Origin of the sequence: Levilactobacillus cerevisiae, from assembly GCF_003946245.1 — a bacterium.
Classification (GTDB): domain Bacteria; phylum Bacillota; class Bacilli; order Lactobacillales; family Lactobacillaceae; genus Levilactobacillus; species Levilactobacillus cerevisiae.
This window is the reverse complement of record NZ_RHNN01000020.1, coordinates 1-57,671: the sequence shown is the minus strand read 5'-3', so window position 1 is coordinate 57,671 and position 57,671 is coordinate 1. Positions and strand designations below refer to the sequence as shown.

Annotated in this window: 50 protein-coding genes and 2 tRNA genes (1 of these 52 running past the window's edge); 9 read left to right on the top strand and 43 right to left on the bottom strand. The window is 49.6% G+C overall.

All coding sequences use genetic code 11. From position 1 onward, the window contains the following. The 19 genes from EKM99_RS10435 to cdaA all read right to left on the bottom strand — a co-directional run. Positions 1–160, bottom strand: the 5' end (the start) of a protein-coding gene (locus EKM99_RS10435; RefSeq protein ID WP_125583364.1) for a hypothetical protein. Its footprint begins 1,043 nt before the window's first position; the window shows 160 of its 1,203 coding nt (coding positions 1–160); it begins with the start codon at positions 158–160; the stop codon falls past the left edge of the window. A gap of 124 nt (positions 161–284) precedes the next feature. Next, positions 285–1,514: a hypothetical protein gene (locus tag EKM99_RS10430; RefSeq protein ID WP_125583363.1), complete on the bottom strand. Its 1,230-nt coding sequence runs from the start codon at positions 1,512–1,514 to the stop codon at positions 285–287. A gap of 123 nt (positions 1,515–1,637) precedes the next feature. Then, positions 1,638–2,837 carry a hypothetical protein gene (locus EKM99_RS10425; protein WP_125583362.1) on the bottom strand — a complete coding sequence of 400 codons (1,200 nt, stop codon included), beginning with the start codon at positions 2,835–2,837 and terminating at the stop codon, positions 1,638–1,640. Positions 2,838–3,580: 743 nt separating this feature from the next. After that, entirely contained in the window at positions 3,581–4,339 is a 759-nt protein-coding gene (locus EKM99_RS10420) for an ABC transporter ATP-binding protein (RefSeq protein ID WP_125583361.1), read from the bottom strand. Further along, positions 4,320–5,288, bottom strand: a complete 969-nt coding sequence (locus tag EKM99_RS10415) for an iron ABC transporter permease (protein ID WP_125583360.1) — start codon at positions 5,286–5,288, stop codon at positions 4,320–4,322. Before EKM99_RS10415 ends, EKM99_RS10420 begins: the two co-directional genes overlap by 20 nt. Further along, positions 5,285–6,178 (bottom strand): heme ABC transporter substrate-binding protein IsdE, encoded by an 894-nt coding sequence (gene isdE / locus EKM99_RS10410; protein ID WP_125583359.1) that lies wholly within the window; start codon positions 6,176–6,178, stop codon positions 5,285–5,287. Before isdE ends, EKM99_RS10415 begins: the two co-directional genes overlap by 4 nt. A gap of 14 nt (positions 6,179–6,192) precedes the next feature. After that, a complete protein-coding gene (locus EKM99_RS10405; RefSeq protein WP_125583358.1) occupies positions 6,193–6,990 on the bottom strand; it encodes an NEAT domain-containing protein in 798 nt (265 codons plus the stop codon). Continuing rightward, positions 6,983–8,176: an NEAT domain-containing protein gene (locus EKM99_RS10400; RefSeq protein WP_125583357.1), complete on the bottom strand. Its 1,194-nt coding sequence runs from the start codon at positions 8,174–8,176 to the stop codon at positions 6,983–6,985. The genes EKM99_RS10405 and EKM99_RS10400 overlap by 8 nt, the downstream gene beginning before the upstream one ends. 74 nt (positions 8,177–8,250) lie before the next feature. Next, positions 8,251–8,985, bottom strand: coding sequence for an NEAT domain-containing protein (locus EKM99_RS10395; RefSeq protein ID WP_125583356.1), 735 nt, complete (start codon positions 8,983–8,985; stop codon positions 8,251–8,253). A gap of 426 nt (positions 8,986–9,411) precedes the next feature. Continuing rightward, positions 9,412–9,720: a hypothetical protein gene (locus EKM99_RS10390; RefSeq protein WP_125583355.1), complete on the bottom strand. Its 309-nt coding sequence runs from the start codon at positions 9,718–9,720 to the stop codon at positions 9,412–9,414. 326 nt (positions 9,721–10,046) lie between these two features. Then, the gene (locus EKM99_RS10385) at positions 10,047–10,337 is read right to left on the bottom strand and encodes an LlsX family protein (RefSeq protein WP_125583354.1); all 291 of its coding nucleotides are present in this window, start codon (positions 10,335–10,337) and stop codon (positions 10,047–10,049) included. A gap of 664 nt (positions 10,338–11,001) precedes the next feature. Then, positions 11,002–12,087, bottom strand: coding sequence for an ABC transporter ATP-binding protein (locus tag EKM99_RS10380; protein ID WP_125583353.1), 1,086 nt, complete (start codon positions 12,085–12,087; stop codon positions 11,002–11,004). Between the two features lie 251 nt (positions 12,088–12,338). Next, positions 12,339–13,784, bottom strand: a complete 1,446-nt coding sequence (locus EKM99_RS10375) for a glycoside hydrolase family 73 protein (RefSeq protein ID WP_125583352.1) — start codon at positions 13,782–13,784, stop codon at positions 12,339–12,341. Between the two features lie 102 nt (positions 13,785–13,886). Then, positions 13,887–14,591, bottom strand: a complete 705-nt coding sequence (locus EKM99_RS10370; protein WP_164511587.1) for a glucosamine-6-phosphate deaminase — start codon at positions 14,589–14,591, stop codon at positions 13,887–13,889. Between the two features lie 159 nt (positions 14,592–14,750). After that, positions 14,751–14,873, bottom strand: coding sequence for a hypothetical protein (locus EKM99_RS16080; protein ID WP_263853870.1), 123 nt, complete (start codon positions 14,871–14,873; stop codon positions 14,751–14,753). 132 nt (positions 14,874–15,005) lie between these two features. Next, a complete protein-coding gene (gene glmS / locus EKM99_RS10365; RefSeq protein WP_125583350.1) occupies positions 15,006–16,823 on the bottom strand; it encodes a glutamine--fructose-6-phosphate transaminase (isomerizing) in 1,818 nt (605 codons plus the stop codon). 663 nt (positions 16,824–17,486) lie between these two features. Then, on the bottom strand, positions 17,487–18,842 hold the full coding sequence (glmM, locus tag EKM99_RS10360) for a phosphoglucosamine mutase (protein ID WP_125583349.1): 1,356 nt from the start codon (positions 18,840–18,842) through the stop codon (positions 17,487–17,489). A 35-nt stretch (positions 18,843–18,877) separates the two neighbouring features. After that, positions 18,878–19,852, bottom strand: coding sequence for a CdaR family protein (locus EKM99_RS10355; RefSeq protein WP_125583348.1), 975 nt, complete (start codon positions 19,850–19,852; stop codon positions 18,878–18,880). Continuing rightward, positions 19,849–20,700: a diadenylate cyclase CdaA gene (cdaA, locus tag EKM99_RS10350; RefSeq protein WP_125583347.1), complete on the bottom strand. Its 852-nt coding sequence runs from the start codon at positions 20,698–20,700 to the stop codon at positions 19,849–19,851. Before cdaA ends, EKM99_RS10355 begins: the two co-directional genes overlap by 4 nt. A 238-nt stretch (positions 20,701–20,938) precedes the next feature. Here cdaA and EKM99_RS10345 point away from each other — a divergent pair, with 238 nt between their 5' ends. Further along, on the top strand, positions 20,939–21,598 hold the full coding sequence (locus tag EKM99_RS10345; protein ID WP_125583346.1) for a DUF1361 domain-containing protein: 660 nt from the start codon (positions 20,939–20,941) through the stop codon (positions 21,596–21,598). Positions 21,599–22,611: 1,013 nt separating this feature from the next. Here EKM99_RS10345 and EKM99_RS10340 read toward each other — a convergent pair. Together EKM99_RS10340 and murB are read right to left on the bottom strand one after the other, a co-directional pair. Then, positions 22,612–24,744 carry a cation:proton antiporter gene (locus EKM99_RS10340; RefSeq protein ID WP_125583345.1) on the bottom strand — a complete coding sequence of 711 codons (2,133 nt, stop codon included), beginning with the start codon at positions 24,742–24,744 and terminating at the stop codon, positions 22,612–22,614. 28 nt (positions 24,745–24,772) lie between these two features. After that, entirely contained in the window at positions 24,773–25,687 is a 915-nt protein-coding gene (gene murB / locus EKM99_RS10335; protein WP_125583344.1) for a UDP-N-acetylmuramate dehydrogenase, read from the bottom strand. A gap of 311 nt (positions 25,688–25,998) precedes the next feature. Here murB and EKM99_RS10330 point away from each other — a divergent pair, with 311 nt between their 5' ends. The 4 genes from EKM99_RS10330 to EKM99_RS10315 all read left to right on the top strand — a co-directional run bounded on the left by EKM99_RS10330 (position 25,999) and on the right by EKM99_RS10315 (position 28,492). Then, entirely contained in the window at positions 25,999–26,763 is a 765-nt protein-coding gene (locus EKM99_RS10330) for an exodeoxyribonuclease III (RefSeq protein ID WP_125583343.1), read from the top strand. A gap of 98 nt (positions 26,764–26,861) precedes the next feature. Further along, on the top strand, positions 26,862–27,398 hold the full coding sequence (locus EKM99_RS10325) for a 3'-5' exonuclease (protein ID WP_125583342.1): 537 nt from the start codon (positions 26,862–26,864) through the stop codon (positions 27,396–27,398). Between the two features lie 300 nt (positions 27,399–27,698). Continuing rightward, a complete protein-coding gene (locus tag EKM99_RS10320) occupies positions 27,699–28,274 on the top strand; it encodes a DUF2975 domain-containing protein (protein ID WP_125583341.1) in 576 nt (191 codons plus the stop codon). A gap of 41 nt (positions 28,275–28,315) precedes the next feature. Then, positions 28,316–28,492, top strand: coding sequence for a helix-turn-helix domain-containing protein (locus tag EKM99_RS10315; RefSeq protein WP_125583340.1), 177 nt, complete (start codon positions 28,316–28,318; stop codon positions 28,490–28,492). Positions 28,493–28,657: 165 nt separating this feature from the next. Here EKM99_RS10315 and EKM99_RS10310 read toward each other — a convergent pair whose 3' ends face one another. After that, a complete protein-coding gene (locus EKM99_RS10310; protein WP_125583339.1) occupies positions 28,658–29,674 on the bottom strand; it encodes an aldo/keto reductase in 1,017 nt (338 codons plus the stop codon). A 508-nt stretch (positions 29,675–30,182) separates the two neighbouring features. Between EKM99_RS10310 and EKM99_RS10305 the strand changes: the two genes are divergently transcribed. Next, positions 30,183–32,774 (top strand): MucBP domain-containing protein, encoded by a 2,592-nt coding sequence (locus tag EKM99_RS10305; protein ID WP_164511583.1) that lies wholly within the window; start codon positions 30,183–30,185, stop codon positions 32,772–32,774. A 473-nt stretch (positions 32,775–33,247) separates the two neighbouring features. Here EKM99_RS10305 and EKM99_RS10300 read toward each other — a convergent pair whose 3' ends face one another. From EKM99_RS10300 to EKM99_RS10285, 4 genes are all read right to left on the bottom strand, one after another. Further along, a complete protein-coding gene (locus EKM99_RS10300) occupies positions 33,248–33,766 on the bottom strand; it encodes a GNAT family N-acetyltransferase (RefSeq protein WP_125583337.1) in 519 nt (172 codons plus the stop codon). After that, complete coding sequence (gene tsaE, locus EKM99_RS10295; protein WP_125583336.1) at positions 33,763–34,236, bottom strand: tRNA (adenosine(37)-N6)-threonylcarbamoyltransferase complex ATPase subunit type 1 TsaE; 474 nt, start codon at positions 34,234–34,236, stop codon at positions 33,763–33,765. Before tsaE ends, EKM99_RS10300 begins: the two co-directional genes overlap by 4 nt. Positions 34,237–35,257: 1,021 nt before the next feature. Then, positions 35,258–36,232: a phosphate acetyltransferase gene (gene pta / locus EKM99_RS10290; RefSeq protein WP_125583335.1), complete on the bottom strand. Its 975-nt coding sequence runs from the start codon at positions 36,230–36,232 to the stop codon at positions 35,258–35,260. A gap of 47 nt (positions 36,233–36,279) precedes the next feature. Beyond that, positions 36,280–36,999, bottom strand: coding sequence for a uracil-DNA glycosylase (locus tag EKM99_RS10285; protein ID WP_125583334.1), 720 nt, complete (start codon positions 36,997–36,999; stop codon positions 36,280–36,282). Positions 37,000–37,121: 122 nt separating this feature from the next. On the opposite strand from EKM99_RS10285, the gene EKM99_RS10280 reads away from it, so the two are divergent. Then, positions 37,122–37,676 (top strand): LURP-one-related/scramblase family protein, encoded by a 555-nt coding sequence (locus EKM99_RS10280; protein WP_125583333.1) that lies wholly within the window; start codon positions 37,122–37,124, stop codon positions 37,674–37,676. A 48-nt stretch (positions 37,677–37,724) separates the two neighbouring features. On the opposite strand, the gene EKM99_RS10275 is transcribed toward EKM99_RS10280, so the two are convergent. The 14 genes from EKM99_RS10275 to EKM99_RS10210 all read right to left on the bottom strand — a co-directional run bounded on the left by EKM99_RS10275 (position 37,725) and on the right by EKM99_RS10210 (position 54,017). Then, on the bottom strand, positions 37,725–39,491 hold the full coding sequence (locus EKM99_RS10275) for a MucBP domain-containing protein (RefSeq protein WP_125583332.1): 1,767 nt from the start codon (positions 39,489–39,491) through the stop codon (positions 37,725–37,727). 382 nt (positions 39,492–39,873) lie between these two features. Further along, positions 39,874–40,617, bottom strand: coding sequence for an amino acid ABC transporter ATP-binding protein (locus EKM99_RS10270; RefSeq protein ID WP_125583331.1), 744 nt, complete (start codon positions 40,615–40,617; stop codon positions 39,874–39,876). 88 nt (positions 40,618–40,705) lie between these two features. Continuing rightward, entirely contained in the window at positions 40,706–41,179 is a 474-nt protein-coding gene (gene smpB / locus EKM99_RS10265) for an SsrA-binding protein SmpB (protein WP_125583330.1), read from the bottom strand. Positions 41,180–41,194: 15 nt separating this feature from the next. Beyond that, entirely contained in the window at positions 41,195–43,612 is a 2,418-nt protein-coding gene (rnr, locus tag EKM99_RS10260) for a ribonuclease R (RefSeq protein ID WP_125583329.1), read from the bottom strand. An 18-nt stretch (positions 43,613–43,630) separates the two neighbouring features. Then, on the bottom strand, positions 43,631–44,374 hold the full coding sequence (locus EKM99_RS10255) for an alpha/beta hydrolase (protein WP_125583328.1): 744 nt from the start codon (positions 44,372–44,374) through the stop codon (positions 43,631–43,633). 83 nt (positions 44,375–44,457) lie between these two features. After that, positions 44,458–44,694 (bottom strand): preprotein translocase subunit SecG, encoded by a 237-nt coding sequence (gene secG / locus EKM99_RS10250; protein ID WP_125583327.1) that lies wholly within the window; start codon positions 44,692–44,694, stop codon positions 44,458–44,460. 95 nt (positions 44,695–44,789) lie between these two features. Further along, positions 44,790–46,346, bottom strand: coding sequence for a ClC family H(+)/Cl(-) exchange transporter (locus tag EKM99_RS10245; RefSeq protein ID WP_125583326.1), 1,557 nt, complete (start codon positions 46,344–46,346; stop codon positions 44,790–44,792). Between the two features lie 56 nt (positions 46,347–46,402). Next, positions 46,403–47,641 (bottom strand): LPXTG cell wall anchor domain-containing protein, encoded by a 1,239-nt coding sequence (locus EKM99_RS10240; protein ID WP_125583325.1) that lies wholly within the window; start codon positions 47,639–47,641, stop codon positions 46,403–46,405. Between the two features lie 145 nt (positions 47,642–47,786). Beyond that, on the bottom strand, positions 47,787–49,106 hold the full coding sequence (eno, locus tag EKM99_RS10235; protein WP_125583324.1) for a phosphopyruvate hydratase: 1,320 nt from the start codon (positions 49,104–49,106) through the stop codon (positions 47,787–47,789). 107 nt (positions 49,107–49,213) lie between these two features. Beyond that, a complete protein-coding gene (gene tpiA, locus EKM99_RS10230; protein ID WP_125583323.1) occupies positions 49,214–49,972 on the bottom strand; it encodes a triose-phosphate isomerase in 759 nt (252 codons plus the stop codon). Between the two features lie 144 nt (positions 49,973–50,116). Further along, positions 50,117–51,319 carry a phosphoglycerate kinase gene (locus EKM99_RS10225; protein ID WP_125583322.1) on the bottom strand — a complete coding sequence of 401 codons (1,203 nt, stop codon included), beginning with the start codon at positions 51,317–51,319 and terminating at the stop codon, positions 50,117–50,119. 181 nt (positions 51,320–51,500) lie between these two features. After that, positions 51,501–52,511, bottom strand: a complete 1,011-nt coding sequence (gene gap, locus EKM99_RS10220; RefSeq protein ID WP_125583321.1) for a type I glyceraldehyde-3-phosphate dehydrogenase — start codon at positions 52,509–52,511, stop codon at positions 51,501–51,503. 68 nt (positions 52,512–52,579) lie between these two features. After that, complete coding sequence (locus EKM99_RS10215; RefSeq protein WP_125583320.1) at positions 52,580–53,608, bottom strand: sugar-binding transcriptional regulator; 1,029 nt, start codon at positions 53,606–53,608, stop codon at positions 52,580–52,582. Positions 53,609–53,945: 337 nt separating this feature from the next. Then, a tRNA-Arg gene (locus tag EKM99_RS10210) sits at positions 53,946–54,017 on the bottom strand. Between the two features lie 127 nt (positions 54,018–54,144). On the opposite strand from EKM99_RS10210, the gene EKM99_RS10205 reads away from it, so the two are divergent. Continuing rightward, positions 54,145–54,744, top strand: coding sequence for an ECF transporter S component (locus tag EKM99_RS10205; protein WP_125583319.1), 600 nt, complete (start codon positions 54,145–54,147; stop codon positions 54,742–54,744). A 135-nt stretch (positions 54,745–54,879) separates the two neighbouring features. On the opposite strand, the gene EKM99_RS10200 is transcribed toward EKM99_RS10205, so the two are convergent. The 3 genes from EKM99_RS10200 to EKM99_RS10190 all read right to left on the bottom strand — a co-directional run bounded on the left by EKM99_RS10200 (position 54,880) and on the right by EKM99_RS10190 (position 56,223). After that, positions 54,880–54,951 (bottom strand) — tRNA-Arg (locus tag EKM99_RS10200). Between the two features lie 82 nt (positions 54,952–55,033). Continuing rightward, entirely contained in the window at positions 55,034–55,771 is a 738-nt protein-coding gene (locus EKM99_RS10195) for a LiaF transmembrane domain-containing protein (RefSeq protein ID WP_125583318.1), read from the bottom strand. Between the two features lie 5 nt (positions 55,772–55,776). Further along, a complete protein-coding gene (locus tag EKM99_RS10190; RefSeq protein WP_125583317.1) occupies positions 55,777–56,223 on the bottom strand; it encodes a LytTR family DNA-binding domain-containing protein in 447 nt (148 codons plus the stop codon). 699 nt (positions 56,224–56,922) lie between these two features. On the opposite strand from EKM99_RS10190, the gene clpP reads away from it, so the two are divergent. Continuing rightward, positions 56,923–57,519: an ATP-dependent Clp endopeptidase proteolytic subunit ClpP gene (gene clpP / locus EKM99_RS10185; RefSeq protein WP_125583316.1), complete on the top strand. Its 597-nt coding sequence runs from the start codon at positions 56,923–56,925 to the stop codon at positions 57,517–57,519. Positions 57,520–57,671 lie beyond the last annotated feature (152 nt).

The following is a 57,671-nucleotide window of genomic DNA, read 5'->3' as shown; positions in this document are numbered from 1 at the left end:
TATCTGGGTTAGCCTTTTCTGTCGAAATAATTCTACCTACTGGCGATTTCGTAGAGCTGCTATTGGCACTGGCCACGGCTGATTTCGACTGGCCAGTAGCCGAGCAACCCGCCATGGTTATCCCCACAAGTCCCAGCAAAAACAAACGTGATTTTTTCATATGTACTGACACCTTCCCTGTCTTACAAAATCACAAAAGATAATCAGCCAGATTGACCGATTATCTGTTGCGCGTTTCCTTTTCATTTCTCAATTAAGTTGCCACTTACTCCTCCAAGAGTGAGCTACTTATAATCATTGATACTGTACGTAATATTGTGTTCAATCACCTCTGTATGAAATTTCACGTGTCCGTCGCGATAGATTAAGATATGGACATATCCATCATTAGCCACAGTACTTACCTTAACTAGTTTCTTACTTTTCATGGTATAAAACTTACTACGAATGGCATCAACATTCATATAATCATCTCCGTGTTGTGCCCAGTAAACTGTTCGCAACTTTTTCTTATTCGTTGTCACCTTCCATGGCTTGCGACGATAAGTATAGGTCTTCACTTTTGTGGCAAGACCATTCCGGAAGTAAATCTTAGTCGGCCGATTATCCATGCTGATAATTAGAATCCGTGCAATCTGATGATGCTTGTTTCTAACAATGTACACCCGTTGACGTAAGGAAAGGCTATCGTTCACGCCAACCCGATTACCAGTAGACTTCTTACTTTGAATTCGGGTCACCATTTTCTCGTGCTTCTTCAGCTTCAATAACTGTTTCCCCGGATCACGGTACTTACCAGCAATCAACGTGTGCCGGGCCTTATAAACCCATCCCAGCTGACGCCCCTTAGCGGTTTCAAGGTAGACGTAGTGTTTGCCTTTACTGGTAATTAATTCTTTGGTTGCATACAGTTGTTGCGTTGTTAACCGGTCAAAAACGTGGGTAATATACGTAAAAGGTGCCGTATATGCCGGCCGATTCCAAATACGGTGGCTGTTAGGATCGGCGACATAATAGGCTTTCTTTTTGGCATAGGCCCATTCAGACTTAATCAATGATACCCGTTTCAAGTCGGTAGTCTTAACGTAGCCTAGCCCTTCTGGTTTACCTTTCCCTTCAAAACCACTCGTTTCATTCACAGTATACTTAACAACGTGATAATAAATACCCTTCGTCGCGGTAACCACCTTGGTAATTCCAAACGTTTCGCCCTTCTCTTCAAAATAGTCAGAGAACACCCCATCTTTAGCACCAATTTCCTTCAGGCTCCGGTAAAATTTAACGTGCTTGTTAGCCATTTTGTAAGGAATATTCGGATCAGCCTTCTCAGTTGAAAAGACTTCACCCACAAATAACGGTTTTGACTGACTGCTACTTGCCTGGCTACTGGCCGTGCTCTCCTTCTGGCTAGTCGAACTGGTACTGGCCGCAGCTGGTTTAGACTGTTTAATAGTCGAACAACCTGCCATGGTTAGTCCCACGACTACCAGCAGAAGTAAACGCGATTTTCTCATGTGCAATTACACCTTCCCTCTTTGCAAAATCATGAAAGATAATCAGATATTGTGACTGATTATCTTTTGCGCGTTTCCTTTTCATTTCTCAATTAAGCTACCACTTATTCCTCCAAGAGTGGGCTACTTAAAGTTAAACTGCGATAACGGGTAAGACATGATGTGCTTGTATTTGTGCGTATTGAACGTCACTCGTCCGCTACGGTAAACAGTCGTCGTTGCCATGCCGTCATAACCATAAGTAATCACGGTCACTAACTTTGGACTCTTCATTGAATGGAAGTTAACCCGAGCCTGATCGGTTTCCAGAAAAACATGCGCAGCTTGATAATGTGTTCGTAACTTCTTGGGGCTAGTAATCGTTTGCCAAGGCTTACGCCGGTACGTATACACAGTCAGCTTCGTTGCTTGTCCTTTATGGAAGTTAACCTTAGAAATCCGGTTATCCATTCCGGTCACTAGGACCTTAGCGATGTGATGCTGCTTATCGCGTGAAATGTAAGCCCGCTGCGGCATTGATAGGCTTTCGTTGGTTGTTACCCGATTACCGGTGGAGCGATGACTTTGGACCTTTTTCTTCATCGTCTCATGTTTCTTAGGTGCGAGGAACTGTTTGCCCGGATCACGGTATTTTCCCGCTATTACGGTCTTAGGTGTTTTGAACGTCCATCCCAGCTTTTGACCATTCGCACGTTCTAGGAAAACATAATGCGCGCCGTTGTACCTAGTAATTTCCTTGGTCGCATACAGTTGTTCGGCTGCCAGTCGATCAAAAACACCCGAAATATAAGTGTAGTGGACTGTATTAGGTGGTTTATTCCAAATTCTATGGATGTCCGGGTCCGCGACATAAACTGGTCGCTTATGCTTATAAGTCTTGATGTTATGCATGGTCTTGATTTGCTTGACATCACTCGCCTTCACGTAACCAATATCAGTGAAATCCGAATAATTAGCCATCGTCTCAGGTCCATGAACCCCTTCAAAATCACCGGTCTCATAGGTTACCATGTGATAAAAGGTTCCCTTGGTTGTCACGTACTTATTCGTTGCGCCAAAAGTCTCATATCGCTCGGTCGCATAGTAGGCAGATTCTCCAGACTTTTTCCCAAATTCTTTTAAACTGCGATAGAAGATAACCTTCTTATTTGTCATCTTATATGCAACATCAATATTCGGTGTCGTGCTCTGCTTAATTTGGCCAACCTGAGCATTCGTGGCAGGAACCATACTAGCCCACGCGCGTTCTTTTAAGGTTGCTTCCTGAGTACAACCGGCAGCCAACAGGCTAACAAGGACAACTAAACCCATTTTGATTTTCATTTCTTTTTCTCACCTCTTGTCCCACATCTTATTAGAATTAGCTCTCCAGTTTCTGTGCCTAATTTAACCGGAGCTTTTGCGGCATTATCTGTGGTGGTTGCCGGATAAGTGATCGTGAATCGCAGACTAATGCTGAAAAAATCTGTCTCCCACCAAACGACCGCGGTTTAGCGACCAAACTTGTCCATTTCTTTTACCTGGACATTATTCGTGGTAGCTAATACTTTACTGTCTGACTGCATGGGTCGGTCCTCTACTATTTCCTAAAGTCTCTTTATTAAAGAGCCACATTTAGCCCTAATCATAAAAATAGTAGCTGAACAAGCTTGCATAAACCAGTCTCACAGTTTAACTATCCTGAGGTGCAGTCTTGATTGTTCTAAAATTCACATGTCATTGCATGGTTCCACGTGAATCACCACTATCACCGGTAACCAGCTATTTGGGATAACTGGCTAGCTATTCAGCGCTATTCAAAAAAGCAATTTAATCTATTTCTTATAGTGCGCCTCCCTTAAACTAAAAGCAAGCTTAAATGTCAAAAGCATTTCAAAAGTTGACTATTCAATTATCAAAGGGACTTAGTGTCAATAAATTAACTGCACAAATATTATTTCACATCATCTAGTGGAGCTCATTTACTCTGGTTGGTTTGCCGTTGTATTTCTATCATTTCAAGCAACCCAAAAAGAGCAATCGCATTTTCCAACTGCTCTCCAACTTACCTATCCTTTTCAGGTACCCTACTCTGGCAACTGCACAATATACGGTCCCAACCGCGGCACGTCCACAATCTCCACCTGAGTTGCAAAGGTTTGGGCCAGCAAGTCGGCATCCCGCAACTGGTCAGGCGTTCCCGTTGTCACCAGCCGACCTTCCTGCAACAGCCACAGCCAATCGCTCACCCGGAAGGCCTGATTGATATCGTGGAGCACCTGAATCACGGTCAGTCCCTTTGCCGCCAACCGGCGCATCTGGGTCATCAACTGCTGCTGATAACGAACATCCAGGTACGTCGTGGGTTCATCCAGCAGGAGCACGCTCGGTTCCTGAGCCAACGCTGCCGCCAACCAGGCGCGTTGCTGTTGGCCACCCGACAGTTCTTGGATCATCTGATCTGCCAAGCTTGTCAGTCCCGCCGCCGTGACGTACGGGGTAACCTCCGCCGCCGGTACCGCTTGAAGCAAGCCGTGGTACGGCAGCCGGCCCGTCGCCACCACCTCGCGCACCGTCATTTCGTCGTACAACTGGTGATGTTGCGTCACCATGGCAATTTGCTGAGCGAATTCTTTTGGGGCGAACTGTTCCAATGGGTGGTCATTTAATAAAATCTGCCCTGTTTGGGGTGCTAACTGGCGTGCCAACAACTTGAGCAGCGTCGACTTGCCCGCACCGTTGGGGCCAATGATGGTGGTCACCTTTCCGGGTGGGAAAATGCCCGTTAAATCGGTTAAACCCTGGGTTTGGCGGGGATAATGATAGCTAACGCGTTGACATTCCATGAAAACCTCGCCCCCGTTGTAAGAGAATAATGACAAATGGTCCACCGATAACGGCCATCATGGTCGCCGCAGAAATCTCGCTAGGCACGATTACGGTGCGCCCCAGCGTATCGGCCGCCAGCATCAGCCAGGCCCCGGCCAGCATCGAAAATGGCAGGACCGTTTGATAATCGTGACCCACTAGGCGCCGGGCAATATTGGGGATGACGATCCCAACAAATGGAATCGCGCCAACGACCGCCGTCACACTGACCGCCAGATACATCCCCAGCAACAGGAGACTCCAGCGGATCACGCTCACGGGCACCCCGACGTTCTGTAAGGCACTGTCGGTCAATTTAAGGTAATTGGCCCAGGGCGCAATCACTAACGCCACAGCCAGCCCCAGGACGCCCAGAATCAGGAGTGTCGTGGTATCTCCCCAAGTCAGGCCGTTGAAGGTGCTGTGACTGATGGTGGTCGCCCCGCTACTCAACAATTGTTGCAGGCCGACGAACGTCGCATCCAGGGCGACCCCGACGATGATTAAGCGGTAAGGGTTGGCTAAGGCCCGGCCACTGGTCAGAATCGCCAGTGCCACCAAACCACCTACCATGGCCATCACCCAGTTACGCCCGGGGAGCCACGGCAGTAGCATTGCTCCACCTAATTTGAAAAAGTCTGCCGCCGCACTGATCCCCAAGATACTCGGATCGGCAATCGGATTCCGGAAGACGGCCTGAAAGAGCGCACCGGCCACCGCGAGACTCCCGCCGCAGATCAGACTACTCAGAATCCGAGGAATCCGCAGGGAAAAGACGGTTACAAAGGCTTGGCTGTTAGGTTGACCAAGCGCATGAAGCACTTGCGCGGGGCCAATCCAGACGGTTCCCGCCATTAACGCAAGCAAGACGGTGAGCACCACCAACACCAGCACGCCACCGTACCACCAATTTGCGTGGGTCGTCATGCGGCCGCCCCCTTCGGATACAGCCACTGACTGACCTGGTTTAACGCGGTCACGACTCGCATATTAGCGGTCGCATCGAACGTTGGCTCCTGCAAATCGTAGACGCGGTGATGCTTGACCGCCGACGTCCGGGCCCACATCGCGTTATCTTTGAACTCTTGGTCAAATTGCTTGGTGACCATGGCCGGCATCGCGTGCTCAAGCCGTAAAATCACCTGCGGATCGGCCTTTTGAATCGCCTCGTCGTTGGGCGCCTGGTATTCCTGGTCCTTGCTGGTGAAGACGTTCGCGCCCCCTGCCAGTCGGACCAAGTCACCCACGTAGGCGTGGTTCGTCGCCACCATGTAACTGGCTCCCGGCAGGCCCATCAAGACCAATACGCGGGGTGCCTGGTGGCCGCGTGCCCGCCGCGTCGCCCGTTGTTTTGCCTGATTAATCAAGTTGTTCTGTTTTGCCGCCGCTGACTGACGGTCATAGCGCCGTCCCAGCTGGGTCAAGGTCTTTTGCAAATGATGCACACTGCTCAAATTTAGAAAATGTGGCGCGACGTGTTGGGCCTTGAACGCCTTGCCAAATTGGTCGTCCAGCGTGGTCACGGAATAGACCGCCGTCGGTTTCAGCGCCGTAATTTTTTCCACGCTGGGATTCATTGGACTCCCGACCTTGGCAACCTGGCGATACTGCTTGGGCAAGGTGTTGGCGGTCGTGGGCACGCCGACTAACGGTAAATTTAGTTTGTCGGCGATCTGGACAATGGCGTAGGTCGTCGCGACGATGCGTGGCTGACTCTGGCGTTGCCGCTGGGTTTGCCAAGCTATGCCTCCGCCGGCCAAACCCAGGACCACCAAAACGGCGAGCGTGATCAGCCCCATTTTTCTAGGATTTTTCATCAACTCTCACCTTCCTAATGTCGTCCCCGGCCAACGTACCACAAGCCGCCACCGCCAACCAGCACGATGATGGCCACAATCCCGCCAATCAAGCCGCCCCAGTGGGTCTTTTGCGCGGGTACTTCGTCAGCCGTGGTGCCCGATTGTTGGGCGTTGCTGACCGATTGACTGGCCGTGGAACTGCTAGCACGACTGCTGCTGGACTTGCTGGCTTTGGCCTTGGCCGAACTTTTCGCTCGTGATTGCGCCTGAGCCTTAGCGGAACTGCTGGTCTTGGCGGCCGCTGCCGATGTCGCCGCCTTAGAACTACTACTGCTGCTGGCGCGACTACTGGAGGTGGCTTTGGCCGTCGTGGTCGGGGTCTTACTCCCGAGTGACGGTAAATTGTTCGTCTTAAATTTAAACGTGATCAGGTGCTTGGCCTTGTAGACCTTGGGCACATCGATCGACAGCTTGGCGGTCACGTCCCGTTTCAAATCCGTGGTGGTGAACGCGTAGTACAGGTGGGAATTGCCCGCGGCATCCTTTTCCTTGCGGACGTTCGCTGGCGCTTGCCCATCAATCGAGAGCACCGTGACCGGCCAGTCGGTCAATTTCTTAGCCGTCTTAATGTCCATCGTGACCACGTAGGCGTGATTCTTGACGGTCACCGCAGCCGGATGGACGAAATAACCGCTGGCCATGGAGGTCTGATTGGTATTGTACTTCAGCGCGGAAAACTCCAGGGATTGGGCGTGCGCTGCTGTCGGCATCAACCAAAACGCCGTCAGTACTAAGAGGCTGAGTAGCCAACGTTTACGAAAGTTACGCATCGCGTCGACCTCCCCACCAGATGAGCAGACTGAGGCCTAACCCGATGATCCCAAGAACTGACCAGTTGCTGCTCGTCTCGCCGGTTGGTGGTAAAGTTGTTTGGTGGCGTTGCGACTCGCTATTGGCGCTCGCAGGTGTCGCCGCGGCTGCGGTGTTGGTCTTCTTGGGTAAAGCGGCCACGTTCGCCGCACTCGCCTGGTCGGCCGCCCCACTCCGCGCAAAGCGGAACCGAATCGGGAACGTCTGGCTGATGGCCATTGCGGGCACCGTCACGTGAATCTTTCCCGGAATAAGCTTCTTCGTGAGATCACTGCGCTTCGCCACGGTAAAGGTATAGCTCATGGTATAATCGCTGCCGCTTTTGCCGTAGGTCACGTTTTGCGGTTTGACCCCGTCGATGCTTTCGGGAACGACGGCCTTACTGCCCAGTTTGAGGGACTTCGCGTATTTCACGTTTAACTTGACCAGATAGCCGTTACCCTTGGGCGTCACGGTTGCCACGTCCGTGTAGTACTGGTTGGCCTCCGACTTGGTCATCTTGCTGCCCTGGAGGACCTGGTAACGCCAGTATTCAGTTGTGCCACTGGTTTTCGCAGCGGTGGACGTTTTGGTGCTGGTCGTTTTGGCGCTGGATTTAGCAGCCGTCGTCTTGGGAATCTTCAGACTGCTGCTCGAACTACTGGCGGCCGCTTGGGTCACTTTTTCGGCCTGCGCCAACAGGTCCGCGGTGGTCAGGCTACTGCTAACCTGCTTGGCTTGGGCAAAATCAAGTGTCAGCCGTGCCGTTTCGTTCATGGAACCCAATGGCGTGGTCAATTTGAAGGTGGTGGTCAGCGGACTGGTCTGCGCCGTCAAATTAAACTGATAGATTGCCTGCTTATTGGCGGTCTTCACCAGGGTCACCGTTTGACCAGCGACCTTCATGGATTTAATGTACTGTTCGCCGTTCGAGGTGATCAGCACCGTCACCTGGTCGTCCTTCACGCGAATGACCGCGGTGTTGCCAAAGAATTGATTGGCCGTGGACGTGGCAGTACTGTCCGCCTTAATGATCTTCATCGGCACCTGGTACAGACCATCGCTTAAAGTTGCCGCGTGACTCAAGGTTGTTTGCCCCCAACTAAAAGCGACCAGCCCAACGATTAGGCAGCTCACGAAGCGGAAAAATTGCTGTAGGTGTTTCATGATGCGCTCCCCCGTTTCTTATTTTTAGATATTATCAAAAAAATCACCACCGAAACCGGTAGTGATTTTGCCACTTACTTAACAATCACGGTCTTGGTTACGGTCTTGTAACCCGCTTTGTTGGCGGTGACGGTTAATTTCCAGCTCTTCTTAACGGCCTTCTTCAGTTTCACCGTGTAAGCCTTCTTCTTGGTGGTCACTTTGCCCAGCGTGGTCTTGTTGTGCTTAACGGTGACCTTGGCGCCCTTGGTGGTCGTCCCACTGAGTTTCTTGGCTTGGGCCTTAACTTGCTTGGTGGTCAGCGCAACCTTCTTTTGAGCCTTGCTGGTTGCCTTCAAGCTCGCCGTGTTAAATTTCAACGTCGCAGATTCCTGCATGGTGACCGTTTGGCCATTCACTGGAACGGCTAGGCTAAAGCCAATCGTTTGGTCCTTGGTCAGATCAACGTTGCTAAACGTGTATGTATTGCCAGTAGCGACTTGCTTTACGGTTGCGGTCTTGCCACCCAGGGTCAGTGCCTTGATGAACATATTGCCGTTCTTGGTGCCCGTGATGGTTACCGTGGCCTTCTTATTGTTCACGCTAACAGCCGCCGTGTTGCTTAAGTAATTTGACGCTTCGGAAATCGTGGTGGTGCCCGTCTGGTACATGCTAAAGGCGATGCTGTACTTACCATTTGCCAACTTAGCTGCGTTCAACGTCGCCGCTTGCGCACTCGTGGCCGGTGCGGTCACCTGGTTCAAGGTTATGCCAGCACCCGCACTGGTCAACAAAAGTAACGCACTCATAACGGTTAAAGATTTTTTCATAAAAAATACCCTCCCAAAACAAAGTATGATGTTTATGAATCCGTTTTCATAGTAGCACGATTATTAGTTGAGTACCACAATTTTGTAGCCAATTAAACTGTCATTCGACTTATACACTGATAGGCAAACGGCTTTTAAAGCTTCGTTGATGGGACGCTACCGCCCTGACCACGCCGCTACGCTAACCCCATAAGCAAAAGGGTTTGTGACCGCTCTGGCAACAAAATTCTACAATTTTGTGCACCCCCGTTTCCCAGTTATCCTAACTATCTCCCGGCTTAATTAGTAACAACTTTCGCGATGTGTGTCGAAAATGCGTATACGTTTGAGGTCTCTTGGCCGGCACCAGTTGCCACAATGTAAATTTGGGCACAAAAAAAGGTTGCGACAGCCGTCACAGCCTCCACTCACAATTAAATTTGCTCGCTACCCGATATGGTTTTCATGTAAAATCGCAGCGACTTCCTGATCCATCTCCGGCGTGCGTCGCCATTCTTGAAATTCAGTGAAGTCCTCAGCGGGCATGTCGTAGTTTTCGTTCACGTAGTCCTCATAAGTCTGGACGTGAGGCGTATGGGCAATGTTCAACTGTAGGATCCGCACCTGTTTGATCAGTTTGCGTTCAACAGCCAATTCGGCCCGCCCATTTTGCACCATGTTACTAATTTCCATGTATTTACTGCCGTCGAGACGGGTAATCTCCTCAATCAGCGTAAATGTTTCATGACTTTTCACTTTTGATCGCCTCCACACAATACGTCCATTATACCGTGATTTTGGGCAAAACAAAACCACTACCAGGGAATGGCAGTGGTCGGCATAAGAGAGAAAGAGAATTGATTAGAAGGTAATTATTAATACCTTACGAGATATAATATACCGGATTTTGTAAGCGCTGTCAATAGCTTTCAGAAAATAGTTGGCGATTTTCACTATTTTTTTGGGGTATCAGTATGGGGGCTTATCACTTATCCCCTAGAGCTACCTGGGATTGCTCCCGCTTAGGCAGCTTGAGGATTATTTGAAAAATTATTTTACGATTCGTTTGGTCAGCCAGTCATCTAAGACAAGCGACTCACTTTTCGCCAGCCTTCCATTAACCCAACCAGCAACAGAGATCCCCCGCCTCCAAATAAGATTAAACCAGTCAGTAATGGGTGCCCGTAAAATTGGCCGATTGCTTCCGTGATGCGGTAGAAGTGGATGTGGGCGATTCCCACGTTGATGAGACTAAAGTCATTGGCCTCGGCTATCCAGAACCCAACCGCAATAAACAAGGCCATCATTCCGGCAATGATGAGGATACTGATTGCTGCTTCGATTGCAACGCGCTTTTTGGTTGTTTGTGTCATGTTGACTCACCCCCTTATTTTTCCTTGAATTATAGGCCGGCTTTGGTGGGTGGCTGATGATTACATACCGGTTTGGCCGTTGACTGAACTTTTGGGGTTGTGCGGTCTGGAATGGGCTTCTGGGGTAACTGGTTTTGATGAACAACACGTACAAACCCAGGGCGCCTATCTTGCTTTAACCCGTTTGACTGATTCTACACGGATAGTATCCTCGGTCCTGGCGGCCTCCGAAACGTGCTACGCGAGCCAGACTCCTCCGCTTAACCCGGCTAAGAAAATATCCCAGGATCAGGGTAGTCGCTTTATTCACAGACTTGTTTGAACCGTTAAGCTAGCTCTACACGGATAGTATCCGCGGTCCTGGCGGCCTCTGAAACGTGCTACGCGGGGCAACTGGTTCCGCTTAACAACGCTAAGCAAAGGCCCCAAGCCCGGGGGCCTTCACTTAGCGCCGTTAATGCTCGCCAGTTGGGCGCCCCGCTCCGCACTCTACACAAAAAGAGGTCAAGAATTTCTTCTTGGCCCCGCCATTTAGTCTTCACCAAATGAGAGATAAACCTTTAATCGATTCATTGGGAAATCAAATAAAGGGGTAAATAAATGGTAACTTAAAGATACCACGATAAATAAGAAAAATCTATCTGTTTTCTTACTATTTTCTAATTTATTTCACACTTGTTGTTTTATTCGGGTCATGTAAGACCGTTTCTGGATGGACGATGCTGCTTGGATTCTGCATCACTTCAACCACTGAATGTCCGGAAACATTAACTAAGCAGGCCAGTACAAAGACCAGTGCCACACCAAAGGTTAAGAGCCGGTTGCCCCAGCTCATCTTTTCGCTGATCACTGAACCGTAGAAGTCCTTTTTGACTTCGGCCGCCACGTTTTTATCATTTGGCGCCGCTGCTTGGCGTTCTTCCGTGACCTGCTTCTGGTAAGCGTCGATGTCAAATGACTTTTGGTTGGTCTTCATTTGGCGCTGGAAGTGCTTCTTTTCTTTCTTGGTTTGACCCTTGAACCACTTCGTGAACTCACGGTAGTGCTTCACAACATCATCGGTCAAACCAATTTCCTTCAACGTGCCATAGTGGATCCAGGCAACCCGGTCACACAAGATTTCAACCTGCTTCAAAGAGTGACTGACGAAGACGATGGTTTTTCCTTCGTCCTTGAATTCAGAAATCTTGTCCACACACTTTTGATAGAAGGTATCATCCCCGACGGACAACGCTTCATCAATGATTAAGATGTCGGGATTCACGTGCACGGCAATTGAAAAGCCCAACCGTGACTTCATCCCTGAAGAGTAGCTCTTAACGGGTTGATAAAGGAAGTCACCAATATCAGCAAACGCAACAATGTCGTCCATCAAGGCATCAATTTCAGGATTGGTCAGCCCTTGCATCAAGGCCTTCAACCGGATGTTTTCCAACCCAGTCAAGTTTCCCCGTAAGCCGGCGCCGATAGCGATGATTGAGGTATCTCCGTGGACGTCAACGGTCCCCGTGGTTTGTGGAATGATGCCCGAAATAATGTTGGAGAGCGTTGACTTACCGGAACCGTTAACCCCAATCAAGCCCAACGTTTCACCCGGTTTCACTTCAAGTGAGATACCCATTAAGGACCAGAAATGAGGCACAGAGGAATTGCTCAATGAAAAGAAAGACCGGAGCTTTTCAGCCTGGCTCTTGTAAAGATCATATTCCTTCGTCACATGTTGCACTTTAATTTTGTAAGAATTATCCATGAATTAAACTTCCTAACTCAGATTTTACGTTTCCTTATGCGGCCCGTAAACGTACCAGGCTTAGTCTGTAGTATTATACCAAATATTCTGCTCTTGTGGGTAATTTCTAGCCAGCCTTTAGCGATTCGTTAAAAAAGTTTTTAAATCTGAAATCAAGCGAGTGGAACGGCAGCGGTTAGCAGGCGAACTTTCAGGCTGAAGACGACAAAAGAGTCTGAGGTCTTGTATCACCCCAGGCTCTTTGCTTCAATCTAATCTAATGCTTTGGCGTCGACCCAATAATTCGTCTTATCACCACTGAATTTCAGTCGGTACCAGGTAGTTCCGTAAGCAGACTTGACGCCTTTGTAGTTTACGGTTACCTTGGTGCCCTTCTTACTCCCGCTCGGCCAATCGAAACTCTGCTGGTCGAAGTGGGTCTTCTTCACGTGGTTATAGAGATGATACTTACTGTATTTGGCGCTCAACTTCTTGGTGCCACTAGCCGCCGAGTAAACGACATAGTCGTACTGGGGACTGGCCGCAGCCTCCGTTGATGCAATCCAAACCTTTTGCTTCCCAACTTTGATTCGGTACCAAGTAGACTTGACACCATCTTGGGTCTTAACGGCCTGACTGTCCGCCGCGTATGACTTAGCGGTCAATTTCTTCAGGGCGCCCAATGACTTTGCCAGGTATGGTGAATTAAACACGTGATCGTAGTAGTTGCCACTCAACGCACTGTTCACCTTAACCGTCGCGGTTCCCTTGGTGTACTTAACCGTTGGCAAGGTTAACGCCTGACCGTAAACCCAGTACTTCTTCGCGGAACTCGAATTGCTAAAGCGAATCCGGTACCAGGTTGTCTTCTTGCCAGTCGTCGAAGATTTCTTGACACCCCGCATATCCAAATAAACCTGAACGTCCTGGCCGGCCTTAACCTTACTCCAAGCCGTTTTCGTCACTTTAGCGCGGGTCCCTTTGATGTGATTGTACAGGCGGTAGCTGGTGTATTTACTACTCAACCGGGCTGTCTGCGTACCACTGGCCCCAAAGTAAGTCGCAGCATCATAAACCACGGGCTTCGGATCGGCTGTGTCCGAGCTACTACTGCTCGAAGAACTCGAGGAGCTCGAGGAACTGGTCGTACTGCCGTCCAACAAGGAACTCAAACTGTACGTTTTGATGATCGAAATCAGACTAGTTCCATAGGTTGGTGACGTGGCGTAAGTCCCCGTAAGTGCATTGGCTGCATCGCTATACGAAGACGTATTTTCCCGCCAAGTCCCACTATAAACGGTGGGATTATAACTGGTCCCATTCCGCAACAGAGTGGCATTGTCGGTCATTGACGCCTTGGCGTTTGGGTATTTTCTAAAGTTGGCATTCGTGTAATAAAGCTGACCGTTACTGTCGTATTCGGCAGTCTGCATCGTGACGGATTGACCGTTGTAGCTCCCCTTGATGCCAAAGTAATTATTGGCAGTCGTAGTGAGCGTACTGGTCCCCCAAGCGCTCTCTAAAGCCGCCTGAGCCATCATCACGGACGGATACAGTTTATACTGATTCGCAACCGTGGTTACAGGACTTTTCATCGTTGAGATAAAGGTTTGTGGGTTCGTGGTCGCCGCATGACCCGTTCCCTTAGTAATGACGAGGCCGCCCAAGCCAACACCCATAACGAGTGTGGCTAGTAGCCATCCTTTTATTTGCTTCATTTTACCGTTTTCCCCCTTAAAATCGCTTCCAGGACAAGAATAACATAACTCGCCCAGGTGCAGAAAGAGAAATTTAAGAGAAAACGCGGTTGACACAAAGACTTAATCTAACTGACTTGCTGCAGCTTCATCCAAGATAACGGTCACGTTCGGATGAGTCTGCAAATAACTGGCAGGCACGTCGGGGGTCACTGGGCCTTGAATCATGGCAGCAACGGCAGCGGCCTTAGCCTCACCGTAAGCCACAATCAAGATTTGCTTGGCTTGTAAAATGGACCCGATTCCCATGGAGTAAGCGTAACGGGGAACGTCATCGGCGTGGTCGAAGAACCGTGCGTTGGCCTCGATGGTCGACTCCGTTAAAGCTACTTTGTGCGTGGTTGATTCGGGATCCGTGCCGGGCTCATTGAACCCAATGTGGCCGTTTTTCCCTAAGCCTAAGAGTTGTAAATCAATCGGGTTAGCCGCAATGATTGCGTCGTAATCCTGCGTTGCTTGTGCCGCATCCAAGTTCGAACCGTCGGGAACGTATGAGTGGGCAAATGGTTTTGCGTTAAATAAATGATCTTGCATGAAGTAGTGGTAGCTCTGTGGATGGTCAGCGTTCAAACCAACATATTCGTCCAGGTTGACCGACGTTAATTGACTGAAGTCCAAATCACTCGCCGCAAGTTGTTCATAGATGGTGACCGGAGTACTCCCAGTTGCTAAGCCTAAAACCTTAGCGCCATTCTGCAGTGCCTCTTCAAAGACGTGGAACCCCGCTTGGCCCCCCGCTTGCTTGTCACTGACAATTTGTACATTCATGTTCGTCAATTGTTTCATATCATTCAGTCTCCCTCTCTTAATGGTATAGTCCGATTATAAATGCTCTAGACCAATTTTGCAAGTCTTTCGCTCAGAATTTTCAAGAATTCCTGAAAAGCAGTGAAAATAAAAAGGACGACCGCCACCTTGGCTACCGTCCTACTTCCGCCGGTCACCCCGTCGGTTAGCGCTTAAATCGTTCTGTTGCTTGCGGAACTTTTCAAAGGTTGCATCCCGTTGTTTCTGATTCTTATGACTGTCAACGCGCTTCGTGTATTTCATGGTCTGCACCTCCATTCGTAATTGATGATTTTAAGACACTATACAACTAAAAGTAAGTTAACGCAAGGAAAACGCGTGGCCCAATTTTGCCCGAAAAAAAAGAGCCACCCAGTAGGCAGCTCCCAAAACGGATTATTCAACAGTGACACTCTTGGCCAAGTTCCGTGGCTTGTCCACATCCAGGCCCTTGTTCAGACTGGTGTAGTAAGCCAACAGTTGTGCTGGGACAACGCTCAGCAATGGCATCAACATTTCGTCAACGTCCGGTAAGATCAAGTCATCGCCATCAACGGCAAGGCTTTCCCGCACGATGGTCAACGTCTTGGCGCCCCGAGCCATGGTTTCTTGCAAATTGCTCCGGGTCAGGCCGGCCGTCTTGGCTTGCGTGATAAAGCCAATGACTGGTGTGCCGTCTTCGATCAAAGCAATGGTCCCATGCTTCAATTCACCAGACGCAAATCCTTCACATTGAATGTAGGAAATTTCCTTCAACTTCAGGGCAGCTTCCAGAGAAACGGCGTGGTCAAGTCCCCGGCCAATGTAGAAGGCCCGGTTCGTCTTCAACAGGTACTCGTTGGAAATCTTTTCCAGCTTGTCCTTTTCGTCGACGATGGCTTGCATCCCCGTCGCAACCAAGCCCAATTGTTGCCGGATGTTAAAGTTTTGGGCAATGATTTGGCCGGTCACTTCACCCAGCGCCTTGGCTAAGATGGCTTCCAAAGCAATTTGGGCCGTGTAAGCCTTGGTTGAGGCCACGGCAATTTCTGGACCCGCGTGCAACAACAACGTGTAGGTTGCTTCACGAGACAACGTGGAGTTCTGAACGTTGGTGATGGTCAAACTTGGGTAGCCAGCATCGTTGACGTTGACCAGCACTTCACGACTATCAGCCGTTTCACCAGATTGCGTCAGGAAGATAAAGAATGGTTTCTCTGACAGCATTGGTTGTTCGTAGGCAAATTCAGACGAAACGTGAACTTCCGTTGGAATGTGGGCCAAGTTTTCAAAGAGCCGCTTCCCAATCAAACCAGCATGGTAACTCGTTCCGGCACCCACAATGTACAGGCGGTCTGCGGCTTGCATGGCCTTCAACAGCTTGTCATCAATTTCAGGTTGACCGTGTTCTGACAGGTAAGTCTGTGCCAATTTCCGCATCACGTTAGGTTGTTCGTCGACTTCTTTCAGCATGTAGAATGGGTAAGTCCCCTTGTCAGCTTCGTCGGCGTTCATGTCAACGTGGAACGTCTTCCGTTCAACGGGATTGCCGTCGGCGTCTTGAATGGCCACCTTGTCTGGTGTGATGGTCACAACTTCACCATCCATCAGTTCCAAGAAGTCATGCGTTTCACGCAACATTGCCAGTGCATCGGAACAAACGACGTTAAAGCCATCGCCAACCCCAATCAGGAGTGGGCTCTTGTTCTTAGCAACAAATAACGTGTCAGGCTGTTCGCGGTCCATCATCAAGAAGGCGTAGGAGGAACCCTTTAACAGGCTCAACGTCTTGAGAAAGGCTTGCTTAGCGTCCAAGTTGTCTTCAACGGCAAACTTGTCGATCAGTTGCACAACCACTTCAGTATCCGTTTGACTCTTGAAAGGCACATCGCTCAGGTATTGGGCTTTGAGCTCTTGGAAATTGTCAATGACCCCGTTGTGGACCAGGTAGAACCGGTCGTCGTTGGAGAAATGAGGATGCGCGTTGTCCACGCTGACAACCCCATGGGTCGCCCAACGTGTATGCCCAATCCCAGTGGAGCCGTGAACATCGGGTGTAATCTTAGAACGCAATTGGGAAATCCGACCCTTGGTCTTAACCAAGTAGTCCTGTCCCTTTTGATCGTTCACGTAGATACCGGCTGAATCGTAACCCCGGTATTCCAATTTTTGTAAACCTTCAACTAAAATCTTAACGGCGTTGTCATTACCCGTAACACCAACAATTCCACACATAGTTTAATCTTCCTTTGCTCGACACCGGTTCCGGTTCGCCGGACGGGTCGGATAATTTTAAGTAGTCAATGAATCAGCTTTCTCAGAAATTGGTATAGACTGAAACTCCATGAAAACCATTCCTGAATGACTATACTTTACAGCGTTCTGTCAGGGTTGTCAATCAGAAAAGTCTAAACCGGTATATCAAAATTTTTATACCCGCAAAACCCTAAATTAAGCGGCATGTTGCCCGGTCTAACAAAAGCAAACGGGGCAATCCCCACACTAGCTCAGGTTCTACACAGAAAGGACTGCTATTCCCAAAGCAATATTCGACAAAAAACAGGATTGGTGGCTCATCTATGGAGTCCTCAATCCTGTTCCAAAATCAATTTAAAATTGTTGCAGTCGTCCTGACACCACTGTGATACAAGCGGCTAGCTGTGTCACGATTTAACGCGATGTCAGCCGTGAGGTCGGTGGAAATAAGCTCAGCCGTGGGAGTTCCCTTAGTAGCGACCTATGCTGCTTAGGGAACTGGTATCTTTGAGACTCGCACTACGAGGCTCAAAGTAAGTCTGGAGACCGCCTTTCGGCTCCAGACGGTCGCCCACAGCGTTCCGGCTTATTTCCACCGACCGGTAAGGCGAGTCAAACATCCAAGTAAAATCAGTGAACCAGTTATTCGACGCCGACTTCGGCGCGGACCACATCCGCAATCCGATCCACGTAAGCCGAAACCGTCTCCACGGTTGGCGCTTCCGCCATCACCCGCAGCAGTGGTTCCGTCCCGGAAGGCCGTACCAGCACCCGACCGTCGCCAGCCATTTCTTTTTCAACCGTCGCAATCATGGCTTGAACTTGAGGGTTGTTCAAAGCGGCCTGCTTGTCAGCGACCTTGATGTTAACCAACTTTTGTGGGTAGGTCTTCACGTCAGCAGCCAGCTCAGACAGTTTCATGCCCGTCGCCTTTAAGATGTGTAGCAATTGTAAACTCGTTAACAAGCCGTCACCCGTCGTGTTGAAGTCTAAGAACACGATGTGGCCAGACTGCTCGCCACCCAGGTTATACCCGGACTTCCGCATTTCTTCAACCACGTACCGGTCCCCAACCTTCGTCTTCACAGACTTCAGTTCGTGGGCTTCCATGGCCTTGTACATCCCCAGGTTACTCATGACCGTCGTCACGATGGTATCCTTCTTCAGACGCCCGTGTTCGGCCATATATTTACCACAAATGTACATGATCTTGTCGCCGTCAACAATGTTACCTTCTTCGTCAACCGCGATGCACCGGTCGCCATCGCCGTCAAATGCCAGCCCAATGGCAGCGCCCTTTTCAACGACAAACTTTTGTAATTGTTCTGGATGCGTTGAACCCACTTGATCGTTGATGTTTAACCCATTAGGGGTCGTCGCAATCGTGTCAAAGTCTAAGTTCAGGTCAGCGTACAAACGAGAAACTAAGCCGCTGGTAGCACCGTTAGCGGAATCGACCGCAATGTGGAGGCCTTCCAGGTCATCCCCAATGGTCTGTTCCAGGAACTGAATGTACTTCTGGCTCCCTTCGGAATAGTCTTCGACCGTTCCTAAACCGTCAGTCGTTGGCCGTGGCAGGTCGTCCGTTTCGGCGTCCAACAGGGCTTCGATTTCTTCTTCCATTTCGTCGGACAGCTTGTAGCCGTCGTTTCCGAAATACTTGATCCCGTTATATTCAACTGGGTTGTGGGAGGCCGTGATCATGACCCCGGCAGCGGCGCCTTGCGTCCGTACCAAGTAAGCCACGGCTGGCGTCGTAATCACGCCTAATCGTAAGACTTCGATCCCCACAGATAGTAGGCCGGCAACCAAAGCGTTTTCCAGCAATTGACCGGAAATCCGGGTGTCTCTGGCGACTAAGACTTGGGGGTGCGCGTTGTCACTATCAGCGTGTTGCGTCAAGACGTAGCCACCAAAACGGCCGACTTTAAACGCTAACTCGGGAGACAAGTCTTGGTTAGCCACTCCCCGAACACCATCAGTTCCAAAATACTTCATGTCAAAATTCCTCATTTCTCAATCTGTTTGTTGGTTTATTTGGTTGTTGCTGTGACCGATACTTTAATCGTCGACGGGTCAAACGCCGTGACATCGTTGTCACTGGTATCTAACGTGACCGTCTTGGTCGATTTACTTTTCACATCACTCACGTCCACGTCAACATCGACGCTGCTGCCGAGGGCCTTCAACTGTGAAGCGCTCCCGTAAGCGGTGACCTTGCTGACATCGGACGTTAGCTTATAAGTAGTCCCGGACGAGCCGTTCTTAGCGTTCAAGTTCACGCTGACCTTCTTACTCTCCCCATCAGAAGTAACTGGCAAATTAACTGTGGTCGTCGACGGCGTCAAAATGACGTTGACCGTCTTGCCACTACTGTCCAGGGCTTCGATGACCGCCTGACTATTCACCGTCTTCTTGGTGTTCGTCGGCACGGTCAGTTGCGCAATGACTTTCTTCACCCGCGAAATCTCGTTGGCAGCGCCGGTCGCCTTGACCGTCGTTGCATCAGAAGTCGCCTTGCCAGCGGAATAACCCGCAGCGATGTTTTGACTATTATACCGAACCTTGACCGGGAAAGAAACCGTTCGGCGGGGTTCGATGTCGACGTCAATTTTTGCTGGGGAAATGCTGGATGAAATCTCGTGGTTCAAGCCCTCTTGGTGCAGGGTCACTTTGTGCTTGCCCACACCCAGATCGCTCAGCGCCGCGTAAACTTTAAAATTTTGGGTATTCGCCGTCGTCGTCACCAACGCCAGCGGCCCCTTCAACGTAACTTTCACCTTTGAAGGGTAGCCGGTCACGAAATACTTGTTGCTGTTAACATTTAACTGCAGCGGCACCGAGACCGTCATCGTTTTTGTCGCCGTCAGCGACGTGTTACTGCCCGTTGAGCTGGTCGATGAGCTGCTGCTGGAAGACTTGGTGCTGTTCACGTAAAAGAACAGCAGGATGGCTAAAATGAGGGCTAAAATCCGGTACAGCCACGTCGTGTAACGTTCGTTTTTCATTTACGCCGCCCCCCTCTGAACCGCTGATCAAACCAGTCCAAGGCCTTCAGGAACACATTGTTGGTGTCCGTCGCCTCATCGTTGACCAATTCATTTCGCAGAAATTTCAAATAATCCGACTGCGTGAGGCCGCGAAGGAGTTCGTTGTTCTTGGTAATGGACACTTCCCCGGTCTCTTCAGAAATAACGATGGTTAAGGCGTCCGTCACTTCAGAAATCCCAACGGCTGCTCGGTGACGCGTTCCCAACTCTTTCGGAATCAGGTTGCTCTCGGACAACGGCAGGTAGGCCGCCGCCACGGCAATCCGGTTGTCGCGAATGATGACCGCGCCATCGTGCAGCGGCGTGTTGGGGATGAAGATGTTGATCAGCAGTTCGCCGGTCAACTCGGCATCCAAATCAATGCCCGTTTCAATGTAGTCTTCCAGTCCCGTGTCCCGTTGAATGGTCATTAACGCCCCAATCCGCCGTTTGGACATGTACTGAATGGCTTTATCCAAGCCTTCAATCATCTTGTTGGCCGCTTCATTTTCGTGGCGAACCCGAACAAACAAAGAGCCCCGACCGAGATGTTCCAACCCCCGCCGAATTTCCGGTTGAAAGACGATGATAATGGCAATAACACCCCAGTTGATAACCTGATCAACCAGCCACGACACCGTGTTCAGCCCCAAGTAGGCACTGACAAAGCGGACAATCAGAATTAAGATAACCCCACGGAAGAGCTGAATCGCTTTGGTTCCCCGTAGCATTACGATTAATTCATAGATGACGAACCACACCACAAGAATGTCGAGGAGGTTGACCAAATTTCCGATAGTTAGGAGATTTCCCCAATCCAGGTTCATAGCTTTCCCTCCAAATTGAATTCAAATTTTATTATAGCACGGCGCCGCTGACATTTCGCCCCGATTGCGGACAATCCCTGCAAACTCTAGTGGAATGGTCGCAAAGCTTACAGATTCCTTAAGGTCAGTCGTCGCCGTTATTTATATTAAAATAATCTGCTAATATAGAAGTCATATTCTGTTCGTATCCGGCCTTCGCGCTGTAAAATAAGGGTAGGACTTTGTGAAAGGATTGGTGATGGCTATGAAGCGGCGAGCCCGGTGGGAAATCCGTGCCTTTTTCGTGGCGTGGCTAATTTTCCTCTTTTTCCGTGCCAAGGACCCCTTCTCGTTCTTGGTACTCAACACCTTCTTGGGGGCCATCCCCATTGAAATCAGCTTTCACTTAGGGAGCAAGCACCCCCGCGGCTGGCTGTTTTGGCCACTCGTTATTCTGTGGCTGCTGTTCTATCCCAACGCCCCCTATCTCCTAACCGATCTGTTCCACCTGTCGCTCTTGCAGCCATACGCCATGAGCGGCTTGCTAAGAGTCACGCCGCACTTATGGATCTACTTTACCTACATGATTATTAGCGCCATCAGCTGCTCATTTTTGGGCTTCTGGAGCCTGAATCACGTCAGTCAGTCCATTACCGAGCGGCTGGCAAAGGGGAACGGGATTGCCCGACTATTCGTCGTCTTAGTGTTGACCTTCCTAACGTCGGTTGGTCTGTACATTGGTCGTTTTCTCCGGATTCACACGATTTACTTATTCCTAAATCCGGAACAGTTCATCCGACCGCTCTTGGCCATGTGGACGCCGGATATGTGGATCTTCGTGGGCTTGATGACATTGATCCAGCTCTTCTGTTACTGGATTCTTTACCTCATCATGAACAACCGCGACGCTGCGGATTAGAGAGTGTGGCGGTGGGCGCTTAACTGACGAGCATTAACGGTGATAAGCGACTAATCCGGGGCCTGGATTGGTTGATTATCAGTGTTAAGCGGAATCAGTTGCCCGCCGCCACACGTTTCAGCAATGTAAGGTCAGGAATACGATATATCTACCACAGCTCCAGTTAATCTGGTCTCTACGTATACACAAATAATGACTTCATTCAGGTTGGTGCTTTCAGTTGTGATGGCTGAAAGTTACCGGCCTTTTTCTATGTCGGTGGCCACCGTTAGCCCCCTATCCTTACTAACGAAATTTACTTGGTCTTTGTAACCCCCGAAATTAATTTTAGTGATCACGGTGGATGGACCTGGCTTAAGAGTCGCTGAATTATTTCTGGAGCACTGGGGTAGTTCGACGCCAAAAAAATCCAGACGGGACACTTTCATGACCGTCTGGATTTTTTAATTTAAGTTAAATTGACATCTTACTGATTACGCGCACCAAAACTCTTAGTGCTGTGGATAGAACTCACGTTTCGTCAATGTGAAATCGAAGGACTAAACTCCATGACTGGACCGACATAGCCAGTTGGCTGATTACGCTGGACAAACGTTGCCAGTCCAGCGATAATCACATGACTGTCATGTTGAAGAACCAATCCTAACCGAAGGAGGACAGAGATGCAGGCAGCTGTGTCGACGCTGTTAGCTGGGAACCAGCTTACAGCGTGGGACGTGTTTGGAGACTGGCGGTCTTCGCCAGGCTTCAAACCGAGCCGGAGGACCGCCCCTCAGGCCGCAGGCGGTCCCCACAGCAGCCGGAATCTCTGGCAGCCGCAGGTGGCAATTCCAGCCAAATCTTGTGGATTGAATCCCTGATAGCTGGACCGTTTGTGTCTTCAAGTCCACGTTGCTGAAACGTGGAACAAAGGGCAGCTGGCTCCGCTTAAAACTGATAGCCAAATAATCCAAACCCGGGATTATCCGGCTATCAGCCTTAATGCTCACCAGCTAACCGCCCTTGGTCCCACTCTATCCCTCTTCACTATTCAACGACATGACCAGCACGTTTTCTGAATAGTTGACGTATTGCCGCAGATGAGAGGCCATATTCCAGGTGATGTTACCGGCCTCCAATAACGTTTGAATCCCCGTTCTCTCGGCACCCAGCGCCCGGACCCGCAACTTATTGATTTGGTGTTGGTAAAGCTCTTCATGGTCCGGTGCAGTCTCCGCCTTGGCTCGTTCAATCCGGTTTCGGTATTGGACTAGCAAATGGTAGACGGCCTGGTTATCGAACTGGGTCTCGTCCACGTCCGAGCTTGCCAGGTATTGTGACAGGCCCTTGATAGCGGCCTTCGACGTCTCCCGCTCAATCAAATTATTTTCCGCGTGCAAGCGATCCGTGTCCTCCGAATGCAACCAGTAGGCCGCGTTCCGGAACATATGCTTGAAGAAGACACGCCAGTAACGCAGCACACTTGGCATCGTATGTCCTGCCACCTGAGTCAATCGGCTTTCAAAGTTTTCAATCCGGCGAATCGCCCCGACATAACTGGTTTGCGTGATTTTTTCACCCTGACGCAGTTCCTTCAGCGATGCCCGTTCACCAGCCAAGGTGACCTCGCGCAGCTTGATTTCGTCTTCCAAAACCTTCTGCATGGCGGTATCTGCCCGATAATTCATTTCCAACCGGCGAATCACGAATTGATAGTCTAGAATTAAATCATAAGCGGCTCGTTGATTGTTCGGTCGTCGGAGTTCTTCAATTTTTGAAATGGCTAACCGCATAATGTACGCCCGGGCCTCATCCTCACTAATCTGGCGGACCGGATCTTCGGGAATCTCCTCGCCGTCCTCATCCAAATCAAGGTCGTTGGCCCCCTCGTCGCTGGCACTCGCCCGCGTTTGCAGGGGTTGGCCCGACGTCGAAATTAACGGCAAGGTGATGGTGGCGGCGACCAGACTGATAATGATGACGCCGGAAGCCACGAACAGCATCAACGAACGGGTCGGGAAGCTCGCACCAGACGAAATCGTCATCGGCACCGACAGGACCCCGGCCATGGTAACGGCCCCCCGCACACCAGACAGACCGGATAAAATAGACATCCGCAAGCCTGGCTTATCCGTGGTGCCCTTGTGGTTAATCCGTTCAAACAGCACGTACCCGTATGTCCAGACGGTTCGGATGACCACGATGATCACCCAGGCCATGAAGGCAAAGAAGAGCGCTTGCCACGTGTTGAACTGACCACCTTTAATCACTTTCGACGTCGCCACGGGCAATTCGATGCCGAGAATCACAAACACGATACCGTTCAAAGAATAGATAATAATATCCCAAACTTTTTCGGTCACCAATTTTAATTCGGGTGAGTCCTCCACAATCCGGTTTTCCCGGGCGTGGTAGAGCACCCCCGCGGTGACCACGGCAATTACCCCGGAAGCATGGGTAATCTCTTCGGTGACTAGGTAGACGACGAACGGCGTGGCAATTTGCAACACCGTGTTGAAGATCACGTCATCAATCCCCTGCCGCCGTAAAATATCCATTAAGAGTTGAATGGCGGTCATGAAAATCAGACCGGATAAAAAGCCGACGATACTGATGTAAAAGAAGTCACCCACAGCTGTGCCCATTGAAAAAGCACCCGTCACCGTCGCCGCAATCGCATATTTGAAGGCAATCAGGCCACTGGCGTCGTTGATCAGACTTTCCCCACTGACCAGGTGAAGCAAACTATCTGGCAGCTTGGCCTGCTTGGAAATCGACTGCACCGCAACCGGGTCGGTCGGTGACAAAATCGCTGCCAACGCCAACGCCACAGTAAACGGCATCTTGGGAATCAATTCGTAAATGAGAAAGCCACCTAAAATTGTGGTCAAAAAGACCAGCCAGATGGCATTGGCAAAGATTGGCCCCCGCAATCGCCAGAGTTCTTTTCTGGGAAAACGCCGGCCATCGTTATACAACAACGGTGCAATGAACAAGAGTAAAAACCAATCAGTTTCCAGTGGGACCTCGAAGTTCCAAACTAAGGCGACGAGGAGTCCCAGCGCAATTTGAATCAAACTGACCGGAATAAACGTGAGGTAGTGACTGATAATATTAGAGAATAAAACTAACACGATCAACAGGATCACTGCTTCAACTATAGGCACATAAGGTTCCCCCTTTTTGTCATTTTGCTTACTTCGTGGCAGCTGGTTCTTCGCCAATGATTTGGACTTCGGTTTCCAGTTTGACCTGGTCCGTTTGCCAAATCACGTCTTGAATGTGGTGAATCAGTTCCAGGTAGTCCGTGGCCGTCGCGTGATCGATGTTCACAATGAACCCCGCATGCTTAGTCGAAACCTGGGCACCGCCCCACTTCAAGCCTTGTAGCCCAGCGGCTTGGATCAGCTGACCAGTGTAATGGCCTTCTGGGCGTTTGAAAACACTCCCACAGGAAGGTAAGTCCAAGGGTTGCTTGGCAGCACGCTGTGCGTTCAGATCATCCATCTTGGCTTGAATAGCTGTCCCATCCCCTGGTTCCAGAGCAAAGGTCGCCGTCAAAACGATGTCATGATAGTCTTGAATCGAACTGTGCCGGTAACCGAAATCAAACTCATCTTGGGTCAGGGTACGGACTTCGCCAGCGGGCGTCAATACCTCGGCGGAAAGGGCGATATCACTAATGGCCCCGCCGTAAGCACCGGCGTTCATGAAGATGGCCCCGCCCACGCTACCGGGAATCCCAGCGGCAAATTCAAAGCCGGTCAGGGCATGAGCTTGCGCCACCTGGGTCGTCTTGATCAACGCAGCGCCAGCCTCCGCCGTCACCGTGTTACCGGTCGTGGTGATGTGGTTCATCTTGGTTAGAATCATCACCAAGCCCCGAATGCCGCCATCTCGAACGATCAGGTTACTGGCGTTGCCAATCACCGTCACCGGGACCTGTTCCTCATTGGCGTACGCCAGTAAGGATTTCGTTTCCTGAATGTTGGTGGGGAACGCTAAGAAATCCGCCGGTCCACCGGTCTTTGTGTGTGTATAATGTGCAAGTGGCTCGTCCCGTAAGATTTCAATTGCTGGGAAAGCCGTCGTTATGTCCGTCATCATGATAAAATTCCTCTCGATCTGTAAATATTTGTGCCTGGTTACGCTTATTTTCAGCGAATGCCGGCTGGATTACGCCGCGTTCGCTGAAAACAGGCGTCAATCGCATGCGTTGGCCTGGTGAAACGCCTTGCCGTGCCTGGGTAATTCACCGAAGTGGCCGGCACCAGACCCGCACCGTAACCAAATAAAACGTGATTTTGTCGTGAGTGATTATATTTTACCATGAATTCTGGGTGAACCGGGGAAGAACGCTCCAATATACCGCAATTTCTAACTTTTCTGGTATACTGAAACCAGTTAGTTGGAGGTGCGTAATGAAATTTATTTCTTGGAACGTAAACGGCCTACGGGCAATTGTGAAAAAGAATTTTGTGGAAACTTTTCAGGAACTCGACGCTGATTTCTTTGGGATTCAAGAAACCAAGTTACAGGAGGGCCAAATCGACCTCGACCTGCCTGGTTACTACCAATACTGGAATTACGCCGAACGCAAGGGCTACTCGGGGACGGCCTTATTTACCAAACACAAGCCGTTAAACGTCCTCTACGGCATCGACTCCCCGGACTTTGATCACGAGGGCCGGACGATTACGCTGGAGTACCCAGACTTTTACGTGTTGACCTGTTACACACCGAACTCTGGGAGCGGGCTCAAGCGGCTCGACTTTCGGATGGGCTGGGAAGAAGCTTTCCTGGCCTTCGTGCAGAAACTGGATGCGAACAAGCCGATCATTTTCTGTGGCGACCTCAACGTGGCCCGCACGGAGATTGACCTGAAGAATCCCAAGACCAATCACAAGAACGCCGGCTTTACCGACGACGAACGGGAAAAGATGGCCCACCTTCTGGCCGCGGGGTACACGGATACCTTCCGTTACTTCAACCCGGATGCCACCGAACGGTATTCGTGGTGGAGCTACCGGTTCCACGCCCGCGACAACAACGCCGGCTGGCGGATCGATTACTTTATCACCAGCAATCGGCTGCAGGATCAACTGGAAAAAGCAGAAATTTTAGATCAAGTTCTGGGGTCGGACCACTGCCCCGTCGAGCTGGATGTTAAGGGCTTGACAGTTTAGGTTGACCGGTTTGCGATTAGCCACTTCCAAAACACTTGCATTATTGATTGAAATCACTTAGTATTTAACCACCTAAAACCAGAGAGGAAGAGGCTTCTGTGAACTTTGTAGCCATGGACTTTGAAACGGCGAGCGGCAAGCGCTATAGTGCCTGCTCCTTGGCGTTGACGATTGTCCGCGACAGCCAAGTCGTTGACGAATTTTATTCTTTAATTAAGCCAGACACCGAATTTTTCTGGCGCAACGTGCAGATTCACGGGATTCACGAACGCGACGTGGCTAACGCGCCCACCTTCCCGGAAGTCTGGGAACACGTGGCGCCGTTCTTTCAACGGGACCGGCTGGTGATTGCCCACAACGCCCCGTTTGACAACGGCGTCTTGCGGAGCAGTCTCGAGCACTACAATTTGCCAACTGCCCGCTACCTCACGTTGGACACGGTGAAGACCAGTCGGAAGTTCTTCCCGGAATTCCCCAATCACAAACTCGACACGGTGTGTGATGAGCTGGCTATTGATTTGCACCATCACCACAACGCGCTAGACGACAGTTTGGCCTGCGCTAACATCCTGTTGTATGAAGCCAATCACTTCGGCACACAGCCATTGAAGCCGTTTGTGACGGTGAATGCCTAACACTGAGTAGTCCTGAAATTACGACCGAAATAAAAAAATGAGCCTGGGACAAAATCCCAGGCTCATTTTTTTATCTCCAAGTTTATACTGCCGAAACGTTGAACGAAAGGCAGCTGGCTCCGCTTAAAACTGAAAGCCAAATAATCCAAGCCCAGGATCATCCGGCTTTCAGCCTTAATGCTCACCAGCTAACCGCCTTTTGTCCCACTCTCATTTTAATTTATTGATTTTCAGCTATTGATTATTGTTTATCGATATTGTATTATCGAGTTGTAATAAATTTCAGGGGAGATGTTAACCATGTCAAAATGGTTGAAATTTGGTATTAAGACGGTTGTTTTCTTTTCATACATTTGCATTGCAATCGGCTATTTGGTGTTTTTGTTCCCGATTGGCTACCTATTTGAGGCTTTCCAGAACAGAACCGCCCACGACATTCTAAGTAGCAGTGACTTTCTGCGCTTAGCAAACAATCATCAAGCAACGCTGGCAGCTGTGAAAAGCTTTCCCAATTGGCCCTATGCCCTGCTCATGTCAGTAGGAATCATTTTAATGGCATGGGCTGGCATCAAAGCTTTAAAGGCCTTGATTAAGCTGCTCAACAATATCGTTGCCCAAGAATACTTTTCGGCCTCAAACGAAGAAGCCTTACGCACTATTTTCAAAATGCAGCTAGTCACCTTCGTGAGCGACCTCTTCTTTGCCAGTGGAAATCAACTCACGCGAAGCTGGTTACTACGAGTCAATCACGGAGCGTCGCCTCAAACCTGGTCAGACTGCGTCCAAGATATTTACGTCATCATTTTCCTAGCCGCCATCTATGAAACTTACCGTCACGCTATGCGCATGAAAACCGAAAATGATTTGACCGTTTAGGAGGTCCTCTTACTGTGGTTAAGCTAACTTTGAACGTGGTTATGGCAGAACGTAATATGAGTAGCCAGGAGCTGGCCAAGGCGATTGGCATCACGCCCGCCAACTTGTCAATTTTGAAAACTGGCAAAGCCAAGGCTATCCGCTTCAGTACGCTCGGCAAAATCTGCCAAGTCCTGAACTGCCAGCCAGGCGACATTCTCAAGTACGTCGACGACTGAGACGGATTGATCTGGTGGATTAATGCCGGCTACGTCAATAGCAAAAAATAAGAGGCCCAGATGCAGTTTCCAATGCACCTGGGCCTCCTTACTTATGCAATTAGACCAAGTTGTTGTGATTTAACAGGTGACCGACCACATCATTCTCATAACTAACGCAATTGGTCACTTAGCGTTCCAATCGATTGCCGGCTGAGCGGCTAAGATGGCTTCAATTTGTGCCAGCTCTTCCTCGCTAAAGGCCACATTGTCCAAGGCCGCCACGTTGGCCAAAACCTGTTCCGGCCGACTGGCACCAATTAAGACACTGGCAATGGCGGGTTGCCGTAAATTCCAAGCCAACGCCATTTGCGCCAGGCTTTGATTCCGATTGGCGGCCACGGCATTTAGCTGCTTAATCGTCCCCAATGTTTGTGCCACCTGTGCGGGGTGTAGGAACGGAATGGTCGCCTTGTTTGCCCGTGAATCCTGTGGAATGCCCTTAAGATATTTATTCGTCAATAGGCCTTGGCACAACGAACTGAAACTCACAGCACACTTTTTTTCAGCGACTAATTCAGGGAACACGTCCGCTTCAACGTCCCGGTTCAACAGGTTGTACCGCGGTTGGTCAATGATAAATGGCGTGTGGTGCTCGCGGAAAATAGCGCTCATCACCTTGATTTGTGCGCCGCTATAATTGGACAGGCCGACATACAACGTTTTCCCTTCCCGTACCAGCTGATCCAAGGCCAACGCGGTTTCTTCCGGATTCGTTGCCGGGTCAGCGCGGTGGCTGTAGAAAATATCAAAGTAATCCAAGCCGGTCCGCCGTAAACTTTGGTCGGCACTGGCAATGATACTCTTGCGTGACCCCCAGTTGCCATAGGGACCAGGCCACATCACGTAGCCGGCCTTACTGGCAATCACCAATTCGTCCCGATAAGGTTTCAAATCCGTCGCCAGCATCTTGCCAAAGTTTTCCTCGGCACTGCCGGGTTCCGGCCCGTAGTTGTTGGCCAGGTCAAAGTAGGTGATGCCGAGATCAAAGGCCTGGTGAATGATGGCCTTTTGTGTGGCGTAGGCGTCGACACTCCCAAAGTTGTTCCACAGTCCCATCCCGATAGCGGACAGTTTCAAACCACTGTCCCCCACCCGGTTATAAATCATTTTATCGTAACGCTGCTCGTTTGCACGGTACATGATTGGTCCTCCTCAAATTGATTCATTGTTCTAAGGATAACGCTTTCATGCTGACAAAAAAAGTCCTAACCAAATCAAGCTTCAATCGGATAACGTCAATTTTAGTGCTGATTAAGACAATTTTTCAACAGTTAACCTTATCTCAATAAATTGGTCGGTCGCCTAACAGGTTAATTTGATTAATACCACAGTGCCTGATTATCCGTTGGCCATAATTACCAGGAAATATCAGCGTCACGCTTAGGACTCACACCCGCTTTCACAGCAGATTCTTATTTGAGTGCCCATAACTGCTTATAATCGCATGGTAGTGCGACTGTCTCACCAATCACGTCAGGTCTAACCATATAGCACAGGTATACATTGGTTCATATCCATACTACAATAGAGTCGTGCATTAACAGTTGCTTTCAGCCACTAATTACTGGAGGAGTAAACTATGTTGATTAAAGAACCCTTTAAACACCTCTGTAAAACCCTCTGCCTAGTCGTTACAGGATTCAGTCTAATGACAGCGATGACATTAATTTCAGCCGATGCCGCTTCCTTTAACGACTTATCTAACGACTTATCACGACCTAAGTCAGCCCTAACGGTGCCACTGGTAGTATCGTTACCGACCAGTCATAATATCCTAGCTTTAGCGGACACGGCGACAGCCACCACACCAATTACTGGAAAATTCGGCTCAAGTGACTGGTCCCTGGCAGATGGCACCTTGACGATTGGTCCGGGCGACTTTGCGAGCCACAAGAGTGAAACCTCGCCTTGGGCCGCCTACAGTTCACAGATCACTAAAATTGAAATTACGGGTCCGGTCACTTTTAACACTTACGCCGTCGGACTATTTGCTGGTCTATCAAATCTAACGCAAATTGATGGTCTTGAAAAAGTAGATACCAGTAGGACAATTTCCATCAATGATCTATTTGACAATGACTCTCAACTGACGAATCTAACTGGGATTGAAAGCTGGAAAACCGGCAATCTGCAAACGATGGAAAAGACCTTTTTCGCAACGGCGCTCATTGGCACCCTTGATCTCAGCAACTGGGATGTGAGTTCACTCACCAGTGCCTATTGGGCATTTACGCGAGCTGGTGGCCTCGATGCCAATGGTAATCGCCTATTCAATTTATTAGATTTATCCGGGTGGAACTTTAAAGCAGCTAAAGTTAATTTGTCTGGTATGGGCTATCTACTTCAAGCTAACGCCATCAATACGACCGGCTGGGAAAATACTAGTCATATTACCAGTATGAGCCAAATGTTCTTCATATCTAGAATACAAAAAATCGACATGTCATCATTTGACATGCGCCAACTCAGCAATTCTGCGGGAACCCTCAAACAAATGTTCATCTATGCAGGCGCACTAAAAGAAATCAAACTTGGCCCCTATTCTAAACTTGACGGGACGGCCTTACCATCAGTGACTGAAAATAATAAATACACTGGCTTTTGGCAAAACATCGGCACGGGAACTGTCACCAATCCTAACGGGAATCAGGTTTTGACCACTGCTCAATTAGTTACCGCCTATGATGGCACCAAGACACAAGCTACAGATACCTTCGTTTGGCAGCCAAAGCCCTCACAACCCGTGACCGTCAACTACGTAGACAAAGCTACGAACAAAGCGATTCAGCCAGCGACCACTATCACCGGCGCTATCGAAGACCCCTTCACGATTACACCGCCTTCAATCACTGGTTACACCTATCAAGGCACCCAAGACGACGCGCTATTGACCGGGGCCATTAGTGGTGACGCCCAAACCGTGACCTTGCTTTATCAACAACAACCTACTGAAGGTAGTATCACTGTCAATTATCTCGACACAGACGGTCAGCCCATTGCAGACCCACAAAAAATGACTGGCCAGCTTGATAGCGGCTATACCTTGACCCCCAAATCAATTGCTGGCTATAAATTTCAAGCTGGCGACTTGACCGGCAAATTTACCACTGGGACAAAATCGGTGACACTCACCTATCAAAAAGTCACTGCGGCTCAGGGATCAGTCACCGTTAATTACGTCGACGACCACGGTAAAGTCCTTGCACCAGCGAAAACCTTAACTGGCGACGTTGATACTCCGTTTACCATTAGTCAACCTGGCATTGCTGGTTATACTTTTCACCATGCCAACAGGAGTTTAGCAGGAACCTTTACTGGGCAGCCACAGACCGTCACTTTAATTTATCAAGCAACTCCCGCCAAACTGGGCAGTGTCGTTATTAAGTACCAGACGGCTGACGGTCAGTCAATCGCCGCCGACCGCCGTTTGACCGGAACGCTTGAGGCAACCTACACGATTACACCACCAGCTTTTAAGCAATACAAGTATCAAAAAGCTACCGGTAAATTAGCTGGCAAATTCAGTACTACGACGCCAACTATCGTCTTGACCTACACTAAGCAAGCGACAGACCAAGGCCAAGTCACCGTGCATTATTTGGACTTGTCCGGTCAGCAACTCGCAGCAGTCACGACCTTAACCGGACCATTTGCCTCACCGTACACGACTACAGCGAAATCAATTGCTGGCTACACATACGTCAAAACGTCCGGCCAGCCAACTGGAAAATTTAGCTCAGAGGCGCAGAACGTGAGCTACTACTACCAAAAGCAGGCCGGCAGCAATAATCTTAGCCAATTAACTGGTCAAGATTACACGATGACGGTCAACGGCACCACTCCGACTGCCGAGGACTTTAAGGCTGTTGGTAAAAATAAAGCTGGTCAAACCGTTGCGGTCAAAGTCGACCTTAGCCAAGCTGATTTAAAAAAGGTTGGAACTTATCAGGTCACTTTGCGCACCGATGACGGTCAAACGTTAGTCGTCAAACTGCACGTCATCGCAGCCACTTCAGGTGGTAGCACCGCTGGTGATAAACTGAATCCCGGCAACACTCAAAAACCGGATAATTCGGTGACATCTTCTTTAAAACAATCGACTAAACCAGCAACCAGTATCAAGCCGCAAAAAAGCTCAAAAGAATTACCAGCGACCGGCGAATCGGCCAGTCGTTTCGGTCTAATTTTAGGCTTGATTACTTTAATCGCAATTGGATTCAAGACACGTCGCCGCTTTTAGCTAGCCTGATAAAATATCAACTTATTAACAAACACAATAAAAACTAGTCGCAACACGAAATCAGTTTTTCATGTTGCGGCTAGTTTTTCTATGTCTGAAAATTGAGAGATAAAAACCGTTGAATCAGTACCAGTTCTTTCGTCATCGGACTTGGCGCGCTATTAATTAGAGGTAACGATCCCGTCTCAAAATCATCCGCCGATTATTTAACCCAGCAAAAGCTGCTAATCATGGCGCTAATTTCTAACTGGTGGTCCGTTTACGCCAGCCCCTGCCGATTATAAACAAGGACAACGGCAGGCAACGTAACCAGCATCACTGAGTAAAACCAGGTCCATGGTAAAAACGTGCTCATTAATCCATCAAACATTGGCCCAGTGTCATACCCAAATCAACCAATGCAAGCACGCCGACAAAATTACTGCCAGGCAGACCCAGAAGAACTGTTTAAACGAAGCCCGGTCACAACCGAGCTACTCCGCTGAATCTAAATGGTAAACCATTTCTACCGCAGTTACCTGTTCGCCATCGTCGTCCGTCACCTGAGTTGGCGGGGTCGCCGTGCGGGTGAAGCCGAGCTTCTGGTACAACTTCATGGCCGCTACGTTGCGGGTCTGCACAATCAAGCCAACCGCCTGCAAGTCACTGGCCGTCTGGGCCCAGTAAAGTGCCTCATCCACGAGTGCCGTGCCGATGCCCAAATGCCAGTAGGCCTTCTCGACAGCGATACCGAGCTCGCCGACGTTGCCTTGTGGGGTCGGTGAAATCGAACAGACGCCCAGCAAGGTTTCACCGAGGCTCGCAACCAGCAATAGGTGGCGGGGACTCCGCATAATTTGGTCAAGTTGGTCAGCCTCTTGGGCCGCACTGATGGGATCGTCGGCGTCGGCCAAACTAAACGTATCACTTTCCTGTTGGAGCCGGTCTAACAACGCCAACACGTGCTTCGCTTCGGTCGGCTCCGGTAAGCGAATCGCGACTTCTTCACTCATTTTTGACTGGCCTCCAACTGCTGAACTAATTTTTCAAAACGCGCGCCCACGGGTTCAAACCGCAACGTCCGCTGACTTTCGCCGGCTTCATCGTCGCGTTTGAACACGATCCGCAGATACTGAGCGGGCAATTCATCAGCGATGAACTTGGACCACTCGATTACGTTCACGCCATCCCCGTTGAAGTATTCATCCAGGCCGAGCTCATCCCCACTGCCATCTTCCAGGCGGTAAACGTCCATGTGATACAGGGGAATCCGCCCACTCTGATACTCACGAATAATGGTAAAGGTCGGACTCTTAATGTTGCGGGTAATGCCCAGCCCCAGCGCGAGGCCCTTGGTAAAGGTCGTCTTCCCAGCGCCCAAGTCGCCATCCAACAAAATCACATCCCGCGGCTGAAGATTAGCCGCCAACGCCTGACCCAAGGCCATGGTCTGGTCGGGACTGGTTACGGTCGTTTCAAACATACTGATATTCCCCTTTTTCTCTTATACTTTTGTTTTTTAATTTTGAATTGACACCTTTATCAAATGATTACGTGACGCACAAACGTTAATCGCCTCAGCTAACAGGGATTCAATCCACAAAATTTGTGGTAAATTGCCACCTGCGGCTACCAGGACTGCGCCTGCTATGGGGCCGGTTCCAGCCTGTGGTACGGGCTTCCACCTCAACTTTAAGCCGAAGTTCACGTCTCAAAGGTTGTCCCGTGCTGTAAGGCCGAGAAAACCGCTCGGTCTAACACCACTGGCACAGCTGGCTCCGTCCTGGCTTCCTCCGGTTATGACAGTTTTTCAACATGACATTGCCGTAACCATCGCTGGACTGAAAACGTTTGTTTACTGTGAGTGGGTATAGTCTAAGTAGTCGGGTTCAGACCGTGTTGCCAATATCCAGCGTTATATCCTACCATGTAGCGGACTATGCCGACAATTTAATTTTCAGCCTTTAGCTTATTTTATGATAGGTCAGAGGCCAGTTATCTTTCAAATACTGTCTCGCCGCAGGACTGGTGAAAATAGCCACAGCTTTTCTAAACGCACGCTAAATTTAAAGGGCGTGCTTAACTCAGGAACGGAAAAATAAGTTATCCAATCATAAGGCAAGTTCAAAACTTTGTCATGAAAACTTTTCGTCGCCATCAAATTGGTGCCACATTGTAAAGTGACCAGAGGCAGATCAAGGTTCCCAGCTGTGTCGATGTCCGGAGCTGAGAGAATTTCTCAGCTCTGGACATGGGCCGACCAGAGAAACTCGTGCCTCACAGCGAGGTTCTCTGGCGAGGTGGAAGACCGCCCCTCAGGCTGGAACCGTGCCCCACAGCAGGGAACCTTGAATCTGCCGGCGGGAACGGACGCTAATATCATCTTTAACCGTCCGTAAAAAATAGTTTTCACGACTACCAGATAAATAATACCCGGACTGCTACGAAATAGCAATCCGGGTATCTTTATTTAACCGATTCATTTGTGTCCAAGAAATGAAAGATTAAAGTGATTGGGCTGCCGTGATGATGGCAACCTTGTAAACATCCTCTTCGTCACAGCCACGAGACAAGTCAGAAACAGGCTTGTTCAGGCCTTGCAGGATTGGTCCAATGGCTTCGAAGCCACCGAAACGTTGTGCAATCTTGTAGCCAATGTTCCCGGATTGTAATTCTGGGAAGACAAAAACGTTAGCGTGGCCAGCAACTTTGGAGTCTGGGGCCTTTTGCGCACCAACACTCGGTACGAAGGCGGCATCAAATTGTAATTCACCATCAACGGCTAAATCAGGCGCCGTTTCGTGGGCAATCTTGGTTGCTTCTTGAACCTTGGTAACCATGTCACCCTTGGCAGAGCCCTTGGTGGAGAAGCTAAGTAAGGCAACCTTAGGATCTATATCAAAGACTTTAGCAGTGTGCGCACTTTCGATAGCGACTTCTGCCATGCCGGGAGCATCGAGTTCGATGTTGATGGCACAGTCAGCGAAGACGAAACGTTGATCACCCTTTTGCATGATGAAGGCACCACTGATACGGTGAACGCCTTCCTTGGTTTTAATAATTTGTAAGGCAGGGCGCACGGTGTCCCCAGTTGCGTGAACGGCACCGGAAACCATCCCATCGGCTTGGCCCATGTAGACCATCATCGTCCCGATGTAGTTAGGATCCTTGAGCATTTCAGTGGCTTGTTCTGGGGTGTTCTTCCCCTTCCGGCGGGCAACCAAGGCATCTAACATTTCCTTGTGTTGGTCGGCTGGAATGGTAGCTGGGTCCAATAACGTTAATTGACTTAAATCGATATTGTTGTCCTTGGCAGTGGCTTCAACGTCACTTTGCTTGCCTAAGACAACGGCCTTGATCAACCCGTCAGCGACTAAGCGGCTAGCGGCACCCAAGACCCGGGCATCCTCCCCTTCAGGGAAAACGATGGTTTTGCTTTGTCCATTAATCTTTTGCTTGAGACTATCAAAAAGTTCCATAGATAATGACCTCCATAAAATATCCCACGAATCAATTCTCACTCTGTCTATGCTTGGTTGGATGCTGAGTCCGGCCCCTCGTCTTCGGCAACGTGTTCTGGTAGCTGCCAATCGATGGGCGTTTCTCCTAATGATGTCAATGCGATGTTGGTCTTGGAAAATGGTTTGGACCCAAAGAATCCGCGGTAGGCGGACAACGGACTGGGATGCGGTGCCTGCAAAACGATATTGGTCTGCGTGTCGATCAGGCTGATTTTGGACCGAGCGGCGCTACCCCACAGGATAAACACTACCGGTTCAGCTCTGGCCGACAACTTGGCAATCGCCGCGTCCGTTAACCGTTCCCAACCGTGTCCCTGATGAGAAAAAGCTTTGCCATCGCGGACGGTGAGAACGGAGTTGAGTAACAGGACACCTTGCTTGGCCCATTTTTCCAAATAGCCATGGTTAACCGGCTTGATGCCCAAGTCACTCTCGAGTTCTTTGTAAATATTCTTCAATGACGGCGGAATCGGTGTCCCCGGACGAACGGAAAAGCTACACCCGTGAGCTTGGCCAGGATTGTGGTACGGGTCTTGCCCCAAGATAACCACTTTGACCTGGCTAAACGGTGTCCACTCAAACGCCGTGAAAATATGATACATGTCCGGATCAATCCGGTAGTGCTGATACTCTCGCACCAAAAATTCACGCAGTTCTTGATAATAAGTCTGCTCGAATTCGGGCTCAAGCACCGGCCACCAGTCATTATGAATAAACGGTTTCATTCCCAACACCTCGCCTTTTATTCTATCATAATGGCAGCGTAAATGATATTATCGAACAGCTTCTAGCGAAACATGTTAGAATGGGTTTAACAACGAAGAGGTTGCATCAAAGGAGGGTCCCCATGCGTACACTGTACCTAAATCAGGCCGCACTTTCGGCCAAGGCCACCACGGTCATTCGCGACACGTCGAATCAGTCATGCTATTTACTCGTGGGCAAATGGGGGCTTAGAGCGGACGTGCTGTCGGTCTATACGATTGCCGGTGACTTGGAAGCTGAGGTCAAGCAGGAGTCATTGGGCCTGTTACCAAAATTCCGCTTGATTTATCACCGCCAAACGGTCGGCCGCGTTAGTAAGACTTTTGGCCTAATCCGTGAGGTATTGTTCGTTCGGGGCCTCAACTGGATTATCATGGGCAACCTGAACAGTGGCCATTTTAAAATTTATCACGGCCGCGATTTAATTGCCACGATTGATCAAGTCAGTCAGTCCGGTGGTGGCACGGCCACCCTAGCCGTCGACCAGCCGGATCATGAAGCGTTGGTCATCTGCTTGGCGGCGATTCTCGACCGCTGGGCAAAGCATCAACAGCAGGCCCTGAATCCCCTCCGCAACCACGTTTGGGCACCAGCAACGGGCGATATTGCGCAGTTTACAAAACACGATAATAAATAAAAACAGGCTTCACTCGGCGCATGACACGTCCGGGTGAAGCCTGTTTACTTACGGCACGGCGATGACTAACTTCTTGTTAGCCGTGACATACTTGCCGTTGGTTAATTGGAAACGGGTCGTCTTGTTGTAAGCGACAATCTTTTTGATCTTTAAGACTTTGCCCTGCTTGTAGTTCAGCTGCTTCGTCTTCAATGCCTTTTGCTTGTACCCGTTGACCCCGTTCTTCGCAATCACTTTAACTTGTGCGTGCTTGGTTGCGTAATAGACGGAAGTGACGTAGCTATTCTTGGCCGTGATGTAACCGGTCTTGCCAGTCGTCTTGGAGTTATGGTTCACGTCCTTGACCTTGTACCGGAGATTTCCGTTCTTAGAAAGTGCTGTGCCCTGCACCACAAACATCGGCCGGTTGGTTCGCTTCTGTTTGTGATACCAGTGCTTGACGGTCTTCTTGGAGAAGTTCTTCGTCCGGTATAACCCAATCTTCTTGGTAGCGTAAACGACACTGGCGATTGGCGCTACGGTCGCCGCATCCCCACCGGATTGTAGGTCGCGGGCGTAGTGGAAGGTCACAGTTTGGGCCTGGTTGGTGAACGTGCCGCTAGTTTGGCCGTCCGTCTTAGTCAGCTTGTAGCCGGTAAAGGTTAACTGGTTGGCCTGATAGCTCTCGCCCAGGTTACCGGTCAAGACTTGGTTGCTGGCCAGAGATTTCCCCTGTGCGTCGAGATACTGGACCGTCACGGGCTGCCCCACGGTGACTGCGGGCGGCGTTACGACGGGTGGCGTCGTGGGTTCGATGACCCGGTTAACTGGTTCCCAGACGTAGGTTTCCACGGCAGTCGGTTTATCAGCCGTGTTGTACAAGTCGGTAACGGCTTTACCAGTCGCGAACTGTTCGCCCAATGGATTCTGAGCAGTACCAGTGCCCACTGCTTGCCAGAGACCCGTGTATTCGTTTTCAATCGTCTGTGCATTCCACAAACTGGGATTGAAGCCATTGAAGGTCGTTGCTGGCCCTAATGTCAGCTCAGTAATTGGGATCCCTGAGAAGAAACTTGTGGGCTTAAAATTAGCCGGTGGCGCAAATTTAGGCAGGCGTAAAATGTTTATCCCTGAACCATTAAACATAAACATAGTACCCGTTCCAACGAGATTTTCAAAAGTTGCTTTCGCAAAATTTAGTTCTGTCAGTGCGTGATCACCATTAAACATTGACGTGGCAACTGTTACCTGTGACGTGTCAAAGTTGCTAACATCCAGTTGCTTGAGGGACTTCTGACCGTAAAACATAAAGGTCATCTTGGTCACATGACTCGTGTCAAGCGAGGAGACGTCCATATCAGTAGTAACTGAATCCCGTCCCTGAATTCGGAACATACCGGTCATATCAGTTGTCTGACTGGTATCTAATTGCTTTAAATTTTCATATGATGTGACGTTACGCAGCTGCGCAAATAGGTCAACCGCACTTTCTCCCACCCTGACAGGTCCATCAAGAACGACCTTAGTGACTAAATCAGCCGCTGCTTGCGTATCCGTCATGCCCAGTTTCAACGCAATTTGATAGGCAAATTGCCCCGTCTGCACTGCTGGTACGGGATTCTCATCAGGCAACGTCCCACTACTCAAATGGAGGACGCCTTCACTAGTCAAAACCCAATCGACACTCCCATAAGTCCCAGTGGCGAGGTCGGCCTCAGTGGTGGTAGCGGCCCGCGCCGTCACCGTTGGCACCACTGCTGGCACCAGAACGGTGCTCACTGGCTGGCCGACCCCCAACGCTAATCCGAGTAATAGAGCTGTTGCTTGCCATTTCATAAGTTTCCCCTCCTAACGGTCATTTTTACGAAATCGTTACCCGCAGTCGATGTTAGCGTTTACAATTCAGCGGTATGCCCTAGTTCATACTGAGTCACCAATCGTCAACGACTGCTCACTGTCTTTCAAGTAAACTCACCGCGTTAATCCGTCCTGTTTTAGTTTGTTCAGTCAATCAATAAATACGTCATATATTGGCGAAATCTTTCTTCATAGATATAATACCATAAACGTTTACTGATTAACAGTGTTATCTACCATTATTTTTATCGAGTGATAACAAACACTATTAACACTGTTGCAGCAGTAGTTAGACCGATTAACATACTTACTGAGAAAACAAAAAACGTCCAACTGATTTTTACCAGTTGGACCTTTCTGTCTAAACGTTCAAGACCTTATTCAAAAATTCCTGGGTCCGCGGATTCTGTGGGTGGTCGAAGACTTCGGTAGGCGTGCCTGCCTCTTGAATGATACCGTCATCCATAAAGGCTACACGGTCGGCAACGTTCTTGGCGAAACCCATTTCATGTGTTACGACCACCATGGTCATGCCACCTTCGGCCAGATCTTGCATCACCTGGAGGACATCCCCCACCATTTCCGGATCTAAAGCCGACGTGGGTTCGTCAAACAACATAATCTCGGGCTCCATGGCCAGGGCCCGCGCAATGGCAACCCGCTGTTGTTGGCCACCGGACAAAGAATGCGGCATCGCGTTGGCCTTGTCTTCCAAGCCAACCTGCTCGAGCAACTTCTCCGCCCGCACTTGGGCATCAGGTTTACGCAACCCTTTTAACTGCACGGGACCCAACATGATATTTTGCAGGACTGACAAATGGGGAAATAAATTGAAGTGTTGAAAGACCATGCCGATATTCTCCCGAATCTGGTTCAGATTGACTTTCGGGTCACCAACCCGCTGGCCATCAATCAGAACCGTGCCGCTCGTCATCTTTTCCAAGCCGTTCAGGCAGCGGAGAAACGTACTCTTTCCGGAACCTGAAGGCCCAATCATGCAGAGGACTTCCTTTTCCTGGACATCGACCGTGATGCCCTTCAGAACCTCGTTTTCACCAAATGCCTTGTGTAAATCCTTCACCTGAATCTTTGGTGTTGTAACCATCCTATTAACCTCCCAATTGCAACCAACCCTAGTTTTATGTAAAAAGGGCCAGCCGAACCAAACTAGTTCAGCTACCCCCTTGATGTGTCTAGTAATGCTTCATCACACGAGCAATCTGCCGGTCTTGTTCCCGCCGTTTGATTGTCTCACGCTTGTCATACTCTCGTTTCCCGTGGGCAACCCCCAGGAGCACTTTGGCAAATCCATGCTTCAGGTACATCCGTAACGGAATCAGGGTGACCCCTTTGTCCATTGTGGCTTGGCCTAACCGCCGAATTTCCTTTTTGTGCAACAGAAGTTTCCGGTTCCGCAGCGGATCATGGTTGAATCGGTTTCCCTGAACGTACTCACTGATGTGGACGTTCATCAACCACGCTTCGTTGTTACGGACCTGAGCAAAGCCATCTTGCAGGTTCACTCGCCGCTCCCGTAATGACTTGATTTCAGTCCCAGTTAAAACGAGTCCCGCTTCAACCGTTTCCGTAACCGCATAGTCGTGCCGGGCTTTCCGGTTTTGAGCTAAAACGTTATCTGGTGTTTTCTTGGTCTTGTTCTTCGCCAAGTTCAGTCACCTCGCTTAGTGCCGACCACCTTGTGAATTGTTACGGTGTTGGCCGCCACCCTGAGTGTTGTTACTCCGGTGTTGGCTATTGTTACCGCCGCGTTGATTCGATGATCGTTGATTCCCGTTTTGGTGATTGCCACCATTGCGGTTGTTGCCACTGCCATGGTTATTGCCATTACTGTGGCCGTTGCTGTTGTTACTCCGCCCGTGGAAATTACCACCACGAGAACGGTGTTCGCGGTGTGGCAATAAGTCACTGGTTGGGGCCTTTTCAGGGTCTAATAATTCGAAATCAATTTCACTTTGTTCCTTATCGACGTGAATAACCTTAACCCGGATTTCTTGACCGATCCGGTACGTCCGCCGCGTATTCCGACCCACTAAGGCCAGGTACTTTTCGACGTATTCGTAGTAGTCATCCTGCATACGACTGATGTGAATCAGACCTTCGATGGTGTTTGGCAATTCGACAAACATCCCGAATTTCATGACGGAACTAACGACGGCGTCAAATTCTTCACCGACGTGGTCAGCCATGTATTCAGCCATCTTCATATCGTTGGTATCACGTTCGGCATCGATTGAGCGCCGTTCAGCTTCAGACGTGTGCACACCGATCTCTTCCAAGATTGGGGCAAATTTTTCTTTGCTGTCCGCACCGGTACCGTGGTCTTCGTAATAGTGAATCATCCGATGAACCATGGTATCTGGGTACCGCCGAATTGGTGACGTGAAGTGGGTGTAGAACTCCGCACCCAACCCAAAGTGACCTAAGGATTGGTCAGCGTAGCGCGCCTGCTTCAGGCTCCGTAACATCATCACGGAAACCATGGCTTCTTCCGGCTTGCCAGCTACTTGCTTCAGAATCCCTTGCAACATCTTTGGCCGCAAGTGGTTCGGGTCACCCTTAACGTTGATCCCGAAGGCCGTTAAGAACTCGAAGAAGCTCCGGACCCGATCGCCATCTGGCGTTTCGTGGACCCGGTACAAGAATGGCACCTTGGCACGGAAGTAGTGTTCCGCAACCGTTTCGTTGGCCGCCAACATGAAGGATTCAATCATCCGTTCGGACACACCACGCGTCCGTAATTGCACGTCAATGGCGTGACCCTTATCATCAACAATGATTTCTGCTTCGCGGTCATCGAAGTCAATGGCCCCACGACGCTTCCGGTGCTTAACCAAAATCTTGTGCAACTCGCCCATCGTTTCAAACATGGGAACGAGTTCCTTGTAGCGGTCCATGGTCAATGGATCATGGGCTTCCAAGATTTGGTTCACAGCGGTATACGTCATCCGCGCCTTAGAACGCATCACGGATGGGTGAATCCGGTGCTTAACCACGTTACCGGAGTCGTCAATTTCCATGTCACAGCTCATGCATAACCGCAATTCGCCCTCGTTCAGAGAACAAATGCCGTTAGACAACCGCCGTGGCAACATTGGAATAACGCGGTCGGTCAGGTAGACACTGGTCCCACGTTTGTAAGCTTCCTTGTCCAAGATAGAATCTTCTTGCACGTAATGGGAAACATCCGCGATGTGGACACCCAAGTGATAGTTACCGTTAGGCAGTTTCCAAGCCGTGACGGCGTCATCCAAGTCTTTAGATGATTCCCCATCAATCGTAACCAGGTCCTGATCGGTAATGTCTTCACGACCGGTCATTTCTTCTGGTAACACGTGATCTGGAATTTCATCAGCGGCCTGCATCACTTCTTCAGGGAATTCTGACGGAATGTTGTGTTGGTACACGATCTGTAAAATATCGATACCGGGATCGTCAACGCTCCCGATGACCTGCTTGGCAATACCAACCATGGCATCAGGATGTTCTGCGCTAGGGTATTCGGTGATTTCAGCCGTCACCACTTCACCTGGTGTTGGGTTCAACCCAACTTCAGTGACGTAGAACTTGTACTTCATGACTTTTTTATCAGTCAAGCGAACTTGGCCGAGGTACCCGTTGTCGTCATCGGTCTTGAAGAACTCACCCACGACTTGTTCGTAGTGGTGTTCCACAATCTCGGTAACCTTACCTTCAGGTCCCTTGCCGCTACGGGGGTCACCCGCACGGACAATCTCGATCTTGACGGTATCACCATTCAATGCCCGCAACGTATTGTTGGGAGCAATGTAGGCGTCCGGTTCAATCTTGTTTACATCATATGCGACAAAGCCGAAGCCCTTGTCGTTGCCATGGAAAATCCCGGTCAACGTTCGCTGACTTGGATCCAGTTCAAAATGGCCGTGGTCCGTTACTTGAACGAGCCCGTCGCGTTCCAACTGTGCTAACTCCTGCACGATCAGCTTAAAAGCCGCTGAGCCGTGGTAATGGAGTGCATCCGAGATATCTTCAACTGTATAGCTACCTTCCGAGTGAGCCCGAAAGAAAGCTGTTAACTCTGTTTTCAATGTATTTTCTTGCACTATCGATTCCTCGTTATTTTAAAAGATTGTTTGTAGATAAGCTAAAATGTCCGTTTCTAATGCACGGTGAGCGGTGTTCACGGTTAAAACGTGTCCTGCACCAGCGTACTCGTGAAAATCAATTTGGTCGGCCGGATAAGCTTCCGCTAGCCATTTACCAGAGCGGGGATCAATCATCTGATCCGCATCTCCCTGGGCAATGAAAACGGGTTGCTTGATTCGGTCTAAATGGGTCGCCGTCGTATCAGCGAAGGCTTGAATGGCCATGAGTTGCGCGTTGAGATGCTCTTTCAGCCAACTCACGCGTTGTTCCTGGTCATCCCCCGTGATGTTCTGTGCTTGGTAACTAGCGCGTGCCATCTCAATGAATGCTGTTGGCACGTTCGTTTGCCCCCGGTAGATGACGGGGGAGGCAATCGTCCCACCACCGAGCAGCTCGGGATGTTCCTGTAATGCCCGGGTCGCAAACAACCCACCCAGTGACAGGCCAAAGATGGCGATTTGCTGGTAACCACGTGCCTGCAACGAGGCAATGGCGTCTTGCGTATCCTGCCGCCATTGCTTGGGTGACCCCAGCCGCAAAATGTCAGCGGGATCTCCCGTCGCATGCCCACTGAAGATGGGTGCCAGCACGGTGTAGTTCTCAGCTTGAAACCGCCGTGCTAGAATCCGCATATCGTTGGAACTCCCGGAATAAGCGTGCAGTAAAATCACTGCTTGAGGCCCCTGCTCGAAAAAGAGCGGGGTTGGTTTTCGAATCATGTAAAACCACCACTTTCCGCTATTTTGGGGTAGCTTGTAAAAAAGCCCCCTGTAGCGAATAAACAGGAGGCCTACATTCTACTCTAGTGTGAAGATAGATAAACTAAAGCCAGTGCCAGCCCAAAGAAGAGGGCGCCTAAGACAACTGTGACTTTTTGCATGAAGGCTTCAAAGCCACGGGGCTTAGCCTTTGCAAACAAGTCATCCGCACCACCAGATAAAGCGGACAACGCGTCGTTGGTCTTGGCAGGCTGCATCATTACCGCAATGATAATCAGTACAGCAACAATTAAAATACAGGTCATTAAAAAGTTATACACAAATTTGCCTCCTACCTATCGAATAGGTCTAATAGGTCTAACTATACCTTACCAATTTATCATAGTCGGCCACTTTTTACCAGCCCCCAGCTTGGTTAATCGGCCAAATGAGGATGAGAATCGTTTAACTGGGTAAGTTGTTGCCGAACAAAAGCACGATTATGCTGATACGTGAACACGACTAGGATGTCTCCGGGCCGTAAGATTGTGTCGCCACGGGGAATCAGTGCGCGCTCGCCCCGCCGGACGTTGACCAACAGTGAGCCCTCTGGCCAAACCAAGTCACGAACCTGGCGCCCAGCGAGTCCTGAGCCTTCATTGACGGCAAACTCAACCCGATCGGTTGGCCCGGCATCCTTAGCACCCGCTGGCGTCACCATTTGTCGTAACATGGCTTCGTAGATTGGGGCACCCCCCAGCACGTCCACGGTAATGTAAGCCACAATGGCCACTACCGCAAGCGGCATCAAATGATGAAGGGTCCCGACCATTTCTGTGATCAGTAGAATCGCGGTAAACGGTGCCTTGGAAATCCCGGCAAAATAACCGGCCATCGCATAGATAATCAAGTTGGCCACGTACATTTTCGGTAACCAGCCAACAGCCACAAAGCTCCGTGCACCAATGGCGCCCAGCAATGCACCTAACGTCAGGATGGGTAAGAAAATCCCCCCTGGTAGACCGGAACCGTAACTAATGGCGGAAAAACAGAATCTGAGGATGAAATAGCCAATCAACGGCATCAACAGCGGTGTGTGTTTCGCAAAGACGACGATCATCTGGTTCCCGCCACCCAAGCAGATGGGCCACAGCAGGCCGATTGGAATCACCAGCAAGAACGGAATGATCCCGTCTAAGTGGCGTGGTAACCAGATAATTTTCGCATACCAGTCACCACCACGTAACGTGACCCACTGATAGGCGTATCCCAGCAGTCCCAGCCCAATGCCCAGCACCAGCAGTAGCCAATAATACTTCAATGGCAATGCTTGGTGATAGGTGATGTGTAACACCGGCGTCAGTCCGAAAAATTCGTTGGAAACAAAATTGGCAACGACGGCACTGGTCAGCGACGTGAGCCAAACCAGTGTCGAAAAATTATGGTAAACCTCTTCAAGAATAAATAACGTTGACGCAATTGGCGCGTTGAAGGCAGCGGATAACCCTGCCGCCGCACCACCGGCGATCAGGAGTCGTCGTTTGCTCCCTTTGAGATGAAAGCCTTCAGCGACTCCCTGGGCCACCGTCCCCCCTAACTGAATCGAGGGGCCTTCACGCCCGAGGAACAGGCCGGCACCAATCCCTAGAATCCCACTCACATACTTTTTCCAGAGGACTGGCCACCAAGCGTAATCCATCTCACCAGCCAACTGGCCTTCCACTTGGGGAATTCCGGAGCCCTTGATCATGGGGGTCTCTTTTGTCCAATGACCAATCAGGACGGCCACCCCTACCAGCAAAATTGCCCATGGAATGAGCCACCAGGGATTCTGGCCGAACCAGCCGTACATTACTTGCATCAGCTTAATAAGGTGCTCTATGGCCAAACGAAACGTGCTGACGACCACCCCAGCCAAGAGGCCGACAATGCTTCCGTAAAAGATGGCATTGAGGCGTGTGAGATCATGTTGGGTGTGTAGTTGTCGTTTCATTAGGCGATTCCTCCGTTTTTTGTCTATCAACTAGTTTAGCACAAATCCGCGGTTAACTAGTGACGAATCCGCCGCCGTTTCGCAATGCCTGTGAGTCCTAGTAGCAGGCTACCGCCGTACCAAGCCATTGGAAGCGTTTGTTCATTTGTTTGCGGTAACTTTGCCTGCGTCGACCTTTGCTGTTGCTGGGGTCGCGACTGGGGTGTCTGCTGCGTACCGGAACGACGGTGGTGGAGTCCAGCGGGTTGCTTTGCGGATTGAGATTGCATTGTGTGGGGCTTCTTCAGGGTTACCTGTGACTCCGTAGTCGCGCCAGTTTCTTCCGCTGTTACTGGGTGCCACCAGTCCGCTAAACCTTGGTGTGCCAAGGGATGCTTGGTGATTGGCTTTACCTGCGGCTTCACGACCGCATCCGGTGCTGGAGCAACTTGCTCCTTTTCTGGTGCAGGCTTTGGCTGCATCGGCTGTGTCACGTGAGGCTTCTGTGACCCAGTGACGATTGGAATGGGAACTGGTTTGGGCTTGGGTGCTGGCTGTGGTTTATGCCCCGGAGTCCCCGGTACGATTGGCACCGGAACTGGTACAGGGATTGGTGTTGGCGTTGTGCCAGGCGTGCTGGGAATTATTGGCTTAGGGACTGGCGGTAGGCTCGGAAGCGGTTTTGGCTGAGGTAGCGGTTCCGGTGCGACCGTGACATTATTTGCCCCTGGATTTAACTTGTCAGGATTTAGAACAGGTTTCCCATTTGTCTCAACCGATCCAGTCCCCACTTTCTTGACACCAACCGTCCAGTTGTCATTCTGTTTCAACACAAACCGTTTCGCATCTTCAGGGTCGATTAACCCGTATCCAGGCTTCAACCTAAGGACCGGTCTACCGCCTAAAGTCAGTTTTCCACCAGTATTATTTTCCCAAAGTAATTTGCTGTCCTCGTTAACAAAACTGATGTGCACGTTTGCCGACTTGGTCACCCCAATGTAAAGCAACGTGGTCCCAAAGGCATTTGGCGTTGTCAGGATTTCCTTATCTCGACAACTAAATCCCGCTTTCGTTAGTTCCGGCAATTTGCCAATCTTACCGGTGCGACTAACATGTTGCGTCCGTGTATCGTACAATTCGTTACTTGTTGAACCATCTTCATTTATCCCCTGAATGTAGTGCTCGACGACTAAATCGTACGGTTCAGGCAATGGCTTACTCTCATCCTTATCCGCAAACGCACTAACCGCCCCCATCCCCACGGCAAATCCACCAACTATCAACAACATAACACGTAACTTCGCAAAATTATTCATCTTGTATTCCCCCTTCGTTAAAGTTAACTCCGTAATGAACACGCGATTATTTTATTTTGCTCGAACTTTTTTTGATTTTTTTCAATTCACGAAAAAAAGAAGCAAGCCCATCGCTGGACCTGCTTCTTTGATTTCATTTTTAAAATTACTTGTTGATGATGGCTAAACGCGCATCTTCGTCCAGGTTGTAGAAGGAGTGAATCCCCTTGTATTCGGAAGTCTTACCTAATTGGTCTTCGATCCGCATTAATTGGTTGTACTTAGCGATCCGTTCGCCACGGCTCATTGAACCAGTCTTGATTTGACCGGCGTTCAACGCAACAACTAAGTCAGCGATGGTCGTGTCTTCAGTTTCACCAGAACGGTGAGAGATAACGGCCGTGTAACCAGCTTGCTTAGCCATTTCAACGGCTTCAACAGTTTCAGTCAAAGTACCGATTTGGTTCAGCTTGATTAAGATAGAGTTACCAACGCCCATCTTGATACCCTTTGCCAAGTAATCCGTGTTCGTAACGAATAAGTCGTCACCAACGATTTGGACTTTCTTGCCAAGACGTTCAGTAGCCATCTTCCAGTCTTCCCATTCGTTTTCATCCAAAGGATCTTCGATGGAAACAACTGGGTACTTGTCAACGATGCTTTCAAGCAAGCTAACAAATTCTTCAGCAGTGTATTCCTTGCCGTCACCCTTAAGTTCGTACTTCTTGGTGTCAGCATTGTAGAATTCTGATGAGGCACAGTCAAAGGCGATAGCAACGTCCTTACCAGGTACGTAGCCGGCGTTCTTGATGGCTTCAACTAAGATTTCGAATGGTTCTTCGTTGTTCTTCAAGTCAGGAGCGAACCCACCTTCGTCACCAACGGCAGTGGAGTAGCCCTTTTCGTTCAACAAGTTCTTCAAGTTGTGGAACGTTTCTGAACCCATCCGGATAGCTTCCTTGACGGTCTTGGCACCAACAGGCATGATCATGAATTCTTGGAAATCAACCTTGTTGTTAGCATGCTTCCCACCGTTGATAACGTTCATCATTGGCGTAGGAAGGACGTGACCATTGAACCCGCCTAGGTAGTTGTACAAAGGTTGGCCCAATTCGTCAGCAGCAGCACGGGCAGCAGCTAAGGAAACACCTAAGATAGCGTTAGCACCTAACTTGCCCTTGTTTGGCGTACCGTCCAAGTCGATCATGGCTTGGTCAATGGCGCGTTGGTCGGTAACATCGTAGCCAACGATTTCTTTGGCGATGATGTTGTTTACGTTGTCAACAGCCTTAGTAACACCCTTACCCATGAAACGACTCTTGTCGCCATCACGAAGTTCAACGGCTTCATGTTCACCAGTTGAGGCACCAGAAGGAACGATCCCCCGGCCCATAGCACCGGCTTCAGTGTAAAGTTCAACTTCAACAGTTGGGTTACCACGAGAATCTAAGACTTCGCGTGCGTAAATATCAGAAATAATAGACATTTTTGTATTCTCTCCTTATGAGTGTTTGGCTTCACGGGAACTAAACAACAATCCCATGCTTTATTCTATAAGTTTAACTTTGAACTTTCAATCACATTTTGCCCGAATTACAAATTTTGGTAGTTTGCCAGCTGAATGAAAGAGGTTTCATCCAAACTTGACCCACCAGCGAGCACCCCATCGACATTATTCTTGGCCATTAAGCCAGCAATGTTGTCCGGTTTCACGCTGCCGCCATATAAAATTCGAACGCCATTAGCTAATTCATCCGAATAGATGTCAGCTAACGTTTGGCGAATCAGGTAACAGCCCTCTTCGGCTTGATCAGTCGAAGCAGAGGTGCCACTGCCGATGGCCCAACTGGGTTCATACGCCACCACAATCTTGGTGGCATCGGCTGCACTAACGCCCTTGAGCGCAGCGGTCACTTGGTTAACGACCCAGTGAATTTTTTCACCAGATTCTCGGCGGCCCATCGTTTCATCACAACAGACGATGGGGGTCATGCCATTTCGAAAAACAGCTTGCACTTTCCGGTTAATCACATCGTCCGTCTCGTTGAAGTACCGGCGCCGTTCCGAATGACCGACGATGGTATAAGGAATCCCCATCTCGTGAAGCGCGCGCGGACTGGTTTCACCCGTGTACGCCCCGTCATCCTCGTAGTAACAAGCCTCCGCCCCAATTCGTAGGACATCTTCAGTATTGGCATCTAACATGGTCTGCAAAAACAACGCAGGCGCGGCAATTGCCGTTTCCACGACATCCGCAGCCGGTAACTTGCCCTGCACAGCTTCAACGAAACTGCGTGCTTCCGTTACCGTCTTGTTCATTTTCCAGTTACCAGCAATGAGTGGTATCCGCAACCTAATCCACCCTTTCCTAAAAATAAATTGACTACGCTCATCATCTTACCGAATTCCCACCAGATAAGCCAGCGAAGACTCTTAACAATGCGCGACCATCACAACAAAGAGCCGTGATGCCAACCACCACAGCTCTTTATTTATTTATTTATCAGAAATTGCAGCGATCCCTGGTAAGGCCTTTCCTTCGAGGTATTCGAGAGAAGCACCACCACCAGTAGAAATGTGGGAAAGCTTGTCAGCAACGCCCAATTGTTGCACAGCGGCAGTTGAGTCACCACCACCAACAATCGTCTTAGCGTCCGTCAAAGTACCCAAGAACTTACCAATTTCCAAAGTTCCTTCAGCGTAGTTGCTCATTTCAAAGACACCCATTGGGCCGTTCCAAACAACCGTCTTGGCGGTCTTCAAAACATCTTTGAATTCAGCGATGGACTTAGGTCCAATGTCTAAGGCCATGTAACCATCAGGCACGTCGCCATCAACCGTCTTGTGGGCAGCATCGTTGTCAAATTTTTCAGCAACAACGGAGTCAACAGGCAGAACTAACTTGTCGCCGGCCTTTTCCAAGATTTCCTTGGCTAAGTCGATCTTGTCAGTTTCAACTAATGAGTTCCCAATCTTGATGCCCTTAGCAGCGTAGAACGTGTAAGTCATCCCACCACCGATAAGGATCTTGTCAGCCTTAGCCAACAAGTTATCGATCACACCAATCTTGTCAGAAACCTTAGCACCACCCAAGATAGCAACAAATGGGTGTTCTGGGTTGTCCACAGCGCCACCGATGAATTTGATTTCCTTTTCCATCAAGAAGCCGGCAGCCGTTTGGCCCATGTTTGAAGCGATACCAACGTTAGATGCGTGGGAACGGTGAGCCGTCCCGAAAGCATCGTTAACGAAGACATCACCCAATGAAGCCCAGTATTTGCCCAATTCAGGGTCGTTACCGGATTCGCGCTTAACGTATTCGCCATCTTTGACGTCTTCGTAACGCGTATTTTCCATAACCAAAACATCACCGTCGTTTAAGCCAGCGATGGCGTCTTCAAGCTGCTTGCCTTCAGTCGTTGGGACGAAGGTAACTGGCTTGTTTAACAAGTTGGACAAACGTTCAGCAACTGGACGCATGGACAAACCTGGCTTGTCGTCTTCCTTCTTGATCCGACCTAAGTGGGATAAGAGGATGGCCTTGCCACCATGTTCGCTTACGTACTTGATAGTTGGTAATGCAGCAACGATACGGTTATCGTTACCAATCACGCCGTCTTTGATGGGAACGTTAAAGTCGACCCGCATCAGGACTTTTTTGCCCTTTAAGTCTAAATCAGAAACTGTTAATTTAGCCAATTCTGAAATCCTCCTTGAGTAATATCTTTTAAGATTACTTTCACAATATACAGCACTTACCTCAGAATTTCAAAGGACTTGTGCAAAATTTGCAAAGACTTACAAAAAACGCAGCGAAGAAATTCCTCCCTCCGCCGCGTTCGTGAGTCTTATTTATTAAGCTACTGATACAACGGTCGGATTAGAGAGTTGCGAAGTGCAATAAAGTCCGGACCATGTTGCAAGTGAAGCCCCATTCGTTATCGTACCAAGCAACAGTCTTAACGATTTGGGTGTCACCGTTAGTCGTAACTTCAGTTTGGGTTGGGTCAAAGACAGAACCGTGGTCATCATCGATGATGTCTGAAGAAACGATTTCGTCGGCGTTGTAACCGAAGGCTTCGTTACCTGCGGCATGCTTTTGCATAGCGTCGTTGATTTCGTCAGCAGTAACCTTCTTGTCCAGAACAGTAACTAATTCTGTCAAAGAACCGTCAGTCAAAGGAACACGTTGTGCGTGGCCTTGTAACTTACCCTTTAATTCAGGGATAACCAAACCGATAGCCTTTGCGGCACCAGTTGAGTGAGGAATCGTGTTAACACTGGCAGTACGGTTGTTACGCATCTTCTTACCGCGAGGGCCATCCAAGATTTGTTGGGTAGCAGTGAAGGCATGGATCGTGGTCATAGTCCCGGCCTTGATACCAAAGTCTTCGTTCATGAAGTAAGCCATAGGTGCTAAACAGTTAGTGGTACATGAACCAGCAGAAACGATGATGTCGTCCTTGCTTAAAGCATCCATGTTAACACCAGGAACAACCGTCGTAACGGCACCGGCTGGAGCAGATACTAATACCCGCTTAACACCAGCATCGATGTGGGCGTGAGCCTTTTCTTCGGAAGTGTAGAAACCGGTACATTCGAGAACGAAGTCAACACCGTCGTTCTTAACCCAAGGAATATCTTGAGCCTTAGGGTCAGCGTATACAGGGTATTCCTTACCGTCAACCACAATGCCCTTGTCCGTAGCGGAAACTTCGCCAGGGAAACGACCATGAGTTGAGTCATACTTCAACAAGTAAGCTAACATTGAGGGTGTCGTCAAATCGTTGATGGCAACAACTTCGATGTCACTTGAGTGGAGTTCGTGAATCCGCTTGAAAGCCAAACGGCCGATACGTCCGAAACCATTAATACCAATCTTTACAGTCATACTGTGATTTCCTCCTTCAGGAAGCAAACAAAGATAATTTTTTTAAAAAGCAATACATGTTCATTGTATCACTTCTTTAAAACAAAGTCAGCAGCACCTTCATCGGTAATTAACCAAGTCTGTGCTGGCGCTAAACGCATGTAGGCTGCAATTGCAGCCCCCTTCTCGGCACCACCGGCAACAGCGATGACTAATTGTTTAGCGGCTAAGTCGTCAATTTCCAGCCCAATGCGGGGGAACTTACTGACGACGTGGCCCTGGTCGTCATAGAAATAACCAAAGGCCTCTCCAACGGCATGGGCCGCGGATAAATCAGCGATAACGTGCGGATCCATATTTCGCCGCTCGGCCATGACAAATGCCTGGCCGATGCCGTGAATCACCACGTTGCTCTGTGCAATCAACTGGAGTACTTCATCAATCGCTGGTTCAGCGAACAATGACTTATACGTCTCCGTGTTCAACTGTTCAGGCACGTAGAGTTGGCGAAACTCGCTGTTCGTGTTCTCCGCCATGGTGGCACTCACCGTGTTCGCTTGAATCGCTGGGGATTCGCCAACACCGCCCCGAGCCGGGACAAATAACAAGTCCCGGTTCACCGCCAATGCTGGGGTGAGCGCCCCCGCCACGGTAGCCAACGTATGACCACCCATGACGGCGACGGTGCTCTTCCCTTGCGGCAACTGCTCATTAAGCACGCGACTCGCGGCTTGGGCAACCCCGTTCAGCGAACCATTCGCTGCGGTACTGTCCCCCGGCACAATGGTCGCATGGGCAATACCCAGTTGCTTTGCCAACTCGCGCTCTCGTTGTTGACGACCAGCCAATTCGTTCATGACCGGTGTCAACCCATGAAGCACGCGTTGACCGGCAGCTGTGATTTGCATCCCCTTGACGGACATTTGGATGTAACCCAAACTTGCCAGAGCATCCGTGGTCGTACGCACCGTTCGTTCCGAACAAGCAAGCTTCGTCGCAAGTGTTCGGCGACCAACCGGTTGGAGGTTGGCAACGCCTTGCAGAACACGGAAGCGGCTGGTCAGTTTCCCAACCATCTGGGGCATCATTGCTTCTACCCACTGCCAATCTTCATGCATCCTGCTTACCTCCTAGTGGGACGGTAGTCGACCAGTGGTGGCTGATAACCGCCCACCCTGGTCAAAAATTTAAAGGCCAACCAAAGCCAACCTTTTACGATTATTAGTATAAGGCACTAACCCCGCTTTAGCAAGTGATTAAGTCCGTTAATTTGTGTAAGCCCTTACAATAGAAGAAACTAGAAAATAACGGTCGCAATGGCAACGTCCACCAGAGGCATCCGCCTGTGATCTTTGCTTATCAGTATTGCTTTCAGCGTGCAGAAAGTTCAGCCTTAATACAGTGTACAAAAAAATCCCACACCCTCAAGGTATGAGATAACCGATTTGTTAGTGATGCGCCCGGAGGGAATCGAACCCCCATTTCAAGAACCGGAATCTTACGTGCGATCCATTACACTACGGGCGCATAAAAGTCATACGAATAACACCTAAACCAGCATAACTGATTTTGGATAAAAATACAAGGCTGTTCGGCTTTTTTCAGCGGAAAACATGCTATAATAACGGCATTAACTTACGTGGAGGTTCAGTAAATGACGCGACATAAGACCTTTCGCCTGGTGGTAGACGCCTTACTGATGGCGATTGTTTTGCTACAAAATATTATTCCGTTTCTGGGGTACATCCCCTTTGGGCCATTTAGCATGACCCTAATTGGCCTCACCGTGATTGTCGCGGGGACCGCTTTGGGGCCCAAGGATGGAATGGCCATCGGTGGTTTTTGGGGCCTGATCACCTTCATTCGCGCTTTCACCTGGCCTTCAAGCCCGGTAGCCCCCTTGATTTTCGTCAATCCTTTAATTTCGATTCTCCCCCGCCTGCTAATGGGCTTAGCCGCTGGTGGACTCTACGTCTGGGGCGTTAAGCGGCACTGGTCGCAACGTCGCGCCATGCAAGTTGCCGCTGGCTGTGCCGCACTTGTCAACACGTTATTGGTGCTGGGTCTGGTCTTTTTCTTCTACCAAACGCCCGCCGTCGCCGCAGCTTTCGGTGCGAAGGGCAATCAAACGTTGGGCTACGTCCTCATGATTTCACTGTTGACCAACGGTGTGCCTGAATTGATTCTGGACGTGCTCATTGCCCCACTCATTGCACTCCCCTTGCGTAAACGTTGGGATCAGCTTAAAGCTTAATCCAAAATAAAATAGAAATTGCTATTGCGCCTGAACTTTTTGCTCATGTCCAGGCGCTTTTTTTGCGGCCAACCGCTGCCTCAGCTCAATTTGTGCACAAAAAAAGCCGCAACCACACAGGTCACGACCAACTGATGCGCCCGGAGGGAATCGAACCCCCATTTCAAGAACCGGAATCTTACGTGCGATCCATTACACTACGGGCGCATAACAGCATCAGTATTTTTTAGCACTTAATTACTATACCTGATACTGCATATAAATTCAAGGGGTCTTCGCAAAATTTTTCTTAGACGTAGATAATTGTCAGTCCCCCGAAGGAAACATTACCGTGAATGTGCACTTGCGGAACTGTCTCATCAACCGTTTGGACGCCCTTTTCCTCGACGGCACCAAAACTGGTATTCACGTCATTTTGGACTTGCCATTTTCTTGGAATATACAATTCGACGCCACCAAATGAATCATCAACCAAAATGTCCGCTCCGGCTTCGTTCAGAGTGACGTTGTCAAAATACACCTTGGCGTTGCCCATGGAGACCTTAATCACTGCGCGTTTAAAATCCTGTGATTGTAGGTAACGAATGCTACTACTCATGTTCACGTCAACGATCATTTCGGCGTCATCGACATCTTGCACGTCTTCTTGCCAATCTTTTTGCCAGTCGCCGTGATGCCAACCTTTTCCGTTCACAATCACCCGGGGACCGTGATGATGCCACCGCCACCGCGGCTTAATAATCAGTGACAGCCCCACCGTCAGAAGTAAGGCCGCCCCCAGAATCGTCCAAGGTGCCAGTGCGACAATTCCTAGTGGCTTGGCAAAAATAATTGCCAGGAACGCCAGAGAGAACACCATGCCCCCAACGGTGACCTGAATGAGACTTTCAACAAACGCTGCAACCAAAAACATCGCAATCAACAACGTCCAAAACCCAATGTGATAGGTGAACACGCCCAAACGACTCGTGACCAAAATGCCAGCGGCCAAGACGAGGAAGACACCCCAAAACCAATTTCGATGCATATGCATTACCCCTTTTCCTCTAGTGCCTCTCTCAACGCCTTATAGTAGCGACGCGACACGTAGATTTGCTTGTGTGAATTTTGAAATTGTACCAAATTGCCGGTTACCGATTTCGTCAGCGAAAATATTTGCTCGCGGTTCAGAATGGCAGACTTGGAAATACGTTGGAAAGTGGTCGGCAGGTTAGCTGCCAGCTCATACAACGGTTGCCGCGTCGTGAACACGTCCAGTGCCGTATGTACCATGACCTGATGATCGGCCGCCTCCAGAAAGAGGATATCGGTCACCGCGACCTGAAAGTTTTGTCCCCGTTGCCGGACCGTTAATCGTCTCTGTGCGGCGCCCACGTCTTCTAGCGCGGCCACCAACTCATTAACGTCTGTATCCGCTGCTGCCCGAATCGTGACATCCGGCTCACTCACCGAATCGTCCACCACCACGTGAATTTTCACACTGCCACCCCCTCTCTGCTTGTTCTTAGTAAACCATATCCTTAACCAAAAATAAATAACCTACTCGCAACTGGTTCTTTAACCGCCGTAAGTGGTCATGGTTGGTTTACTTTGTCCTGCGGGTAAAGATTGAAAATCGAAAATTTGTGAAAAATTGCCACCTGCGGCTGCCAGAGATTTCGGCTGCTGTGGGGACTGCCTGCGGTCTGAGGGGCGGTCCTCCGGTTTCGCTTGTTCTTCAACCTGACATTGAGGTAACCATTGCTAGATTGATAACGTTTGTCCACCATAATCGGTCACCGTCTATGTAGGCGGGAGTGAGCCAAATTTAGGCTCAGCCGTGGGATTTTTCATGTGATTTTCTTGGAAAATGGCGCCTTTGAAACGCGGTCTTGGCGGTTCAAAGCGAGTTCCAAGACCGCTCTTCGGCTTGGGCCGTCCTACCCACAGCGTTCCAGCCTAAATTTGGCGAACGGTAAGCCGGCAGGTCTCCACTAGCAGTAACGGAATTAGCACTCTCCAGCAAGACTGACAGAATACGTGACGTTTAGCCAAACTCTGTTATGATGGTTTTAGTCAAAACGTCAGTGATTCGTCAGCGAGTCTTTTCGTTTGACCTACTCTGACCATAGCGGTACACTAACAACATGTTAGCATATCGCTAGCCATTTAATTGTTAATAAGGGAGGCTATCTTGTCATGAATTTAGTACCAACAGTTATCGAACAATCATCCCGTGGCGAACGGGCCTATGATATCTATTCACGACTTTTAAAGGACCGAATCATTATGTTGTCAGGTCCAATCGAAGATGACATGGCAAACGCCATCATTGCGCAGTTGCTCTTCTTGGATGCCCAAGACTCCACTAAGGACATTTCACTTTACATCAACTCACCAGGTGGTGTGGTTTCTTCCGGCTTAGCCATTTACGATACCATGAACTTCATCCAATCCGACGTGCAAACGATCACGATGGGGATGGCAGCTTCCATGGCCAGTGTCTTGGCTTCCTCTGGGACTAAGGGCAAGCGGTTTGCATTACCACATGCTCAAGTCATGATTCACCAACCATCAGGTGGTGCCCAAGGGCAACAAACTGAAATCGAAATTGCCGCTCGTGAAATCTTGAAGACGCGGGAATTAATCAACGGCATCTTAGCCGAGAACTCCGGTCAACCGATCGAACGGATCAACAAAGATACTGAACGTGATAACTACTTGAGTGCGCAAGACGCCGTAGATTATGGTTTAATCGACCACATCATGACGAACACTAGCGAACAAAAGAAGTAATCTGCGTAGCGAAATAGCACTGACCTATTACGGGTCGGCGCTATTTTTTCTACCATTAGTCAAGTACTAATCCCGGTTTAATCATGTTTCTTTTAGATGTGGTTCAAGTTATCGTTTAGGAGGAGTGTGAGCTGAAGCGAGTTAGTACTGAA

Bases quoted from the DNA above. Each gene is read 5' to 3' on its own strand.
- EKM99_RS10430 (WP_125583363.1), bottom strand. From the start codon at position 1,514: ATGAGAAAATCGCGTTTACTTCTGCTGGTAGTCGTGGGACTAACCATG.
- eno (WP_125583324.1), bottom strand. From the start codon at position 49,106: ATGTCTATTATTTCTGATATTTACGCACGCGAAGTCTTAGATTCTCGT.
- EKM99_RS10375 (WP_125583352.1), bottom strand. From the start codon at position 13,784: ATGAAGCAAATAAAAGGATGGCTACTAGCCACACTCGTTATGGGTGTT.
- EKM99_RS10370 (WP_164511587.1), bottom strand. From the start codon at position 14,591: ATGAATGTACAAATTGTCAGTGACAAGCAAGCGGGGGGCCAAGCGGGG.
- EKM99_RS10380 (WP_125583353.1), bottom strand. From the start codon at position 12,087: ATGGATAATTCTTACAAAATTAAAGTGCAACATGTGACGAAGGAATAT.
- EKM99_RS10215 (WP_125583320.1), bottom strand. From the start codon at position 53,608: ATGCATGAAGATTGGCAGTGGGTAGAAGCAATGATGCCCCAGATGGTT.
- EKM99_RS10255 (WP_125583328.1), bottom strand. From the start codon at position 44,374: ATGATTCGAAAACCAACCCCGCTCTTTTTCGAGCAGGGGCCTCAAGCA.
- EKM99_RS10245 (WP_125583326.1), bottom strand. From the start codon at position 46,346: ATGAAACGACAACTACACACCCAACATGATCTCACACGCCTCAATGCC.
- EKM99_RS10310 (WP_125583339.1), bottom strand. From the start codon at position 29,674: ATGTACCGTGCAAACGAGCAGCGTTACGATAAAATGATTTATAACCGG.
- EKM99_RS10320 (WP_125583341.1), top strand. From the start codon at position 27,699: ATGTCAAAATGGTTGAAATTTGGTATTAAGACGGTTGTTTTCTTTTCA.
- EKM99_RS10285 (WP_125583334.1), bottom strand. From the start codon at position 36,999: ATGAAACCGTTTATTCATAATGACTGGTGGCCGGTGCTTGAGCCCGAA.
- tsaE (WP_125583336.1), bottom strand. From the start codon at position 34,236: ATGTTTGAAACGACCGTAACCAGTCCCGACCAGACCATGGCCTTGGGT.
- EKM99_RS10275 (WP_125583332.1), bottom strand. From the start codon at position 39,491: ATGAAATGGCAAGCAACAGCTCTATTACTCGGATTAGCGTTGGGGGTC.
- glmM (WP_125583349.1), bottom strand. From the start codon at position 18,842: ATGAAGTATTTTGGAACTGATGGTGTTCGGGGAGTGGCTAACCAAGAC.
- EKM99_RS10205 (WP_125583319.1), top strand. From the start codon at position 54,145: ATGACGCGACATAAGACCTTTCGCCTGGTGGTAGACGCCTTACTGATG.
- EKM99_RS16080 (WP_263853870.1), bottom strand. From the start codon at position 14,873: ATGAAATACACGAAGCGCGTTGACAGTCATAAGAATCAGAAACAACGG.
- EKM99_RS10355 (WP_125583348.1), bottom strand. From the start codon at position 19,852: ATGAAAAACGAACGTTACACGACGTGGCTGTACCGGATTTTAGCCCTC.
- EKM99_RS10420 (WP_125583361.1), bottom strand. From the start codon at position 4,339: ATGGAATGTCAACGCGTTAGCTATCATTATCCCCGCCAAACCCAGGGT.
- EKM99_RS10400 (WP_125583357.1), bottom strand. From the start codon at position 8,176: ATGAAACACCTACAGCAATTTTTCCGCTTCGTGAGCTGCCTAATCGTT.
- EKM99_RS10280 (WP_125583333.1), top strand. From the start codon at position 37,122: ATGCGTACACTGTACCTAAATCAGGCCGCACTTTCGGCCAAGGCCACC.
- EKM99_RS10300 (WP_125583337.1), bottom strand. From the start codon at position 33,766: ATGAGTGAAGAAGTCGCGATTCGCTTACCGGAGCCGACCGAAGCGAAG.
- EKM99_RS10330 (WP_125583343.1), top strand. From the start codon at position 25,999: ATGAAATTTATTTCTTGGAACGTAAACGGCCTACGGGCAATTGTGAAA.
- EKM99_RS10270 (WP_125583331.1), bottom strand. From the start codon at position 40,617: ATGGTTACAACACCAAAGATTCAGGTGAAGGATTTACACAAGGCATTT.
- EKM99_RS10315 (WP_125583340.1), top strand. From the start codon at position 28,316: ATGGCAGAACGTAATATGAGTAGCCAGGAGCTGGCCAAGGCGATTGGC.
- clpP (WP_125583316.1), top strand. From the start codon at position 56,923: ATGAATTTAGTACCAACAGTTATCGAACAATCATCCCGTGGCGAACGG.
- EKM99_RS10395 (WP_125583356.1), bottom strand. From the start codon at position 8,985: ATGAAAAAATCTTTAACCGTTATGAGTGCGTTACTTTTGTTGACCAGT.
- EKM99_RS10240 (WP_125583325.1), bottom strand. From the start codon at position 47,641: ATGAATAATTTTGCGAAGTTACGTGTTATGTTGTTGATAGTTGGTGGA.
- EKM99_RS10385 (WP_125583354.1), bottom strand. From the start codon at position 10,337: ATGACACAAACAACCAAAAAGCGCGTTGCAATCGAAGCAGCAATCAGT.
- isdE (WP_125583359.1), bottom strand. From the start codon at position 6,178: ATGAAAAATCCTAGAAAAATGGGGCTGATCACGCTCGCCGTTTTGGTG.
- pta (WP_125583335.1), bottom strand. From the start codon at position 36,232: ATGGAACTTTTTGATAGTCTCAAGCAAAAGATTAATGGACAAAGCAAA.
- EKM99_RS10195 (WP_125583318.1), bottom strand. From the start codon at position 55,771: ATGCATCGAAATTGGTTTTGGGGTGTCTTCCTCGTCTTGGCCGCTGGC.
- cdaA (WP_125583347.1), bottom strand. From the start codon at position 20,700: ATGAACCTGGATTGGGGAAATCTCCTAACTATCGGAAATTTGGTCAAC.
- glmS (WP_125583350.1), bottom strand. From the start codon at position 16,823: ATGTGTGGAATTGTTGGTGTTACGGGTAATGACAACGCCGTTAAGATT.
- gap (WP_125583321.1), bottom strand. From the start codon at position 52,511: ATGACTGTAAAGATTGGTATTAATGGTTTCGGACGTATCGGCCGTTTG.
- EKM99_RS10425 (WP_125583362.1), bottom strand. From the start codon at position 2,837: ATGAAAATCAAAATGGGTTTAGTTGTCCTTGTTAGCCTGTTGGCTGCC.
- EKM99_RS10305 (WP_164511583.1), top strand. From the start codon at position 30,183: ATGACAGCGATGACATTAATTTCAGCCGATGCCGCTTCCTTTAACGAC.
- EKM99_RS10405 (WP_125583358.1), bottom strand. From the start codon at position 6,990: ATGCGTAACTTTCGTAAACGTTGGCTACTCAGCCTCTTAGTACTGACG.
- EKM99_RS10345 (WP_125583346.1), top strand. From the start codon at position 20,939: ATGGCTATGAAGCGGCGAGCCCGGTGGGAAATCCGTGCCTTTTTCGTG.
- EKM99_RS10415 (WP_125583360.1), bottom strand. From the start codon at position 5,288: ATGACGACCCACGCAAATTGGTGGTACGGTGGCGTGCTGGTGTTGGTG.